Source organism: Allobosea sp. Tri-44 (genome assembly GCF_004123845.1).
Taxonomy (GTDB): domain Bacteria; phylum Pseudomonadota; class Alphaproteobacteria; order Rhizobiales; family Beijerinckiaceae; genus Allobosea.
Window position 1 is genome coordinate 1 of the sequence record NZ_NBDP01000037.1, and the last position, 54,260, is coordinate 54,260.

General features: G+C 66.4%; 58 protein-coding genes. 31 read left to right on the top strand and 27 right to left on the bottom strand.

Features of this window, described 5'->3' with window-relative positions; genetic code table 11:
* Positions 1-451: 451 nt before the first annotated feature.
* Positions 452-2,482, top strand: coding sequence for a M23 family metallopeptidase (locus B6S44_RS22350; RefSeq protein ID WP_248309709.1), 2,031 nt, complete (start codon positions 452-454; stop codon positions 2,480-2,482).
* Between the two features lie 24 nt (positions 2,483-2,506).
* Positions 2,507-3,424 carry an AEC family transporter gene (locus tag B6S44_RS22355; RefSeq protein ID WP_129159106.1) on the top strand — a complete coding sequence of 306 codons (918 nt, stop codon included), beginning with the start codon at positions 2,507-2,509 and terminating at the stop codon, positions 3,422-3,424.
* A gap of 30 nt (positions 3,425-3,454) precedes the next feature.
* Here B6S44_RS22355 and gluQRS read toward each other — a convergent pair whose 3' ends face one another.
* On the bottom strand, positions 3,455-4,339 hold the full coding sequence (gene gluQRS / locus B6S44_RS22360) for a tRNA glutamyl-Q(34) synthetase GluQRS (protein ID WP_129159107.1): 885 nt from the start codon (positions 4,337-4,339) through the stop codon (positions 3,455-3,457).
* 188 nt (positions 4,340-4,527) lie between these two features.
* Between gluQRS and B6S44_RS22365 the strand changes: the two genes are divergently transcribed.
* Positions 4,528-5,169 carry a DNA-3-methyladenine glycosylase family protein gene (locus tag B6S44_RS22365; RefSeq protein WP_129159108.1) on the top strand — a complete coding sequence of 214 codons (642 nt, stop codon included), beginning with the start codon at positions 4,528-4,530 and terminating at the stop codon, positions 5,167-5,169.
* 104 nt (positions 5,170-5,273) lie between these two features.
* On the opposite strand, the gene B6S44_RS22370 is transcribed toward B6S44_RS22365, so the two are convergent.
* Both B6S44_RS22370 and B6S44_RS22375 read right to left on the bottom strand, forming a co-directional pair.
* Positions 5,274-6,059, bottom strand: coding sequence for an HpcH/HpaI aldolase family protein (locus B6S44_RS22370; RefSeq protein WP_129159109.1), 786 nt, complete (start codon positions 6,057-6,059; stop codon positions 5,274-5,276).
* A gap of 144 nt (positions 6,060-6,203) precedes the next feature.
* Positions 6,204-6,527 (bottom strand): DUF1476 domain-containing protein, encoded by a 324-nt coding sequence (locus B6S44_RS22375; RefSeq protein WP_129159110.1) that lies wholly within the window; start codon positions 6,525-6,527, stop codon positions 6,204-6,206.
* Positions 6,528-6,870: 343 nt separating this feature from the next.
* Here B6S44_RS22375 and purC point away from each other — a divergent pair, with 343 nt between their 5' ends.
* The 6 genes from purC (at position 6,871) to B6S44_RS22405 (ending at position 10,188) form a co-directional block, all read left to right on the top strand.
* Positions 6,871-7,665: a phosphoribosylaminoimidazolesuccinocarboxamide synthase gene (gene purC / locus B6S44_RS22380; RefSeq protein WP_126114755.1), complete on the top strand. Its 795-nt coding sequence runs from the start codon at positions 6,871-6,873 to the stop codon at positions 7,663-7,665.
* 62 nt (positions 7,666-7,727) lie between these two features.
* A complete protein-coding gene (locus B6S44_RS22385; RefSeq protein WP_129159111.1) occupies positions 7,728-8,261 on the top strand; it encodes a hypothetical protein in 534 nt (177 codons plus the stop codon).
* A 64-nt stretch (positions 8,262-8,325) separates the two neighbouring features.
* The gene (gene purS / locus B6S44_RS22390) at positions 8,326-8,568 is read left to right on the top strand and encodes a phosphoribosylformylglycinamidine synthase subunit PurS (RefSeq protein WP_129159112.1); all 243 of its coding nucleotides are present in this window, start codon (positions 8,326-8,328) and stop codon (positions 8,566-8,568) included.
* Positions 8,565-9,071: a GNAT family N-acetyltransferase gene (locus tag B6S44_RS22395; RefSeq protein ID WP_129159113.1), complete on the top strand. Its 507-nt coding sequence runs from the start codon at positions 8,565-8,567 to the stop codon at positions 9,069-9,071. The genes purS and B6S44_RS22395 overlap by 4 nt, the downstream gene beginning before the upstream one ends.
* A complete protein-coding gene (purQ, locus tag B6S44_RS22400; protein WP_129159114.1) occupies positions 9,068-9,763 on the top strand; it encodes a phosphoribosylformylglycinamidine synthase subunit PurQ in 696 nt (231 codons plus the stop codon). Before B6S44_RS22395 ends, purQ begins: the two co-directional genes overlap by 4 nt.
* A complete protein-coding gene (locus B6S44_RS22405) occupies positions 9,760-10,188 on the top strand; it encodes a hypothetical protein (protein WP_129159115.1) in 429 nt (142 codons plus the stop codon). The genes purQ and B6S44_RS22405 overlap by 4 nt, the downstream gene beginning before the upstream one ends.
* A gap of 6 nt (positions 10,189-10,194) precedes the next feature.
* On the opposite strand, the gene B6S44_RS22410 is transcribed toward B6S44_RS22405, so the two are convergent.
* From B6S44_RS22410 to B6S44_RS22425, 4 genes are all read right to left on the bottom strand, one after another.
* Positions 10,195-10,788, bottom strand: a complete 594-nt coding sequence (locus B6S44_RS22410) for a DsbE family thiol:disulfide interchange protein (protein ID WP_129159116.1) — start codon at positions 10,786-10,788, stop codon at positions 10,195-10,197.
* Complete coding sequence (ccmD, locus tag B6S44_RS22415) at positions 10,785-10,958, bottom strand: heme exporter protein CcmD (protein WP_129159117.1); 174 nt, start codon at positions 10,956-10,958, stop codon at positions 10,785-10,787. The genes B6S44_RS22410 and ccmD overlap by 4 nt, the downstream gene beginning before the upstream one ends.
* Positions 10,955-11,713 (bottom strand): heme ABC transporter permease, encoded by a 759-nt coding sequence (locus B6S44_RS22420; RefSeq protein ID WP_129159118.1) that lies wholly within the window; start codon positions 11,711-11,713, stop codon positions 10,955-10,957. The genes ccmD and B6S44_RS22420 overlap by 4 nt, the downstream gene beginning before the upstream one ends.
* 109 nt (positions 11,714-11,822) lie before the next feature.
* Complete coding sequence (locus tag B6S44_RS22425) at positions 11,823-12,065, bottom strand: hypothetical protein (protein WP_129159119.1); 243 nt, start codon at positions 12,063-12,065, stop codon at positions 11,823-11,825.
* A gap of 203 nt (positions 12,066-12,268) precedes the next feature.
* Here B6S44_RS22425 and B6S44_RS22430 point away from each other — a divergent pair, with 203 nt between their 5' ends.
* The gene (locus tag B6S44_RS22430) at positions 12,269-12,496 is read left to right on the top strand and encodes a hypothetical protein (RefSeq protein ID WP_129159120.1); all 228 of its coding nucleotides are present in this window, start codon (positions 12,269-12,271) and stop codon (positions 12,494-12,496) included.
* A 4-nt stretch (positions 12,497-12,500) separates the two neighbouring features.
* Here the strand turns inward: B6S44_RS22430 and ccmB are convergent, their stop codons facing one another.
* Complete coding sequence (ccmB, locus tag B6S44_RS22435) at positions 12,501-13,166, bottom strand: heme exporter protein CcmB (protein WP_129159121.1); 666 nt, start codon at positions 13,164-13,166, stop codon at positions 12,501-12,503.
* A complete protein-coding gene (gene ccmA / locus B6S44_RS22440) occupies positions 13,163-13,783 on the bottom strand; it encodes a heme ABC exporter ATP-binding protein CcmA (protein ID WP_248309710.1) in 621 nt (206 codons plus the stop codon). Before ccmA ends, ccmB begins: the two co-directional genes overlap by 4 nt.
* 232 nt (positions 13,784-14,015) lie before the next feature.
* Between ccmA and acnA the strand changes: the two genes are divergently transcribed.
* The 9 genes from acnA to B6S44_RS22485 all read left to right on the top strand — a co-directional run bounded on the left by acnA (position 14,016) and on the right by B6S44_RS22485 (position 24,001).
* Positions 14,016-16,715 (top strand): aconitate hydratase AcnA, encoded by a 2,700-nt coding sequence (acnA, locus tag B6S44_RS22445; RefSeq protein WP_129159122.1) that lies wholly within the window; start codon positions 14,016-14,018, stop codon positions 16,713-16,715.
* Positions 16,716-16,907: 192 nt separating this feature from the next.
* The gene (locus tag B6S44_RS22450) at positions 16,908-17,189 is read left to right on the top strand and encodes an acyl carrier protein (protein ID WP_129159123.1); all 282 of its coding nucleotides are present in this window, start codon (positions 16,908-16,910) and stop codon (positions 17,187-17,189) included.
* Between the two features lie 158 nt (positions 17,190-17,347).
* Positions 17,348-17,809 (top strand): 3-hydroxyacyl-ACP dehydratase FabZ family protein, encoded by a 462-nt coding sequence (locus B6S44_RS22455; RefSeq protein ID WP_129159124.1) that lies wholly within the window; start codon positions 17,348-17,350, stop codon positions 17,807-17,809.
* Between the two features lies 1 nt (position 17,810).
* Positions 17,811-18,941, top strand: coding sequence for a beta-ketoacyl-ACP synthase (locus tag B6S44_RS22460; RefSeq protein WP_129159125.1), 1,131 nt, complete (start codon positions 17,811-17,813; stop codon positions 18,939-18,941).
* Between the two features lie 11 nt (positions 18,942-18,952).
* A complete protein-coding gene (locus tag B6S44_RS22465; protein ID WP_129159126.1) occupies positions 18,953-20,236 on the top strand; it encodes a beta-ketoacyl-ACP synthase in 1,284 nt (427 codons plus the stop codon).
* Positions 20,233-20,979, top strand: coding sequence for an SDR family NAD(P)-dependent oxidoreductase (locus tag B6S44_RS22470; protein WP_129159127.1), 747 nt, complete (start codon positions 20,233-20,235; stop codon positions 20,977-20,979). The genes B6S44_RS22465 and B6S44_RS22470 overlap by 4 nt, the downstream gene beginning before the upstream one ends.
* An 89-nt stretch (positions 20,980-21,068) precedes the next feature.
* On the top strand, positions 21,069-22,091 hold the full coding sequence (locus B6S44_RS22475) for a zinc-binding dehydrogenase (protein ID WP_129159128.1): 1,023 nt from the start codon (positions 21,069-21,071) through the stop codon (positions 22,089-22,091).
* A 62-nt stretch (positions 22,092-22,153) separates the two neighbouring features.
* Positions 22,154-23,182 (top strand): lipid A biosynthesis lauroyl acyltransferase, encoded by a 1,029-nt coding sequence (locus B6S44_RS22480; RefSeq protein ID WP_206735224.1) that lies wholly within the window; start codon positions 22,154-22,156, stop codon positions 23,180-23,182.
* Between the two features lie 69 nt (positions 23,183-23,251).
* The gene (locus tag B6S44_RS22485) at positions 23,252-24,001 is read left to right on the top strand and encodes a DUF1223 domain-containing protein (protein ID WP_129159129.1); all 750 of its coding nucleotides are present in this window, start codon (positions 23,252-23,254) and stop codon (positions 23,999-24,001) included.
* A 3-nt stretch (positions 24,002-24,004) separates the two neighbouring features.
* Here B6S44_RS22485 and B6S44_RS22490 read toward each other — a convergent pair whose 3' ends face one another.
* The 3 genes from B6S44_RS22490 to B6S44_RS22500 form a co-directional block, all read right to left on the bottom strand.
* Positions 24,005-24,613: a TPM domain-containing protein gene (locus B6S44_RS22490; protein ID WP_129159130.1), complete on the bottom strand. Its 609-nt coding sequence runs from the start codon at positions 24,611-24,613 to the stop codon at positions 24,005-24,007.
* Between the two features lies 1 nt (position 24,614).
* Positions 24,615-25,412, bottom strand: coding sequence for a TPM domain-containing protein (locus B6S44_RS22495; RefSeq protein WP_248309712.1), 798 nt, complete (start codon positions 25,410-25,412; stop codon positions 24,615-24,617).
* Between the two features lie 117 nt (positions 25,413-25,529).
* Positions 25,530-26,096 carry a LemA family protein gene (locus tag B6S44_RS22500; protein WP_248309718.1) on the bottom strand — a complete coding sequence of 189 codons (567 nt, stop codon included), beginning with the start codon at positions 26,094-26,096 and terminating at the stop codon, positions 25,530-25,532.
* 184 nt (positions 26,097-26,280) lie between these two features.
* Here B6S44_RS22500 and ggt point away from each other — a divergent pair, with 184 nt between their 5' ends.
* Positions 26,281-28,041 (top strand): gamma-glutamyltransferase, encoded by a 1,761-nt coding sequence (ggt, locus tag B6S44_RS22505; protein WP_206735225.1) that lies wholly within the window; start codon positions 26,281-26,283, stop codon positions 28,039-28,041.
* On the opposite strand, the gene B6S44_RS22510 is transcribed toward ggt, so the two are convergent.
* The 4 genes from B6S44_RS22510 to B6S44_RS22525 all read right to left on the bottom strand — a co-directional run bounded on the left by B6S44_RS22510 (position 28,042) and on the right by B6S44_RS22525 (position 30,851).
* Positions 28,042-28,395, bottom strand: a complete 354-nt coding sequence (locus B6S44_RS22510; protein ID WP_129159133.1) for a hypothetical protein — start codon at positions 28,393-28,395, stop codon at positions 28,042-28,044.
* Between the two features lie 60 nt (positions 28,396-28,455).
* Positions 28,456-28,941 carry a hypothetical protein gene (locus tag B6S44_RS22515; RefSeq protein ID WP_129159134.1) on the bottom strand — a complete coding sequence of 162 codons (486 nt, stop codon included), beginning with the start codon at positions 28,939-28,941 and terminating at the stop codon, positions 28,456-28,458.
* A 1-nt stretch (position 28,942) separates the two neighbouring features.
* Positions 28,943-30,166, bottom strand: a complete 1,224-nt coding sequence (gene rlmN / locus B6S44_RS22520; protein WP_129159135.1) for a dual-specificity RNA methyltransferase RlmN — start codon at positions 30,164-30,166, stop codon at positions 28,943-28,945.
* Positions 30,167-30,245: 79 nt separating this feature from the next.
* Positions 30,246-30,851, bottom strand: a complete 606-nt coding sequence (locus B6S44_RS22525) for a hypothetical protein (RefSeq protein ID WP_129159136.1) — start codon at positions 30,849-30,851, stop codon at positions 30,246-30,248.
* Between the two features lie 254 nt (positions 30,852-31,105).
* Here B6S44_RS22525 and B6S44_RS22530 point away from each other — a divergent pair, with 254 nt between their 5' ends.
* The gene (locus B6S44_RS22530) at positions 31,106-32,077 is read left to right on the top strand and encodes an NADPH:quinone oxidoreductase family protein (RefSeq protein WP_129159137.1); all 972 of its coding nucleotides are present in this window, start codon (positions 31,106-31,108) and stop codon (positions 32,075-32,077) included.
* 4 nt (positions 32,078-32,081) lie between these two features.
* On the opposite strand, the gene B6S44_RS22535 is transcribed toward B6S44_RS22530, so the two are convergent.
* The gene (locus tag B6S44_RS22535) at positions 32,082-32,462 is read right to left on the bottom strand and encodes a YkvA family protein (protein ID WP_129159138.1); all 381 of its coding nucleotides are present in this window, start codon (positions 32,460-32,462) and stop codon (positions 32,082-32,084) included.
* A 173-nt stretch (positions 32,463-32,635) separates the two neighbouring features.
* Between B6S44_RS22535 and B6S44_RS22540 the strand changes: the two genes are divergently transcribed.
* Positions 32,636-33,421, top strand: coding sequence for an SDR family NAD(P)-dependent oxidoreductase (locus tag B6S44_RS22540; RefSeq protein ID WP_129159139.1), 786 nt, complete (start codon positions 32,636-32,638; stop codon positions 33,419-33,421).
* A gap of 10 nt (positions 33,422-33,431) precedes the next feature.
* Here B6S44_RS22540 and B6S44_RS22545 read toward each other — a convergent pair whose 3' ends face one another.
* Complete coding sequence (locus B6S44_RS22545; protein WP_248309713.1) at positions 33,432-34,298, bottom strand: LysR family transcriptional regulator; 867 nt, start codon at positions 34,296-34,298, stop codon at positions 33,432-33,434.
* Positions 34,299-34,429: 131 nt separating this feature from the next.
* Between B6S44_RS22545 and B6S44_RS22550 the strand changes: the two genes are divergently transcribed.
* Positions 34,430-35,281, top strand: coding sequence for an SDR family NAD(P)-dependent oxidoreductase (locus tag B6S44_RS22550; RefSeq protein WP_129159141.1), 852 nt, complete (start codon positions 34,430-34,432; stop codon positions 35,279-35,281).
* Between the two features lie 9 nt (positions 35,282-35,290).
* Here B6S44_RS22550 and B6S44_RS22555 read toward each other — a convergent pair whose 3' ends face one another.
* From B6S44_RS22555 to ftsY, 3 genes are read right to left on the bottom strand one after another with little or no spacing between them, the layout of a single operon-like run.
* Positions 35,291-35,893 carry a hypothetical protein gene (locus B6S44_RS22555; protein ID WP_129159142.1) on the bottom strand — a complete coding sequence of 201 codons (603 nt, stop codon included), beginning with the start codon at positions 35,891-35,893 and terminating at the stop codon, positions 35,291-35,293.
* 3 nt (positions 35,894-35,896) lie between these two features.
* Complete coding sequence (locus B6S44_RS22560; RefSeq protein WP_129159143.1) at positions 35,897-36,523, bottom strand: septation protein A; 627 nt, start codon at positions 36,521-36,523, stop codon at positions 35,897-35,899.
* Positions 36,520-37,677, bottom strand: a complete 1,158-nt coding sequence (ftsY, locus tag B6S44_RS22565) for a signal recognition particle-docking protein FtsY (protein ID WP_210215010.1) — start codon at positions 37,675-37,677, stop codon at positions 36,520-36,522. Before ftsY ends, B6S44_RS22560 begins: the two co-directional genes overlap by 4 nt.
* 71 nt (positions 37,678-37,748) lie before the next feature.
* Here ftsY and B6S44_RS22570 point away from each other — a divergent pair, with 71 nt between their 5' ends.
* From B6S44_RS22570 to B6S44_RS22580, 3 genes are all read left to right on the top strand, one after another.
* Complete coding sequence (locus B6S44_RS22570) at positions 37,749-38,492, top strand: RluA family pseudouridine synthase (protein ID WP_129159145.1); 744 nt, start codon at positions 37,749-37,751, stop codon at positions 38,490-38,492.
* A gap of 93 nt (positions 38,493-38,585) precedes the next feature.
* The gene (locus B6S44_RS22575; RefSeq protein ID WP_129159146.1) at positions 38,586-39,239 is read left to right on the top strand and encodes a DUF6875 domain-containing protein; all 654 of its coding nucleotides are present in this window, start codon (positions 38,586-38,588) and stop codon (positions 39,237-39,239) included.
* 2 nt (positions 39,240-39,241) lie between these two features.
* Positions 39,242-40,426: a GNAT family N-acetyltransferase gene (locus B6S44_RS22580; RefSeq protein WP_129159147.1), complete on the top strand. Its 1,185-nt coding sequence runs from the start codon at positions 39,242-39,244 to the stop codon at positions 40,424-40,426.
* Here the strand turns inward: B6S44_RS22580 and B6S44_RS22585 are convergent.
* From B6S44_RS22585 to B6S44_RS22600, 4 genes are all read right to left on the bottom strand, one after another.
* The gene (locus B6S44_RS22585; RefSeq protein WP_126114717.1) at positions 40,423-40,725 is read right to left on the bottom strand and encodes a 4a-hydroxytetrahydrobiopterin dehydratase; all 303 of its coding nucleotides are present in this window, start codon (positions 40,723-40,725) and stop codon (positions 40,423-40,425) included. The two genes, B6S44_RS22580 and B6S44_RS22585, sit on opposite strands and share 4 nt — an antisense overlap.
* A gap of 2 nt (positions 40,726-40,727) precedes the next feature.
* Positions 40,728-41,306, bottom strand: coding sequence for an RNA 2',3'-cyclic phosphodiesterase (gene thpR, locus B6S44_RS22590; RefSeq protein WP_129159148.1), 579 nt, complete (start codon positions 41,304-41,306; stop codon positions 40,728-40,730).
* An 88-nt stretch (positions 41,307-41,394) separates the two neighbouring features.
* Positions 41,395-42,450: an aldo/keto reductase gene (locus B6S44_RS22595; protein ID WP_129159149.1), complete on the bottom strand. Its 1,056-nt coding sequence runs from the start codon at positions 42,448-42,450 to the stop codon at positions 41,395-41,397.
* Positions 42,451-42,525: 75 nt separating this feature from the next.
* Positions 42,526-43,119: an arylesterase gene (locus tag B6S44_RS22600; RefSeq protein ID WP_248309714.1), complete on the bottom strand. Its 594-nt coding sequence runs from the start codon at positions 43,117-43,119 to the stop codon at positions 42,526-42,528.
* A 178-nt stretch (positions 43,120-43,297) separates the two neighbouring features.
* Between B6S44_RS22600 and B6S44_RS22605 the strand changes: the two genes are divergently transcribed.
* The 3 genes from B6S44_RS22605 to B6S44_RS22615 all read left to right on the top strand — a co-directional run bounded on the left by B6S44_RS22605 (position 43,298) and on the right by B6S44_RS22615 (position 47,598).
* Entirely contained in the window at positions 43,298-44,008 is a 711-nt protein-coding gene (locus B6S44_RS22605; RefSeq protein ID WP_129159151.1) for an ABC transporter ATP-binding protein, read from the top strand.
* A 1-nt stretch (position 44,009) separates the two neighbouring features.
* Positions 44,010-46,604 carry an ABC transporter permease gene (locus B6S44_RS22610; RefSeq protein ID WP_129159152.1) on the top strand — a complete coding sequence of 865 codons (2,595 nt, stop codon included), beginning with the start codon at positions 44,010-44,012 and terminating at the stop codon, positions 46,602-46,604.
* A gap of 217 nt (positions 46,605-46,821) precedes the next feature.
* Positions 46,822-47,598 (top strand): Bax inhibitor-1/YccA family protein, encoded by a 777-nt coding sequence (locus B6S44_RS22615; protein ID WP_129159153.1) that lies wholly within the window; start codon positions 46,822-46,824, stop codon positions 47,596-47,598.
* Between the two features lie 78 nt (positions 47,599-47,676).
* On the opposite strand, the gene B6S44_RS22620 is transcribed toward B6S44_RS22615, so the two are convergent.
* Together B6S44_RS22620 and B6S44_RS22625 are read right to left on the bottom strand one after the other, a co-directional pair.
* The gene (locus tag B6S44_RS22620) at positions 47,677-48,045 is read right to left on the bottom strand and encodes a DUF2794 domain-containing protein (protein ID WP_129159154.1); all 369 of its coding nucleotides are present in this window, start codon (positions 48,043-48,045) and stop codon (positions 47,677-47,679) included.
* 316 nt (positions 48,046-48,361) lie between these two features.
* A complete protein-coding gene (locus B6S44_RS22625) occupies positions 48,362-48,955 on the bottom strand; it encodes a peroxidase-related enzyme (RefSeq protein WP_129159163.1) in 594 nt (197 codons plus the stop codon).
* 178 nt (positions 48,956-49,133) lie between these two features.
* Here B6S44_RS22625 and B6S44_RS22630 point away from each other — a divergent pair, with 178 nt between their 5' ends.
* Entirely contained in the window at positions 49,134-53,978 is a 4,845-nt protein-coding gene (locus tag B6S44_RS22630; RefSeq protein ID WP_248309716.1) for an NAD-glutamate dehydrogenase, read from the top strand.
* Positions 53,979-53,993: 15 nt separating this feature from the next.
* On the top strand, positions 53,994-54,203 hold the full coding sequence (locus B6S44_RS22635; RefSeq protein ID WP_164547602.1) for a Trm112 family protein: 210 nt from the start codon (positions 53,994-53,996) through the stop codon (positions 54,201-54,203).
* The last annotated feature ends 57 nt before the right edge of the window (positions 54,204-54,260 follow it).

Below are 54,260 nucleotides of genomic sequence, written 5' to 3' on the forward strand. Positions count from 1 at the left end.
AGCGTGGCCCACAGAAGACAGCCAATCAACCGAGCTAGTCGGCGACAAGGCCTATCGTTCCCATGAAGCGCAGTAGAGCGGCCCCGCCAGCGGCGGCGCCGTCTCGATGGCCGCTTTATAAGAGGAGCCAGCGAGCCATGTCAACACGGGAGATGACGAATTTTCGACGGGGCCTCACTTTTTTATCCGGCTTGCGATTTCTGCTGGTTTTTCACCGTTTCGACGCCCTCGGCACTTGGCTCGTGTCACCTCGACAACGGCCTCGCCTGCAAACAGCCGCAATTATCTCCCACAGCCGCGACGTCTGCGCGGCGGTGTTCCGTCGGGACCGGCCCCGAGATTGATTCCGGCGCGTGACCAAGGCATGCTCTCTTCTCTATAGGGTCCATGCTCAATCACGGCATCGAGCCCGGCGCCCGTCGGGCGCTTTCATGGATTCGCCAGACGCCCGATGAACGCCCCTCCGGATCTGAGAGCGCCGCATGAGCCGCTGACGCCGGAAGCGACGGCGCTTCTCGTCGATCTCGGAATCGAGCCGCCGATCACGCCCGCCGGCTCTGCGCCTGCCGGCATGGATCGCCGCGGCGTCTCGCTGCGCTGGCTCGCCGCCTGCCTGCTGGTCGGCTCATGCGGGGCGGCGCTGCTCGGCGGCGCCATTCTCGTCGCTGTGCGCGGCGACACCAGTTTCGCCGAGCGCCCGGAACCGATCACCCTGCATCAGACCACCTCGGTCGGCGGCGGCGCCCGCAAGGGCGACAAGCTCGTCGCCGAGCAGCCGATCGCCTCCGCACGGCACACGCTGCGCGCGCCGATGTCCCAGCGTATCGGCGACCGCGAAGTCATCCGGGTTCGCCCATTCGTCAGACTCTCGACCAATCTCTCGCTGACCAGCGGCGTCTACGCCACCAACATCCCGCCATTCAATCCGCTGCGGCTCTTTGCCGAGGGGGCGCCCGGCAGCGAGCGCTATGCCGAGCCGGTCACCGAGATGCCGGATGCCGACGTCTCGATCACCAAGCGCGATCTCGCCGATCTGCCGGTCACGCCGGGCAAGGCCAACCTGACCGACGCCGACGTGATCAACCAGATGGAGGAGGAGCGCGCCAATCTCGCCGCCGCCGACCGCCGGGCCGCCTTGCCAATTCCGCCGCAGCTGATGCTGAGCCGTACGCTCGCCCAGGGCAGCCAGGCTGCCGGCGCCGGCAGCCTGCTCTCCTATGCGCCTGCGACCGACACCTCGTTCTCTGGCATCGAGGTCCGTGTCGTTCCGGAGAACGTGACAAACGCGCCAAAGACCCCGATCGCCGCTTCGCGCGAGCCGCTGGTCGAAGAGAAGCTGCTGATCACCCGCCGCGGCGAGAATTTCGAGACGGTGGTCCGCAATGCCGGCGCCAACCGTGACCAGATCGTCTCGATGATGAAGGCGTTCGATGGCCGGGTGAAGGTTGCCGCCTTGCCGGAAGGCCAGGTCCTGCAGGCGCTGTTCGCGCCTGGCCCGCGCCCCGGCGATCCACGTCAGATCGCCCGCGTCGCCTTGCTCGAGAACGGTCGCCCCTCGGCGGTGATCGCGGTCAACGACAAGGGTCTCTTCGTCCCTGTGGCCTTGCCGAGAACCGAGGCGGTCGGCCCACAGCCGAAATCGCAGACCAATCCGGAGGAAGACGAAGAGGATGAAGAGGAAGGCGGCACTGGTGCTCGCCTCTATGAGAGCCTCTACGAGACCGGACTGCGCCACGACCTGCCGCGCCCGCTGATCGACGAGCTCGTGCGCATCTTCTCCTATGACCTCGATTTCCAGCAGCGCGTCCGCGGCGGCGACAATCTCGAGGTCATCTTCACCGACGAAGACGAGGGCGAACGCGCCGAGATCCTCTCGGCCACGCTCACCATCGGCGGCGAGACCAGGCAGGTCTTCCGCTATCAGGCGCCCGAGGACGGGCTGATCGACTATTTCGACCCTGAAGGCCGGTCGCTGAAGAAGTTCCTGCTACGCAAGCCGATCACGGACGCAGAAATGCGCTCGGGCTTCGGCATGCGTTACCACCCGATCATGCGCTATTCGAAGATGCACACCGGCGTCGACTGGGCCAACAAGATCGGCACGCCGATCCTCGCCGCCGGCAATGGCACCATCATCAAGGCGGAGTGGGATTCCGGCTATGGCCGCCGCATCGAGATCCAGCACGCCAACGGCTACGTCACGGCCTATTCGCATCAATCGGCCTTCGCCAAGGGCATCGCGCCCGGCGTCAAGGTCCGCCAGGGCCAGGTAATCGGCTTCCTCGGCAATACCGGCCTCTCGACCGGCCCGCATTTGCACTACGAGGTCATGGTCAACGGCAATTTCGTCAACCCGATGAAGATCAAGGTGCCGCGCGGCCGCGAGCTCGACGGCAAGGCCCTCGCCGAATTCAAGCGCCAGCGCGACGAAGTCCAGGGCCTGATCGAGAAGGCCGGAGGCCAAACCGCGCAATTGCGCTGATATTCCACCTCCGTCACAGGCCAGATGCTCTCCTCGCTGCTCATCGTTCTGCCCGTCTTCGGCCTGATCGCGATCGGCTATGCTGCGCGCTGGGTGAAACTGCTGCGCGAAACCACCGGCGAGGGCCTCTCCGATTTCGTCTTCGTCCTCGCCGTCCCCTGCCTGCTGTTCAAGACGCTGGCGACGGCCGCGATCCCGCCGGACCAGCCCTGGGGCTACTGGGTCTCCTATTTCACCGGCCTCGCCATCGTCTGGATCATCGCCCAGCTCGTGGCGCGACAGCTATTCGCCCGCAAAGGTCCCGAGCTTGTCGTCTCGGGCTTTGCCGCGGCGCAGTCGAACACGGTCTTCGTCGGCGTACCGATGATCCTGAAGGCCTATGGCGAAGCCGGCGCCGTCCCGCTCGGTCTGCTGCTCGCGGTGCATCTGCCGGTGACGATGACGGCTGCGACCCTGCTCGCCGAAGGCCGGGGCACGTCGCCGCTCCTGTTGCTCAAACGGCTGTTTACCCACCCGATCGTCGTCGGCATCCTGCTCGGCAGTGCAGCGCGCCCGTTCGTCGCCCTGGTTCCAGCGCCACTCTGGTCGATCGTCGACCTGATCGCGGGTGCGGCCGTTCCCTGCGCGCTGATCAGCCTCGGCATTGCGCTGAGGCGTTACGGCCTGGCCTCCGGCATCGGCCTGCCGGCAGTGCTGAGCTTCCTCAAGCTCGTGCTGCACCCGCTCATCGTCTTCCTGCTGGCGACGAAGGTGTTTTCCATGCCCACGGCCTGGGCGGGCGTCGCCGTGCTCTTCGCCGCCTGCCCTTGCGGGATCAACGCCTATCTCTTCGCCGAGCGCTACAAGCAGGGCGTCGCCGATGCGTCCAGCGCAATCGCGCTCTCGACCGCGCTCTCGCTCTTCACCACGATCGGCTGGCTGACCTTTCTGGGCGTCGGCTGACCGAGCTGTCCTTGCCCGATCGGCAGCGATTCACGTGAAACCGAGCTGCCTTCGAATCGCCTCCGGCGTCACCCCTTCCGCCCGCAGATCGGTGAGACTCCGCGATAGCCGGCTCTTGGCCAGCTTCTGCCCGGTCTCGTCGATCAACAGCCGGTGGAAATGATAGCGCGGCGTCGGCAGACCGAGCAGGCGCTGCAGCAGGACATGAACGTCGGTCGCGGCTTCGAGATCCTCACCTCGCACGACATGGCTGACGCCCTGGAGCGCGTCGTCGACGACCACCGAGAGATGATAGCTCGTCGGCACATCCTTGCGCGCCAGCACGACATCGCCCCAGCGCGCCGGATCGACCGTGACCTCGCGCTCCTCTCCATTGTCGTCGAAGAGACGATAGAAGAGTCCCTCGCCGGCCGTTCTCGCCAAGGCCCGGTCCATGGCGAGCCGCAACACATGCGGTTCGCCTGCCTCGAGGCGCCGCTGCACATCCGCCTCGCTCAGCAAGCGGCACGTCCCCGGATAGAGCGCCGCGCCGTCGGGATCGCGCGGCCAGGGCGTTCCGGCCTCGGCCTCGCGCCGCTTGACCGCGTCCTTCACCTCCTGACGCGAGCAGAAGCAAGGATAGCCCAGTCCCATCGCATCGAGCCGATCCAGCGCCCGGCGATAATCGTCGAAATGCTCGGATTGCCGCCGGGCATCGGCCGAGAACGATATTCCGAGCCAAGCGAGGTCATCATGGATGCTCTGCTCGAACTCAGGCCGGCAGCGGATGCGGTCGATATCCTCGATCCTAAGCAGGAGTTCGCCGCCAAAGCGCGCCGCCAGCCGCTCATTGACCAGAGCCGAATAGGCATGGCCGAGATGGAGCCGCCCGTTCGGGCTCGGCGCAAACCGGAAGACAGGGGAAGACGATACCATCCTCTCCTGTCTATGGTTCGCCGCGAGCCTCGCCAAGCCCGGCCTCCTGACAGAACCCGGAACCGCGATCGGCGATAGAGCAATTCCAGCAAAAGCGCGTAGCGGTTTTGCGTCAGGAATTGCGTGAAACAAGGAGATAGAGCGTTGGAGGCGAACCTGTGTTCGCCGGAAATGCTCACCGGATCAACATGACGACAATCTCCAGCACAGCCGATCTCGAAGAGGGCATGGCAGTGCTCATCGCTCTCGACCCCATTTGGGAACAGATCATCGCGCGCACCGGCATCCCGCCGCTGCGCCGGCGCGAGAGCGGCTTCTTGAGTCTCGCTTCGATCATCGTCTCGCAGCAGCTTTCGGTGGCAAGCGCGCGCGCCGTCTGGGCTCGGGTCGAAAGCGTGCTCAGCCCACTGACGCCGGAACGCGTCCTTGCTGCCAGTGATGAGGAGATGCGGCTTTCAGGCTTGTCTCGGCCGAAGCAGAAGACGCTGCGCGCTGTCGCCGCGGCGATCGTCGAGGATCAGCTTAATCTCGCCGCGCTCGAGGCGGCGACACCGGAATTCGTCCATGAGCACATGACCGCGGTCTCGGGAATTGGCCCGTGGACGGCGGATGTCTACCTGCTGTTCTGCCTCGGCCATCGCGACGGCTTCGCCGCCGGCGACCTTGCGGTTCAGGAAGCGGCGAAGGTCGCCTTCAATCTGCCGGTGCGGCCGAAACCTGCCGAACTGGCCGCACTGGCGGAGGCTTGGCGGCCCTGGCGCGGCGTCGCCGCACGCTTGCTCTGGGCCTATTATGCCGCGCTGAAATCGCGCGAAGGCATCAACGCGTAGAGCATTTTCGAGCGAAGTGGATACCGGTTCGCGTGAAGAAAATGCGATAGAATAAAGATCTGGAGCACTTCCGCGATTCGGAGAAAAGCGGAAGTGCTCCAGGATCAGCCCTTGATCACCTTGAGAGCCGCCTGGCTCGCTGCGCGCAACAGGCCGGTATCGCTCATCACCGTGACAAGCCGGGCGCCGAGCGCGACGCCTTCCTTGGCGCGCTCAGCGGTCCCTGCATAGAAGGCGACCGGCTTCTTCACCGCATTGGCCCGCGCCACGATATGGCGCATCGCATCGTCGACCTCCTTGGCCGAGGCATTGATGGAGGCGCCGCCCGACAGCGCGATCGAGAGATCGGAAGGGCCGACGAAGAGCGCATCGATCCCGTCGATGGCGAGCATGTCGTCGACGATCGCCATCGCCTCGCGGGTCTCGATCATCGCGAAGGTCAGCGAGAAGTCGTTGGCCTGCGTGAGATAGCTGTTCTGGTCGAGCCCGGAGGCGCCGAGGCCGCCATAGCTGCCCCAGCTGCGCTCGCCGAGCGGCGGGTACTTGGCATAGGCCGCAAGGCGGCGCGCATCCTCGATCGTATTGATCATCGGCGCGATCACGCCGGAGGCGCCGGAATCGAACAGCTTCGAGACGTTCTGGAACTCGCCGACCGAAATGCGCGCAATCGCCGGCTTGCCGGCAGCGTTGATCAACGGGATCGCCCGGATGACCTCTGCCAGCGTGATCGGGCCATGCTGCATGTCGAGCGTGACCGCGTCGAAGCCTTCTTGCGCCAGGATCGCGGCGACGCTCGGATCCGGCAGCCCGCACCAGGCGGAAAGCAGCGTCTCGCCCTTGGCGAGGCGATCAGCGAGCGAGGACAGCACGGTCGGCTTGGCGGCGGTCATGAGCGCATTCATCCGGTTGCCCGCTCTTCACCACTGGCGGGTCCAGCGACCCTGAACCGAACCGGCGGTGAAAGGCAAACGCTGCGGCATGCGCCATGCTCAAGGGCGCAATGCGGCCAAGGCCGCATTGCGCCCGAGCGTTACTCAGCGGCCGGCCTGGATCTCGTCGGCGGCCTTGATCAGCAGCTCGGTCATGGTCCGGCGGATCTCGTCGTCGGCGACGGTGACGCCGCCCGCAGCGAAATCGGCCTTGACCTTGCGCAGCACGTCGTCGTCGCCCGCTTCCTCGAAATCGGCGAGCACGACGGACTTGGCATAGGCATCGGCATCGGCGCTGCTCTTGCCGAGCTTTTCCGCAGCCCACAGGCCGAGCAGCTTGTTGCGCCGGGCCGTCGCCTTGAAGCGGAGCTCCTCGTCATGCGCGAACTTGTTCTCGTAAGCGTCCTTGCGCTGGTCGAAGGTGGTCATGTGGTTCTTATCCTCTTCGGAGCGGCAATCTTGCTGCGGCGCGATATCAGCCTCGCCATATAGCAATGTGATGGCAGTGCGGGCTAGAGGCCAGCTGTCCAAGCTGATCCGGCACGGTCAAATCCGACGTCGCGACCTCGCCTCAGGCGCTTTGTTGCGTTTGCAGCACGAAAGGCCCATATAGCGCGAAGTGTGGCCGGTTCTCAGGGAGCAAGGCCCGCATGAACCAGCCGGACCGGCGCGCCAGGATCGAACTCGACAGAGCAACGAGATTGCGCGAGAGCGTGCTGAAAAGGGCCATGATCCCGCCGCGGGCAACCGCGACCAGAGAGAGGCCGACCCTTTGGATTTCCTCAAGCCACGGTATATCCCGATGAACCGCCGCCGTCGCATTTACGAAGGCAAGGCGAAGGTCCTCTATGAGGGACCGGAGCCCGGAACGCTGATCCAGCATTTCAAGGACGACGCGACCGCCTTCAATGCCAAGAAGCATGAAGTGATCGACGGCAAGGGCGTGCTGAACAACCGCATCTCCGAGCACATCTTCAGCAACCTCAACGACATCGGCGTTCCCACGCATTTCATCCGCCGGCTCAACATGCGCGAGCAGCTGATTCGCGAGGTCGAGATCATTCCGCTCGAGGTCGTGGTCCGCAATGTCGCGGCCGGCTCGCTTTCGACCAAGCTCGGCATCGAGGAAGGCACCCAGCTGCCGCGCTCGATCATCGAGTTCTACTACAAGAACGACGCGCTGGGCGATCCGATGGTCTCGGAAGAGCACATCACCGCCTTCGGCTGGGCGACGCCGCAGGAGATCGACGACATCATGGCGCTCGCCATTCGTGTCAATGATTTCCTGTCCGGCCTCTTCCTCGGCGCCGGCATCCGGCTCGTCGACTTCAAGATCGAGTGCGGCCGGCTGTGGGAAGGCGAGATGATGCGCATCGTCGTCGCCGACGAGATCAGCCCCGATTCCTGCCGGCTCTGGGACATCCGGTCGAAGGACAAGATGGACAAGGATCGCTTCCGCCGCGACCTGGGCGGACTGATCGAGGCCTATACCGAAGTGGCGCGCCGCCTCGGTATCCTCGGCGAGAACGAAAAGCCGGGCCCGGCAGGCCCCCGGCTGGTGCAATAATTGCCGCGCCTGGTGCAGTGACCGCCGCGGCTACACAATCTCTGATTGTCGGACGGGGGCGCTTGCGCTCCCGTTTGCGTTTGGGCGCGCTCGCGCTGGGCGTTCTGCTGATCGCCGGCTGCGCCGACCATTTCGGCCCGGGCCTGGTCCAGCTTGCCGCCGGCCGCGGCTGGGAGCCGTTACCGATCCAGAACTGGGTGGTCAACGACGGCATCAATCCGAAGGCGATGGTTTTTTGCACGCCGCAGGACTGCGAGCGGCCGGGCGTCGCCGCGCTGCTGAGCTTCGAAGGCCGCGAAGCCGCCGACATGGCGAAAACCCTCGCCCTCGATCCGGCCCGGCTGGCACGCGAATTCTCGAAGCGCCCAAAGGCAAAGCAGGCCGCCAAGCCGGCAAGCACCACTACGGTCTCCCGCTTCAAGCAGGACGGCACCAATGGCATCCTCGTCGAGATCCGCGCCAAGGAAGGCGGCCGCCTCGCCTCGACCGCCATCCTCTACGCCCGCAAGGACAATACGCTCGCGATGGCGATCGCGGTGACCGATGACTCGCAAGCCGCCCAGGATTTCGCCCGCGCCACCTGGGCGAGCCGCTGAAATGGTTGAGCCTGCACCGATTCGCCGCTAAGCGAACCGCAAGCGCCCTGTTCCGGAGATCACGATGAAAGCCCGCGTCACTGTCACCCTCAAGACCGGCGTGCTCGACCCGCAGGGCAAGGCGATCGAGGGCGCGCTGAAATCACTCGGCATCGACGGTGTCAGCTCGGTCCGCCAGGGCAAGGTCTTCGACATCGAGCTCGACGGCGCCAACAAGGCCGCCGCCGAGGCCGCCCTCAAGGCCGCCTGCGAGAAGCTCCTCGCCAACACCGTGATCGAGAATTACCGGGTCGAGTTGCAGGGATGAGCCAGGAAACGTCGATGGTCGTCCCGGCGACGCCGGCCGATATCGACGCGATCATGGCCTGCGAGCGCAGGCCCGGCTACGAGGCGACCGTTGGCCGCTGGAGCCGCGAGCAGCATCTCGCCGGCATGGCCGACCCTACGCATCGCTATTTTGTCGCCCGCCGACCGGGCGGCGCCATCGCAGGCTTCGTAATGCTGCAGGACGTCGGTATCGAAACCGGTTCCCTGCTGGTTCGCCGGATTGCCGTCGCCGAGCAGCGGAGCGGTCACGGCCGGCAATTGCTCGGCCATGCGCTGCACGTGATCTTCGACGAACTCGGCGCACGCAGCGCTTGGCTCGGCGTTCGCGCGCATAATGCATCTGGCATCGCTCTTTACTCTTCCTTCGGGATGAGGGAGGAGAGCCGCCGCGAAGAGCCGGAGCCCAGCGGCGAAGCCGTTACGGTGATAACCATGGCGATGAACGCCGAGACCTACCGCCAGTCAAAAAGGGCCAATCCATGAAGGCTGCCGTCATCACCTTCCCCGGCTCGAACCGCGATGGCGACGTCGCCAAGGCGCTGCGTCAGGCCGGCGCTCATGTAGCGCATGTCTGGCATGGCGATTACGAGTTGCCGGCCGGGACCGACCTCGTCGTCCTGCCGGGCGGCTTCTCCTATGGCGATTATCTGCGCTGCGGCGCCATCGCCGGCCGCGCTCACATCATGGACGCGACACGGGCACACGCGGCCCGCGGCGGCCTCGTGCTCGGCATCTGCAACGGCTTCCAGATCGCTTGCGAGGCCGGGCTGCTGCCGGGCGTGCTCGCCCGCAACGCCGATCTGAAATTCGTCTGCAGGCGCCAGCATCTCACGGTCGAGCGCAACGACACCGCCTTCACCTCAGCCTATACCAAGGGCCAGGTGATCGATGTCTGCATCGCCCATGGCGAGGGCAACTATATCTGCGATCCGGAAACGCTCGCCCGGCTCGAAGGCGAGGGGCTGGTCGCCTTCCGCTACTGCGACGCCGACGGCAAGGTGACGGCGGAGGCCAATCCGAACGGCTCGCTGGACGGCATCGCTGGCATCTACTCGCCCGGCCGCAACGTACTCGGCCTGATGCCGCATCCGGAAAACCTGATCGATGGTCTCGTCGGCGGCACCGATGGGCGCGGTATGTTCGCAAGCCTGATGAGCGGCAAGAAGGCGGCGTGAGCGACGCGCCGCCACTGGTCGAGGGCCGCCAGTCCCTCATCCCGGACTGGAGTCTCGTACTGCCCTTCCCGATGGCCCGCCGCGTCGAGGATGGCTCGCTGGTCTTCTGGCATAGCCCACGCGGCCTGACTTTCTGGCTCAACGCTTACGATGCCGGCGATCCTGACGATGCACTTGCCGAGTGGCGGGAAATCCACGCCTCTGCCGCTTTCGATCTGATCGAGGAGCGCGAGACCGACTTCATCCGTTTCGCTTATCGCCTCCATGAAGATGCGGACGATGGGCGCCAGCCCGCTTTCTACGGCTTCGCTTGCGCCCGTGATGGCGGGCAGATCCACATCGCCGGCTATTTCGATGAGCCCGGCCTGCTCGATGCCGTGCTCGCGACCTGGCGCAGCCTGCGCTTCGGCCCGCCGCTGCAATAGGCCTGCTCAGTTACCCTTCTGCGCCCGCGCCAGCATGCGCGACGCCGCCGCGCCGTCGAGCGGACCGACATGCTTGTCGAGGATTCGCCCGTCCGGCCCGATCAGGAAGGTCTCGGGCACACCGTAGACGCCCCAGTCGATGGCGGCCCGGCCACTGCGATCGACGCCGACAGCGGAATAGGGATTGCCGAGCGCGCCGAGGAAACGGCGCGCATTCTCGGCCTCGTCCTTGTAGTTGAAGCCGACGAGCGCGACCTTGCCCTGCTTCACCGCGGCTGAATCCGCCATGGCGACGAGGAAAGGGTGCTCGACCCGGCAAGGCGCGCACCAGCTCGCGAAGACATTGACGATCGTCGCCTTGCCCTTGGCGAGCCCCGCCATGTCGAAGCTCGGCACCGGCTGGCCGTCGCGCTGTAGCCCCTCCAGCGGAGGCAATGTGATCGCCGGCGCCGGTTTGCCGATCAGCGCCGAGGGCACCTTGCTGGCATCGCCGGAGAACAATCCCTTGGCGAATACCGCGGCCAGCGCCGCGAACACAATCAGCGGGATCGCATAGAGCCAGGGCGAGCGCCGCGGCGGGGAGGTCGCAGCCTCGCTCATGACGTGCTGCCGCCGCGACGGCCCACACCGCGCTCCTCCAGCGCCGCCAAGGCCCGCCTCTGCGCCCTCCGGTCGAGCAGGATCGTTGTCGCCAGGCCGAGCAGGATCACCGCAGCAGCCAGATAGGCGGCGAGGATGAAACCGGCATGGGGTCCGAGTGCGTCCATCATTGTGCCGCCTGCAAGGACAGCCGGTCGAGGCGCTCGGCCTCGAAGATCGTCAGCGTGCGGACCCGGCGGCGGATGATTTCGGCCTGCATCGCAGCGAAGTGAAGCGCAAGCGCCAGCAGGGTGAAGCCGAGCGCGGTGATTACGAGCGGCCAGAGCATCGAGGCATGGATGGTCGGCCCGCCCAGCCGCAGCACCGAGGCCGGCTGGTGCAAGGTGCTCCACCAATCGACCGAGAACTTGATGATCGGGATGTTGACGCAGCCGACCAGCGTCAGGATCGCGACGGCGCGGCCGGCGCGCGACGGTTCGTCGATGGCGCGGCGCAGCGCGATGACGCCGAGATAAAGCAGGAACAGCACCAGCATCGAGGTCAGGCGCGCATCCCAGACCCAGTAGGTGCCCCACATCGGCTTGCCCCAGAACGAGCCGGTCAGCAGGCAGATCAGCGCGAAACAGGCGCCGATCGGCGCCGCAGCCTGCTGGGCGACGTCGGCGAGCGGATGGCGCCAGACCAGCACGCCCAGCGCCGAGAGTGCCATCATCGAATAGAACATCAGCGCCAGCCAGGCGGCCGGCACATGGATGTACATGATCTTGATCGTCTCGCCTTGCTGGTAATCGGCCGGCGCGACGAACCAGACGAGATAGAGGCCGATGGCGAGCAACAGCGCCGCCGCACCCGTGAGCCAGGGCAGCAAAATTCCAGACAGGCGCATGAAGCGCGCCGGATTGGCCAGTTCGGTAAGGCTCGCCATGGAGGTGGTGGCCGGCTCTGCTCTTCTTTCGACGAGGAAGCATGTAGCAACCGCCGGCCCGGCTCACAATCGATGAGCCACCCCTGCGACGATGACGCCCGGACGGGCGCTAGCCCTTATCTGACGCGTTAGGCACAGTGCCCGCGTCGTTCTCGATAACGCTGAAGCTGCCTGAACGGGCGCCATCGGCGGCGACGTTGAAGCCCTCGGCGCTCAGGCCACGCCTGAGCAACTCCCGCACCGCGGCCGCGCGGCTCGGCATACGCTTGTCAAAGCGCCAATTCTCGACGGCGCGGAGCTCTTCCGCGCTCAGCATGATCTGCAGACGTTCGCCGCGTTCCAGGTCCGACATGGCGCGCCCCCATCGCGCTAAGAATGAGTAAGTGACTATATGAGCACAAACTGCTCATTCGCAAGTGGCAGCGACACCAGCGGTACCTTAGCGTCATGCCATTCAGGCGCTAGCACTGCAACTTACTAACTAATTGAAATTACTAGATTTTTATTTGCCTTCCCTGCGATTCCGGGCTAACGCTCGGTGCAGGAGGGATTGTCATGCTCATCACGCTTTCCGATCTCATGCGGCGCGATATCGAAACGACTCTGCGTTCGAAGGTCGGTGAATCGCGTGTCGTCAATGTCTTCGGCGTGGCCGAAGAGGTCCAGCTCCGTTTCGTCGACGACAACGTCGCGCTCGAGGATATCGCCGCCGTCGTCGCCCGTCTCGCATCTCAATCCGGCTGCGCGCTGGAACTGGACCGGGGCGAGCTGTCCGCGGGCTGAATCGTCAGTCGGGCTGGCGCAGAGCCGCCGCCGCCGCGACGCAGCCCACGGCCGCAGCCATCAGCGACAGCGCGGCCAGAATCAGCAACGGACTCTGCAGAGACATCGGCCCGCTTGCTGCGCCCGAGGCCGAGACACCGAAAATCAGCACCGGCACGCAGAGCGGCGCCACCAAAATGGGCAGGATCAGGCCGCCACGGCGCAGGCTCGCGGTGAGTGCTGCGGCTGCAGCGCCGATGAAGCTCAACGCCGGCGTGCCGAGCGCCAGACTCGCTGCCAGCGGCAGCACCCCCTCCGCCGGCAGGGCGACGAGCAGCCCCAGCAGCGGCGCAGCCAGGGTCAGCGGCAGGCCGGTCGTCAGCCAGTGCGCCAATGCCTTGGCGAACACGGCGAACTCCAGTGGTAGCCCGGCACCGTGGATGAGATCGAGCGAACCGTCCTCCTCATCGGCCTGAAACAGCCTGTCGAGCCCGATCAGCGTCGCCAGCAATGCCCCCAGCCAGAGGATGGCCGGGCCGATCCGCGACAGCAGGTTGAGGTCGGGTCCGAGCGCGAACGGGATCAGCACGACCACGGTGAGAAAGAAGACGAGCGCGAGCTCGCCGCCGCCGCCGGCCCGGACCGCCAGCGCAAGATCGCGCTTCAGGATGGCGAGGAAAGCGCGGCTCACGGCCCGATCCTGAGCTCGCGCGCGCCATCGAGGCCGAGCGGTCCGTGGGTCGCGGCGAGGATCGCCCCGCCTGCCGCCAGATGCGCCCGCATCAATCCGGAGAGCATTGCCTGCGAGCCCGCGTCGAGTGCAGCAAAAGGCTCGTCGAGCAACCAGAGCGGCCGCGACGACACCAGGAGCCGCGCCAGCGCCACCCGCCGCCGCTGGCCGGCGGAGAGATAGCCGACCGGCAGGGCTCCGATATGCGGCAGGCCGACCGTGGCGAGCGCCTCGGTCGGGGTCAGCCCCGGTGCGCCGAGCAGGTCCTGCGCGAAACGCAGGTTCTCCGTTGCCGTTAAAGCAGTCTTCAGCCCGTCGCGGTGACCGACCAGATGGGCTGCTTCGGCCAGCGGCATGTCGTCGAGGCCATCGAGCCTGATGGCCCCAGCCTCTGGGCGCAAACGTCCGCACAGCATGGCGATCAGGCTCGACTTGCCGGCGCCGTTGCGGCCGGTGAGCGCGATCGCCTCGCCACTCGCCAGGTCAAAGCCCACGCCGTCGAAGATCGCGCGGCCGCCGCGGCGGCAAACGAGCCCTTCCGCCGTCAAGGCGAATGTCTGGTATCGGATTTGCGTCACGGCGAACCTGTCATCCCGGAGGTCATTACCGTTTCGCCCAACGCATATCGAGCCTGTAGCGGCCTTCTTGGAATTGATCTATAGAACCCGTGGCTACGCCGCACGCCGATCCGGCGCGGGGCTCGGGCACTCCCGGGGCGGCGAGCGCGTCATGCGCAATAGGCCTTCGACCGGATTCATCCGCAAGGACGGTCCGGCTCGCGACCGCAACCCCTTGATCAGGATAGCCCGCATGGCTTCGCTCGACTCGTTCAAATGCCGCCAGACGTTGACCGTCGGCGATAAGACCTATGAATATTACTCGCTGCCGCTTGCCGAACAGAACGGCCTGACCGGCATCTCGAAGCTGCCCTTCTCGATGAAGGTGCTGCTCGAGAACCTGCTTCGCTTCGAGGATGGCCGCTCGGTCTACAAGGCCGACATCGAAGGCTTCGTCGCCTGGCTGACCGACAAGGGCACCGCCGGCAAGGAGATCGGCTTTCGCCCCGCGCGCGTGCTGATGCAGGATTTCACCGGCGTCCCGGCCGTCGTCGACCTTGCCGCGATGCGTGACGGCGTCGTCGCGCTCGGCGGCGACCCCGCCAAGATCAACCCGCTGGTTCCGGTCGACCTCGTCATCGACCATTCGGTCATCGTCGACGAGTTCGGCTCGCCCAAGGCGCTCTCGCAGAATGTCGAGCTCGAATATGAGCGCAATGGCGAGCGCTACCGCTTCCTGAAATGGGGCCAGGGTGCCTTCGACAATTTCCGCGTCGTTCCGCCCGGCACCGGCATCTGCCACCAGGTCAACCTCGAATACCTCGCCCAGACCGTCTGGACCCGCAAGGAGACCATCGACGGCCAGGAGGTCGAGGTCGCCTATCCCGACACCGTCGTCGGCACCGATTCGCACACCACCATGGTCAACGGCCTGGCCGTCCTCGGCTGGGGCGTCGGCGGCATCGAGGCAGAGGCCGCCATGCTCGGCCAGCCGCAATCGATGCTGCTGCCCGAGGTGATCGGTTTCAAGCTGACCGGCTCGCTGAAGGAAGGCATCACCGCCACCGACCTCGTGCTGACCGTTACCCAGATGCTGCGCAAGAAGGGCGTCGTCGGCAAGTTCGTCGAGTTCTTCGGCCCCGGCCTCTACAACCTGACGCTGGCCGACCGCGCGACCATCGCCAATATGGGCCCGGAATACGGCGCGACCTGCGGCTTCTTCCCGGTCGATGGCGAGACGCTGGACTATCTCACCACGACCGGCCGCGCGCCTGAGCGCATCGCGCTGGTCGAGGCCTATTCGAAGGCGCAAGGGCTGTTCGCCACAGTTGAGATGGCCGATCCGGTCTTCACCGACACGCTCGAACTCGACCTTTCAACCGTGCAGCCCTCGATGGCCGGCCCCAAGCGCCCCGAAGGTCGCGTCGATCTCGGCGCCGTCGCCAAGGGCTTCGCCGCGGCGATGGAGACCGACTACAAGAAGGCGGCCGAGATCTCGCGCCGCGTGCCCGTCGAGGGTCAATCCTTCGACCTCGGGCATGGCGATGTCGTCATCGCCGCGATCACATCCTGCACCAACACCTCCAACCCCTCGGTGCTGATGGCGGCGGGCCTGCTCGCCCGCAACGCGGTCGCCAGGGGTCTCAAGGTCAAGCCCTGGGTCAAGACCTCGCTGGCCCCCGGCTCGCAGGTCGTGGCGGAGTATCTCGCCAAGTCTGGCCTCCAGACCGATCTCGACAAGCTCGGCTTCAATCTGGTCGGCTTCGGCTGCACCACCTGCATCGGCAATTCCGGCCCACTGCCCGCGCCGATCTCGAAGGCGATCAACGAGCAGGGACTGATCGCCGGCGCCGTCATCTCCGGCAACCGCAATTTCGAGGGCCGCGTCTCCCCCGATGTACAGGCGAACTATCTGGCATCGCCGCCGCTCGTCGTCGCCTATGCACTCGCCGGCTCGGTCCAGATGGACCTGACGAGCGAGCCGCTCGGTACGGGCTCGGACGGAAAGCCGGTCTACCTCAAGGACATCTGGCCCTCCAACAAGGAGATCCAGAGCTTCATCGCCCAGAACGTCACGCGCGCCATCTTCGAGGCGAAGTACGCCGACGTGTTCAAGGGCGACGCGCACTGGCAGGCGGTCAAGACCCCGTCGAGCCAGACCTATGCCTGGGAAGACGCGTCGACCTATGTCCAGAACCCGCCCTATTTCCAGGGCATCAGCAAGACCCCGACGCCAGTCACCGACATCGTCGGCGCCCGCGTGCTCGGCCTGTTCGGCGACAAGATCACCACCGACCACATCTCGCCGGCCGGCTCGATCAAGGCGGCTTCGCCTGCCGGCCATTATCTCAGCGAGCATGGCGTCGCGGTTGCCGACTTCAACCAGTACGGCACGCGCCGCGGCAATCATGAGGTGATGATGCGCGGCACCTTCGCCAATATCCGCATCCGCAACCACATGATGGGTCCGAACGGGCGCGAGGGCGGCTACACCATCCACTATCCCAGCAAGGAAGAGCTGCCGATCTACGATGCGGCGATGCGCTACCAGGCTGAGAAGGTGCCGCTGGTGATCTTCGCCGGTGTCGAATACGGCAACGGCTCGTCGCGCGACTGGGCCGCCAAGGGCACCAACCTGCTCGGCGTCAAGGCCGTGATCGCCCAGAGCTTCGAGCGCATCCACCGCTCGAACCTGGTCGGCATGGGCGTGGTGCCGTTCACCCTGCAGGAGGGCACGAGCTGGGCCTCGCTCAACCTGAAGGGCGACGAAAGCGTGACGATCAAGGGCCTCGCCACCGTCAAGCCGCGCCAGACGCTCGAAGCCGAGATCACCTATGCCGACGGCACGGTGAAGAAGGAGCCGATCCTCTGCCGGATCGATACGCTGGACGAGCTCGACTACTTCAAGAACGCCGGCATCCTGCACTACGTGCTGCGCGGCATCGCTGCGTAAAGGCTCGACGCCGATACTATCGAGACGCCCGGCCGCAAGCCGGGCGTCTCTCTTTGGTCCCGACGGTTGTCCAATCTTGCACGCAGGTGTAAGGGGGCGGTCACAGCCATCCTCGGCGGGGGGCTTGGGGCAGGCGCGGGGCGAACGCGCCCGGACGCCATCCGCCATCATCATCCAAGACGGAGCACCCGCATGTCCGCCACGTTCGAGACGGTCGCCGGCATTATTTCGGAGACTTGCGACATTCCTCGCGAGAAGATCACGCCCCAAAGCCACGCGATCGAAGATCTCGGCATCGACTCCCTCGCCTTTCTCGACATCGCCTTCGCGATCGACAAGGCCTTCGGCATCAAGCTGCCGCTCGAGCAGTGGACCCAGGAGGTCAACGAGGGCAAGGCGCCGGCTGAGCAGTATTTCGTGCTCGAGAACCTGTGCAAGCGCATCGACGACCTCGTCGCCGCCAAGGTCGCCTGAGCAAGCTCCGGCCCGCAGGGGCTGCCGCAAGAGCAGGATGCGAAAAAGTGGGAACCGGTTTTCGCAAGAATCCTGCTCTCACTCTTTGATGAGAGCCGGACGTTGAAACGCCGCAGGCGGGGCAGAACCCCGATCGCGGCGAGACGGGTTGGAGCCGCATGCGCCTTGAATATTTCGAGATGATCGATCAGGTCGAGAGCTTTGATCGGGCGGCCAAGCGGATCGTGACCTGCTCGACTGTTCCAGCCGAAAGCCCGGTCTTCGAAGGCCACTTCCCCGGCCATCCGCTCGTTCCTGGCGTGCTGCTCACCGAAACCATGGCCCAGGCTTCCGGCTATCTGCTGCTCGGGCTGAACCACCTGACGCAGATGCCGTTCCTGATGATGGTCGACAAGGCGCGTTTCCGCACCTTCGTCGAACCCAACGCGGTGCTCGACGTCAGCGCCGAGCTCGTCCATGAGGGCTCCGGTTACGCTGCGACAAAGGCAAAGATTGCGATCGCCGGCAAGCCGATCTGCGATGCCGAGCTGCGCTTCCGCTTGATGCCGTTCCCCGCCGATATGCACGTCCTGATGCAGGCCCGGCTCAAGGCCATCGGCCTCTCCCCGGAGGCAGCCTGACATGGCCCGCGACGTCGTCATCACCGGCATCGGCCTCGCCTCCAGTCTTGGCGAGGGCGTCGAGGCCCATGCGCAGGCGCTTGCGGCGAACGCAGCGCCGACCGTCGATATCAAGAACTTCGCGCCCTACCCGCTGCACCCGTTGAAGCCGCTTGAACTCGACCGGCAGATCCCGAAGAAGTCCGACCAACGCCAGATGGAGCCCTGGCAGCGCCTCGGCGTCTATGCCGCTGGCCTCGCGCTCGATGATGCCGCCCTTAAGGACGACGCCGAGGCCAAGAGCCAGCTCCAGGTCATCGTCGCCGCCGGCGGCGGCGAGCGCGACCACGCTGTCGACGCCGCTGTGCTGGCGGGTTTGCGCAATGCGAACCAGCCGGGCGCGTTCCTCAACGAACGGCTGATGAGCGATCTCAGGCCGACGCTGTTCTTGGCCCAGCTCTCCAACCTGCTCGCCGGCAATATCGGGATCGTCCACGGCATCACCGGAGCCTCGCGCACGCTGATGGGCGAGGAGCAGGCCGGCGTCGATGCGATCCGCACCGCCCAGGGCCGCATCGCGGCCGGCCAGGCCGACCTCATCCTCGTCGGCGGCGCCTACAATGCCGAACGCCGCGACATGCTGCTGCTGTTCGAGCTCGGCGGCTTCCTGCGCGCCACAGACTTCGCCCCCGTCTTCGAGCGCACCGATGCACCCGGCATGATCACTGGCAGCGCCGGCGCCTTCCTCGTGCTCGAATCGGCCGAGCGTGCCGCTGCCCGTGGCGCCAAGGTCCATGCCCGGCTGAGCCATGCAGGCGCTCATCGCAGTCGCCGCCAGCCCGGCTCGGTCGCCAAGGCGCTCGATGAGCTGCTCGCCGGCTTCGGTCCGCTTGCGCCCGACGCACTCGTGATCTCGGCCGCGACCGGCTGCGCCGGCATCACCGACGAAGAGGCAGCCGCGATCGCCAAGGCCGTGCCGGATGCGCGCCGGACCGCCACCGGAGACCTCGTCGGCCATTCCATCGAAGCCGCCTTCCCGATCTCGGTCGCGCTGGCTGCCGCCGCGCTCTCGACCGGCGCGGCGAAAGAAGCGATCGTCACCGGCGCAGCGCATTGGCGCGGCGAAGGCGCCGCTCGGTTGGTCAAGGCTTGAGGAGAGGCGTCATGGGTGCAAACCATCGCGACAGCCAGGGCCGGCCGATCGTCGCCGTCACCGGCCTCGGTATCGTCACCTCGCTCGGCCAGGGCAAGGACGCCAACTGGGAAGCCCTGACTGCCGGACGTTCCGGCATTCACCGCATCGAGCGCTTCCCGACCGAGGGCCTGCGCACCACCATCGCAGCGACCGTCGACTTCCTGTTCGACGGCTCCTTCGCCGCCCCGGAGCTCTCCGAGAAACTCGCAACGCTCGCCGCCGAGGAAGCGGTCGCGGAGAGCGGCCTCGGCACGGCCGGCGATTTCCCGGGTGAGCTCTTCATGGCGGTGCCGCCGGTCGAGATGGAATGGCCCCAGAAGCAGGAACTGGCGCAAGCGATCGAGGGCGAAACCGACTACGATGCGCTGCTGCGTGTCGCCGCCGGCCACAAGCACCAGGCGATGCACGAGCTCTTCCTGTTTGGCGGCGTCGCCGAGCACATCGCCGAGAAGTTCGGCACCAAGGGTTCGCCGATCTCGCTGTCGACCGCCTGCTCGTCCGGCGCGACCGCGATCCAGATGGGCGTCGAGGCCATCCGCCGCGGCGAAACCGAAGCTGCGCTCTGCATCGGCACCGACGGCTCGGTCCATGCCGAGGCGCTGATCCGTTTCTCGCTGCTCTCCGCCCTCTCGACCCAGAACGACCCGCCGGAGGCCTCAGCCAAGCCATTCTCCAAGAACCGCGATGGCTTCGTCATGGGCGAAGGCGCCGGCGCGCTGGTGCTGGAGGATTACGACCACGCCCTGGCCCGCGGCGCCACCATCCTCGGCATCGTCGCCGGCTGCGGCGAACGCGGCGACGGCTTTCACCGCACCCGCTCGAGCCCGGATGGCAAGCCGGCAATCCTCGCCATGCAGGACGCGCTCGCCGATGCCGGCCTCAGCCCGGACGATGTCGACTACATCAACGCACACGGCACTTCGACGCCCGAGAATGACAAGATGGAGGCAATGAGTTGCTCCGCCGTCTTCGGCGAGCGCATGGCGAAGCTCCCAATCTCGTCGAACAAGTCGATGCTCGGCCATACGCTGACGGCTGCCGGCGCGGTCGAGGCGGTGATTTCGCTGCTGACGATCGCCAATGGCCGCATCCCGCCGACGATCAACTACAACCAGCCCGACCCAGCGATTGCGATCGACGTCGTCCCCAACCAGGCCCGCGACGCCAAGGTGCGCACCGTGCTGTCGAACTCCTTCGGCTTCGGCGGCCAGAACACCTGCCTCGTCCTCACCGCAGAGCCGAAAGCAGCATGAGCCGGGTTCTCGTCACCGGTGGCGCCAAGGGCGTCGGCGCCGCGATCGTGCGGGCACTCGCTGCATCCGGGCACGATGTCGACTTCACCTACCGCTCCTCGGGCGAGCAGGCGCAGGCTCTCGCCGCCGAGATCGCCGCCACCGCGCCGGGCCGCAGCGTGCGCGCCCTGCCGCTCGACCTCTCCGACAAGGCGACGCTCGACGCCTTTTGCGAACAGTGCGAGGACGAAGCTTATTTCGGCTTCATCCACAACGCCGGCCAGCCTTATGACGCGCTCGCCGCCATGCTGCTGCAGGACAAGGCGGAAGCGACGATGCAGGTCAATTTCTGGGCCTTCACTCGCCTCGCCAAGAGCCTGATGCGCGGCATGATCCGCGCCAGGGCCGGCCGCATCGTCGCGATCGGCTCGGTCGCGGCGCTACGCGGCAATCCCGGCAACGCGGCCTATGCCGCCTCCAAGGGCGCGCTGATCTCCTACGCCAAGACGCTCGCGGTCGAGACGGCTAAGCGCGGCGTCACCGTCAACGTGATTGCGCCGGGCTTCGTCGACACCGACATGATGGCGCCCTACGCCGCCTATCGCGACAAGATGGAAGGCCAGATTCCGGCCGGGCGCTTCGCCAGGCCGGAAGAGGTTGCTGGCCTCGCCGCCTTCCTGCTGAGCCCTCCGGCCGCCTACATCACCGGTACGGTCCTGCCGATCGACGGCGGGGTGACCGCGCAGATGGGCGTGCATCGCTAGGCGTGCTCCGCTTCACGTGAAACACCTGATCGACAGATTTGGCCTTTGCCGGTACTGCCGGGGCCAGTTCTGAAAGGCTTGAACACCCCATGCTCTCGCTCCAGCTCCACGGCGACCGTGATCTTCGCCTCGAACAGATCGACCCGCCGCCTCCGCCGGCCGCCGGCGAGGTCCAGATCCGCGTGCGCGCCGTCGGCCTGAATTATCTCGACCTCTGGGGCTTCCGCGGCATGGCCTTCGCCAAGCGCAAGATGCCGCAGGCGGCGGGCGTCGAGGCAGCCGGCGAGGTCGTCGCCGTCGGCGAGGGCGTCTCGCGCTTCCGCGAGGGCGACACCGTGACCATGTACGGCGCCGAGACCTGCGGCCAGTGCAAGGCCTGCCGGGAGGGCCGCGACAATCTCTGCGAGAACGTCGCCGGCATCATGGGCTTCCACATCGACGGTTTCGCCCGCGAGCTGATCAACCGGCCCGAGCGCCTGGTGATCAAGGCGCCGAAGGGCGTCTCCTTCGAGGAAGCCGCCTGCGCCCCGATCGGCTTCGGCACGGTCCAGCACATGCTGTTCGACAATGCCAGGCTGGAGCCCGGCGAGTCGATCCTGGTCCATGCCGGCGGCTCCGGCATCGGCACGGCGGCGATCCTGATGGCCAAGGCGATCGGCTGCACCGTCTACACCACAGTCGGCGACGACGAGAAGGGTGCGAAAGCCAAGGCGCTCGGCGCCGATTTCGTCGTCAACTACAAGACCGAGCGCTTCGAGGGCGAGGTCCGGCGCCTGACCAAGCGCAAGGGCGTCGACGTCGTCTTCGAACATGTCGGAGCCGACACCTGGAACGGCTCGCTGCTCTGCCTGAAACGCGGCGGCCGCCTCGTCACCTGCGGCGCCACCTCCGGTCCTTCGGCGACGATCAACCTAATGCAGCTCTTCCAGCAGCAATACCGCATCACCGGCTCGTTCGGCTGCCGGATGGAGAACATCGCCAAGTCGCTTGATAAGATGGCGGGCGGAATGAAGCCGGTGATCGATTCGGTCTTCCCGCTCGCCGAGTTCGAGCAGGGCCTCGCCCGGATCGAGGGCCGCAAGGTCTTCGGCAAGGTCATCGTCACGCTCTGAACCGGTCTCGATGAGCCGGCGCGACTTGACGTGCCGGCCACAATCCCGCAAGTCGCGCCGCAATGGCGAGGTCCGGTCCGGACGTTGCGCCGGCGGACCGGGCTGGGATTTTGAGGCAGCTGAAACAATTCGCGACGCGCATCGGCGCTGCGCTGATGATCGGGCTCATCCGCGCGATCTTCGCCTTCCTGCGCGCGCTCGGGCCGGAAAAGGCCTCCGATCTCGGCGGCCGGCTCTTGCGCAGCGTCAGCCCGCTGATCCCGGTCAACCGCGTCGCCTATGCCAATATCCGCGCCGCCTTCCCAGGGATCGATGAAGCCGAGGTCAAACGCATCGCCCGCGGCGCATGGGAGAATCTCGGCCGCACCGTCGCCGAATACGCCCATCTCAAGACGCTGTTCGACTACGACTACCACAACCCCGATCCGAACGGCCGGATCGAGGTCGTCGGCATCGAGCATTTCATCGCGCTGAAGGACGACGAGAAGCCGGGACTGATCTTCTCGACCCATCTCGGTAATTGGGAGCTGCCGGCGATCTGCGCCGCCACCTACGACCTCGACACCACCGCCGTTTTCCGTGCTCCCAATGATCCGGCGATCGCCGCCGTGGTCCACGAAATCCGTTCCGGCGCCATGGGCGGGCTCGCCGCCGCCAAGCAGGGCGCCGCCTTCGCCATGCAGGGCGTGCTCGAGAATGGCGGCCATCTCGGCATGCTGATCGACCAGCATTTCACCCGCGGCGTGGTCGTGCCCTTCCTGGGGCGCCCGGCGCTGACAAACCCGATCCTCGGCAAGTTCGCCCGCCGCTTCGAATGCCCGGTGCATGGCGTGCGCGTCATCCGCCTGCCGAACCGGCGCTTCCGCATCGAACTGACCCCGCCGCTCGACCTGCCGCGCGACGCCAACGGTGAGATCGACGTCACCGGGGCCATGGCGATGATGACCGCCGTGGTCGAGGGCTGGGTCCGCGAGCATCCCGAGCAATGGCTCTGGATGCACCGGCGCTGGCGCCCGAACCTGATCGGCGCCGAGGCCCTGGCACGTTTTCGCGAGCAGGCGCCGCAGAAGCCGGTTTTCAAGGCAACGTGATTTCCAATTGAGCGGGGAGTAGCGCTTTTGGTAACCGCCTGCTTTTATACAGGCGTCGAGTTCGAACTGATGGTCCGCCACACCCGCAAGATCGCTGCTGCCGCCCTTCTCCTGCTCGCAGGATTGCCGGCGCATGCCCAACAGCCTGCGGCCCGGCCGAAGGCGGTGGTCGAGCTTTTCACCAGCCAGGGCTGCTCGTCCTGCCCGGCCGCGGACGCGCTCTTTACCGAGCTGGCCAAGGATCCGCGCCTGATCACGCTGACGCTGCCGGTGACCTACTGGGATTATCTCGGCTGGAAGGACACGCTCGGCCAGGAGGTCTTCGGCAAGCGCCAGAAGCTCTATGCCAAGGCGCGCGGCGACGGCCAGATCTACACGCCGCAGGCAGTGGTCAACGGCGCCGCCCATATCGTCGGCTCCGACAAGGGCGGCATCGACAAGCTCGTCCAGGAGCAGGGCAAGGACGGCTTTCCGGTGAAGGTCGATCTCGCCGAGACGGATGGCGCACTGCGCATCGCTCTAGGCGGAGCACCCTTTACGAGTGAGAAGCCCGCCGTGGTCTGGCTGCTGCAGGTCAGCCGCACCGCCAGCGTGCCGATCGAGCGCGGCGAGAACAGCGGCAAGACCGTGACCTATGCCAATGTCGTGCGCGGCATCAGCCGCATCGGCGAGTGGAACGGCCAGGCCGCGACCTTGAGCGTACCGCTGGAAACTGTCCGCTCCGCCGCGAAGGCTGACAGCTACGTCGTTCTTGTCCAGGGCGACCTCTACGCCCGCCAAAGCGCGATCCTCGGCGCCGCGCGCGGTCCGGCGAAGTAACCGCTAGAGAATCACCACCTTGTTGGGGAGTTCGTCGACATCGTCGACGGCAGGCGGGGCGTGGGCGGCCAGCACGATGCCGACGTCGCGTACGGCCGCAATCAACCCCTCGCGCAGAGCATCTTGCGCTGCCGCCGCGAGCAGGGGCTCGACGATCTTCCGCCAGGCCTCGCTGTCGACCTTTGCCGAAATCCCCGCATCAGCGACGACCTCGGCATAGCGCTCCTGTACGGCGATGTAGAGCAGTACGCCGGTACGACCGCGCGTGAGCGTCAGCCCGCGCGCCGTGAACTCGCGCAGCGCCGTCTCATGCGCCTGCCGCCGCTTGACGAAGCCGGGCACGAAGCGCCCGCCGCGCCCGTACCAGAGCAGGGTCGCGAGCAGCAGCGCCGCCGCGATCAATTGGGTGAGGAAGATGCTCGCCGCGCTCAGCGTCGTCAGCAGCAGGAACGGCCAGGGCACGAACAGCGAGAGCGCCAGCGCCAGCACCAGCGGCACAGCGACATAGCTCCCGGCTGCCCGGTCGACGACGACGACGATCTCGCCGGAGGTCTGGCGCTCGGCCTCGCGCACGGCTTCGGCAATGGCGTCGCGATCGTCGGAATTCAGCATCTCACCAATCCCCCGAAGCGCCGCCGCCACCGGACGAGCCGCCACCGCCCGAGAATCCGCCCGAGCTCGAACCGGAGCTCCAGCCTCCGGAGGAGGAGCCACCGCCCCAGCCCGAACCGCCGGAGGACGGCAGGACGATCCAGCGTCCATCCCGCGTCCGGTGCTGGCGCGCACCACCAGAGGAACGCCCTAGCTCCCGCATGAAGCTCACGATCAGGATGAACACCATGATCATGACGAAAATCACTGCGGCCGTTTCGACCCAGGATGATTCGTCGCTGCGGATCTGGGCGCGGCGCTGCCATTCCTCGGCATCGCCGGTCAGGATCGACAGGATCGCGTCGACGCCGCCCTCGATACCCCCGGCAAAATCACCGTTTTTGAACTTGGGCGCGACCGCGGTGGTGATGATCACCTTGGACAGCGCGTCGGTCAGCGCGCCCTCGAGCCCGTAGCCGACCTCGATGCGCACCTTACGCTCGTTCGGTGCCACGAGGAGCAGCAGGCCGTTGTTCTTGGCCTTGTCGCCGAGCTTCCAGGCCCGGAACAGGCCGTTGGCGAACTCCTCGATCGGATAGCCCTGCAGCGAGGGCAGCGTCGCGACCACGACCTGGTCGCTGGTCTTCTCCTCATGCGCCTTCAGCTTCTGCTCGATCCGGGCAAAGGCTTCGGCATTGAGCAGGCTCGAATTATCGACGATGCGGCCGGTGAGGGCAGGATAGGTCGGCTCGGCTGCTGTGGCCAGGAATGGGAAGACGAGGAAGAGGAGCAGAAGGGCGAGTCGCCTGACAAACGTCATGCTCGGGCTCGACCCGAGCATCTCCTGATCGAGATTCTCGGGTCTGCGCTTCGCTCCGCCCGAGAATGACGGCACGTCAGTGGTCGCGGCGAGCGAGGTCACGCAAAATCACACAGTTCAGAACTTCACCGCCGGCGGCCGCTCCGCCCCTGCCGTCGCCGAGAAGCTTTCCATCGGCTTGGCGCCCCAGAACAGCTTCGCCCAGATCACGCCCGGGAAGGTCCGGATTTCCGTGTTGAAGGCCTGCACCGTCTGGATGTAATCGCGCCGGGCCACCGCAACGCGGTTCTCGGTGCCTTCGAGCTGCGATTGCAGGGCCAGGAAGTTCTGGTTCGACTTGAGGTCGGGATAGCGCTCCACCGTCACCAACAGCCGCCCGAGCGCGCCGGAAAGCTGGTTCTGCGCGTCCTGGTATTCCTTGAACTTGGCGGCGTCGGTGATGGTCGAGGCGTCGACCTTGACCTGCGTCGCCTTGGCGCGCGCCTCGATCACCTGGGTCAGCACCTCGCGCTCCTGCTGGGCATAGCCCCTCACGGTCTCGACCAGATTGGGGATCAGGTCGGCGCGGCGCTGGTACTGGTTCTGCACCTCGCCCCAGGCCGCCTTGGCCTTCTCCTCCAGCGTCGGCACATTGTTGTAGCCGCACCCTGCGAGCGCGAGCCCGAACAGCCCGACCAGCAGCATGACGAGGGGCCGGCGAACCACCGGAGACTGCGCGAGCACCATGACGAACCCCTTCGGCCAGGCAGGACAAATCAGGTTTCGACCATAGCCGCGCCACAAGACAGATCAAACCCGCGGCCGCGGCATGGCGCGCCGGCGAGAAGACGCGCTAGTCTTGGCTTCGGCAGACGCGAGGAGTGATCCCATGCAGCGCACCCGGTCTTCATTCGGCACCCGCTCCGTCATCGCTGTCGGCCTTTGGCTCGCCACGTCGATGCCAGCGACCGCGCAGACCATGGCGCCCGCACCCGAAGCTGCTACCGGCCGAACCGCCAAGACGCTTGGCACGGCGCAACGCTACATGGCCGCCGCCGCCAACCCGCTCGCCGCCTCGGCCGGCCGCGACATCCTGCGTGCCGGCGGCAGCGCGACCGATGCCGCGATCGCGATCCAGCTCGTGCTCAACCTGGTCGAGCCGCAGAGCTCGGGCATCGGCGGCGGCGCCTTCTTCGTCTACTGGGACGAGGCCGGCCGGAAACTGACCACACTCGATGGCCGCGAGACCGCGCCGAAGGCGGCCAAGCCCGAGCGTTTCCTCGGCACCGACGGCAAGCCGATGAAGTTCGTCGACGCCGTCGTCGGTGGCCGCTCGGTCGGCGTGCCCGGCACGGTCAGACTGCTTGAAGCGGCGCACCAGCGCTGGGGCAAGCTGCCCTGGGCCGAAGTCTTCGCCCCCGCGATCAAGCTGGCGGAGGAGGGCTTTGCGATCTCGCCGCGCCTCAACGGCCTGCTCGCATTGGAGAAGAACCTCGGCAAGGACGCCCGCGCCGCCGCCTATTTCTACGAGGCCGAAGGCAAGCCGAAAGCGGTCGGCACCGTCCTGAAGAACCCGGCCTTCGCTGAAACTCTGCGCGCGATTGCGGGGCGCGGCGCCGACGCCTTCTACGAGGGCGCGATCGCACAGGACATCGTCGCGACGGTGACCGGCCACACGACCAATCCCGGCGACATCACGCTGGACGACCTCACCACCTACAAGGTCGAGGAGCGTGCGCCGCTCTGCGGCCGCTATCGCGCCTATACGCTTTGCGGCATGGGCCCGCCGAGCTCGGGCGCCATCGCCGTGCAGCAGATTCTCGGCATCCTCGCGACCAAGGACATGGCTCGCCTCGGCGCCGGGGCCGAGGCGGCCCACTGGTTCGCCGAAGCCGGCAAGCTCGCCTTCGCCGACCGGGCGCTCTATCTCGGCGACCCCGCCTTCGTCAGCGTCCCGGCCGCCGGCCTGATCGACGAGGGCTACATCGGGGGTCGGGCCAAGCTCGTCAGCCCTGACAAGGCGATGGGCAAGGCCAGCGCCGGCGATCCGCCGAACAAGCGCGCTTTGCTGCTCGCCCCCTCCGAGGGGGTCGAGAACGGCACCAGCCATATCTCGGTGATCGACGCCGCCGGCAATGCGGTCGCGATGACGACGACGATCGAGGACGGTTTCGGCGCGCGCCTGATGACCAAGGGCGGCTTCCTGCTCAACAACGAACTGACCGATTTCTCCTTCGCCCCCACCGAGGATGGCAAGCCGGTCGCCAACCGGGTCGAGCCCGGCAAGCGGCCGCGCTCGTCGATGGCGCCGACGATCGTCTTCGACGCCTTCGGCCGGCTCTATGCCGTCACCGGCTCGCCCGGCGGCAGCCAGATCATCGGCTATGTCGCCAAGACGCTGATCGCGCTGCTCGACTGGAAGATGGACCCGCAGCGCGCTGTCGACCTCGCCAATTTCGGCAACCGCAACGGGCCGACCGAGCTGGAGAAAAGCAGTGAGGCCGAAGCCTGGAAGGCCGCGCTGGAGGCCAAGGGCCACGATATCAGGTTGATCGAGATGACCTCGGGCATCCAGGCCATCGTCAAGACGCCAGAAGGCTATCTCGGCGGGGCCGACGGAAGGCGCGAGGGCGTGGCGGTCGGAGACTGATCAACGACAGCGCGCCAGACGCAAAGTCGGCTTGCCACGTTCCGACCAGACCAGCACGTCGCCGTCGCGCGCGAGGCTGAAGCGGCGCTTCTCCGTCATGCCTTCGCCATGGCAGGTCGCCGCGATGTCCCACCGGCCATTGCCGCCGCCGACACGATCGAAGCTGCAATAGAACTCGAAGCCATCGACACGGCGCGCGGTGAAACGCATGGCGATTTCGTCGGTCGTGCCGAGCTTGTTGCGGCACCAGGCAGCTTCATTGGCCCAGCGGCCCGCATAGGCGGGCTCCTGAGCAGTCGCAGCATGAATCAGGCAAAGCGACGATAGGCTGATGAGCAAGGCATAGCGGAGCATGGCATCCCCCATCATGGTGACGATGCCAGATTTGGCGAAGTCAGACAGGTTTTGTCGAGGTCAGGCCCGCACGGGCTGCTTCGGCTCCCCGCCCGCCCCACGGCCCGCAATCACCCAGTAGACGAAGCCGGTTGCGGCGCCGACCAGGAAGAGCGCCGCCACGACCTGCAGTTCGCGAGCGCTCGGTGTCCGGGTCATGCCGAGCATGGCAAGCGGCAGCAGCGACGCCAGTACCCCGGTGAGCCCGCTCTGGATCAGCCCGCTGCGCAGGCGGAACAGCTCGGACCCGACCGCGACCAGCACCACCGGTAGGACCAGGATGGCGAAGCCGAGCCGGCCGAGCAGCGAAAAGGCCGCGGCGGCGGTCGGGCCGGGATCGAAGCCGCGCTCGGCCTGATCGAACAGCGCCGCGAGCAGGCGCTCGAAACCGCCGCCGATCAGCAGGCCGAGATCGGGCGAGGCGACGCCAGCGATCATCAGCGCAACCAACCCCGTGCCGATGGCGAACAGCAGCGCAAACGGAATCAACAGCAGCCAGCGCAGCATGTCAGTGCGCGACCGTCGCGGCTTCAGCCTCGTCCTGCTCCAGCATCAGCCGGGCACGCGCCGAAAGCTTCTCGGTCTCGCTTTTGAGCTGGCCGCAGGCGGCGAGGATGTCGCGGCCGCGCGGTGTGCGCACCGGCGAGGCATAGCCGGCCTTGAAGACGATCTCGGAAAAGCGCTCGATCCGCTCCCAGTCGGAGCATTCATAGCGCGTGCCGGGCCAAGGATTGAACGGGATCAGGTTGATCTTGGCCGGGATGCCCTTGAGCAGGCGCACCAGTTCGCGCGCCTCGGCGTCGCTATCGTTGACTCCTTTGAGCATCACATATTCGAAGGTGATGCGCTTGGCATTCGACAGCCCCGGATAATTTCGGCAGGCCTCGAGCAGGTCCTTGATCGGGTACTTCTTGTTGAGCGGCACCAGTTCGTTGCGCAGCTCGTCGCGCACCGCATGCAGCGAAATCGCCAGCATCGTGCCCATCTCGCCGCCGAGCGGGCCGATCTGCGGCACGACGCCCGAGGTCGAGACGGTGATCCGCCGCCGGCCGAGCGACAGGCCCTGATCGTCGGAGATCACGCCGATCGCGTCGCGCACGCCGTCGAAATTGTAGAGCGGCTCGCCCATGCCCATGAAGACGATGTTCGAAATGAACCGCCCGCCATCATTGGGAACGAAGGCGCCTTCCGGCGCGCTGCGGTTCGGGAAATCGCCGAGTCGGTCGCGCGCCACCATCAGCTGCGTGACGATTTCCTCGGTGGTGAGGTTGCGTACGAGGCGCTGCGTGCCGGTATGGCAGAAGGTGCAGGTCAGCGTGCAACCGACCTGGCTGGAGACGCAGAGCGTGCCGCGATCGACCTCCGGGATGTAGACGCATTCGATCTCGGCGCCGCGGTCGCGCGGGCCGGTCGGCGCCATCCGCAGCAGCCATTTGCGGGTGCCATCGGTCGAGACCTGCTCGGCGGTGACCTCGGGCAGGTCGAGCGTGAAATGCTCGGCGAGCTGCGCGCGCAGGCCCTTGCCGATCGTCGTCATCTCCTGGAAGTCGCGGACGCCGTAATGGTAGATCCAGTTCCAGAGCTGGCCGACGCGCATGCGCCGCTCCTTCTCGGGAACACCAATCTCGGCCAGCGCCTCGGCGAGGCCGGCGCGCGTGCGCCCGGCCAGTGACGGCCGCCGCATAACAGGTTCAGCCGCCGGGAGGGCGGCTTCAGCAACAGAGAGATTCATCGGAACTCGGCTCGCAACGGGCGATCTCGCCCGGAATTGGCCGCCTCATAGCACGAGAGCGGCCTATCGCGAAATCACCTTACTTGCAGGCGTCCTCGGCCCGCTTGACGATCTGCGAGATGCCGGCGAGCGAATACTTGTCGCTGGTCGGGTTGCCGCGCTTCGAGGTGCCCTTGATCTCGAGCCCGGCGCCCTTGCGCAGCGCATCCAGCATGCGGCCTTCCTCAGCCGGATTCTTCAGCCAGACATTCTGGCCCTTGGCGACCAGCGCGAAGCGATCACTGCCGATGATCGCCTGATGCTCGACATCTTCCTTGAGGTCGAAATTCATCACCAGGCTGATCTCGTTGCGCACGCCCTCGCCCGGGCGGCTTGAGATGAACAGCAGCCCCTCGACATCCTTGAGATTGGCGGGGATGCGGGTTTCAGCCTTGGACAAAGCGTAGCAGATCTTGGAGCGGCCCTGCTGCGACGAAAAGGCCTGCCATTTGCCGGCCGTTTCGAGCAGGAGTGCCTGGCCCTGCCCGCCGGCTGCGGCGGTCTTCGCCGGCGCCGGCTTGCTGGCGGGGGCACGCTGCGCCTGCGCTTGTGCCGAAGTGCCCGCAAAGATCAGGGCCGCCAGACCGAGCAGGGCAGCGGCCTGGAGCGAAAGGCGGGCGGAGGAGAGAGCCGGAATGCGAATCATGGATCGCCACTAACCAACAAAAATCTTAACGCCGAATGGAGAATGCGCGGGATCGGCGATCCGGATTGACGCAGTGCGCCGGATAGAATGTCACGATCCTGGCGAAAATGCGAATGCTCGCAGCCCATGCGCCGATCGGACGAGGCGTTCTCCTTCAATAGTTTAGGGACGGCTTCGGCCTGGTTCCGTTCGCCCGCAGCTTGTGCCAGCCTTGGGCGAACGCGACGGGACCAGCCGAGGAAGTTGGAGGATCGATGAAGGCGCTGCTGTGCGAGGCCCTCGGGCCAGCGGAGAATCTGGTGATCCGCGACTTGCCCGAACCGAAGCCCGGAGCCGGCGAGATCGCGATCCAGGTGAGGGCTGCAGCGCTCAACTTCTTCGACACGTTGGTGATCCAGGGCCGCTACCAGGTGAAGCCGCCGCTGCCCTTCTCGCCCTCGGCCGAATGCGCCGGCGTGGTCAGCGCCATCGGCGACGGCGTTACCGACTGGCAGGTCGGCGAGCGCGCCGCCGCCTGGCTCGGCCATGGCGCGGCCCGCGAGATCGTCGTCGTTCCAACCGAAGCGGCGATCAGGATTCCCGACAAGCTGAGCGATCATCAGGCTGCCGGCCTCTTCGTCACCTATGGCACGGCAATGCACGGGCTGATCCAGCGGGGCGAGGTCAGGCCGGGCGAAACGCTCGCCATCCTCGGCGCCGCGGGTGGCGCCGGCCTCGCCGCGGTCGAGATCGGCGCTCTGCTCGGCGCAAAGGTGATCGCCTGCGCCTCCTCGCCGGAAAAGCTCGCGCTCGCTCGCGAGCATGGTGCGCAGGAGGGGCTGGACTACGCTGCCGACGACCTCCGGGCGGGTCTGCGGCGCCTCGCTCCCGGCGGTGTGGACACGCTCTACGACACGGTCGGCGGCGAGCTCGCCGAGCCGGCACTGCGGTCAATGGGTTGGGGCGGGCGCTATCTCGTCGTCGGCTTCGCCGGCGGCGAGATCCCGAAAATCCCGCTCAACCTGCTGCTGTTGAAGGGCTGCGACCTGCGCGGTGTGTTCTGGGGCGATTTCGTCAGGCGCGATCCGGCCGGCCACCGCGCCAATATGGAGCGCCTGCTCGCCTGGGCCGCCAACGGCAAAATCCGCGCTCATGTAAACGCCGCCTTCCCGCTGGAGCAGGCGGCGGAAGCGCTCGCGCTGATCGCCGGCCGCAAGGTCCAGGGCAAGGTCGTGCTGATTCCCTGACCGATCAGAGATCGGTCAGCATCTCCCTGGCCTTGTCGCGATGCTGTTGGGTGATCGAGCCGGCGACGGCGGCGAGCGCCGCCGCGATCACCGCAGCATCGTCGGTGAAGCCGAGCAGCGGCATCACGTCGGGAAGCGCATCGATCGGCAGCACGAAATAGCCGAGCGCCGCCAGCAGCGTCAGCTTGACGCGCCGTGGTGTCGACGGGTCACGCGTGCAAACCCAGGCAGCGAGCAAATCCTCGGCGAAGGGGATGCGCTTCGCCACCCGCTTCAGCCGCCCGATGAACTCGGACCCGAAACGCGCCTCGTCGCGCAGGCTCTTGCGGATCGCCGCCATCTCCTCGGGGCTGAAACGCTGGCCGAAGCCGAAGCTGTCGCTCATCCATCCTCTCCCTTTGGCAGGCTACCTCTATAGTCCGCCGTCGACGCAAAAATGTGGCCCCGCATGAAGGGCTGCACAAGGGATCGACCCAGAATCGCACGCGCAATCCGCTTGGATAGCGAGCATCGCGCCTCTAAAGCCGTTCCAGCAATGTCAAAAGATCAGGGGACGCCATGAAGCTCGACTCCTCCATCGCCGCCATCGTCACCGGCGGCGCCTCCGGCCTCGGCGAGGGCACCGCCCGCATGCTCGCCAGCCATGGCGTCAAGGTCGCCCTGTTCGATCTCAACGCCGAGCGCGGCGAAGAGGTCGCCAGGGAGATCGGCGGGCTGTTCTGCCCCTGCGACGTCACCAGCGAGCAATCGGTTGACGCGGCCCTGCAGAAGGCGCGCGCCGCCCACGGCGTCGCCCGGATCGTCGTCAACTGCGCCGGCATCGCGCCGGGCCGCCGCGTCGTCTCGAAGAAGCGCGACACCGGCGAACTCGTCGCCCATGATGTCGCCACCTTCGAGAAAGCGGTCGCGATCAATCTCACCGGCACCTTCCGCCTGATCGCCAAATCGGCGGTCGCGCTCGCCGCGCTCGATCCGGTCACCGAAGATGGCGGGCGCGGTGTCTTCGTCTGCACCGCCTCCGTCGCCGCTGAGGACGGCCAGATCGGCCAGGCCGCCTATGCCGCCTCCAAGGCCGGCGTCGTCGGCCTGACCCTGCCTGTCGCGCGCGATCTCGCCGGGGTCGGCATCCGCGTCGTCACGATCATGCCCGGCCTGTTCGAGACACCGATGTTCGCCGGCCTGCCGGACGAGGCCCGCGCCTCGCTCGCCGTCTCGGTGCCGCATCCCTCGCGCCTCGGCCGGCCCTCGGAATATGCCGCTCTGGTCAAGAGCATCGTCGAGAACGACATGCTGAACGGCACCGCGATCCGCCTCGACGGCGCCATCCGTCTGGCGCCGAAGTAATCAGACGAACCTAGCGCAACCTCGTCCTGGCGAAATCGATGAAGGCTCGCAGCTTCGGTAGGACCTGGTGGCGCGAGGGGAAGTAGAGGAAGAAACCCGGCGTCTGCGGGCAGAACGGCTCCAGCACGCGCTCCAGCAGGCCGCGTTGGCAAAGCGGCTCGGCGACGGGATCGAGCATGTAAGCGAGACCCAAGCCCATCACCGCGGCCGAGATCATCACATTCGCCTCGTTCGCGATGATCGGCCCGTCGACGGCGATCGCGAATTCTCGCCTGCCCTCTTCGAACTCCCAACGGTAGAGGCTGCGGTCGCTCTGGCGGAAATTGATGCAGGCGTGCCGCTTGAGCTCCTCCGGGCGCTGCGGCCGGCCATGCCTGGCGAAATAGTCGGGCGAGCCGACCACGGCGAGTCGGAACGGCGCGCTCAATGGCACCGCAACCATGTCAGCCTCGACCAGTTCGCCGATGCGGATACCGGCGTCGAACCCCTCCGTGACGATATTGGCGAGCCGGTCGTCGACATGGATCTCGACCTGGACCTCCGGATAGCGCGCGCAGAAATCGGCGAGGATCGGCTCGATCAGGCTCGGCAACGCCACGCGCGGCACATTCAGCCGCAGCAGGCCGCTCGGCCGGTCGCCGAGGCTCGCCACTTCCCGGAAGGCTGCGAGGATGTCGTCGACCGCCGGCCGCGCCCGCTCAAGGAAACGCCGCCCCGCCTCCGTCGGCGCAACATCGCGGGTGGTGCGCGCCAATAGCGCGACGCCGGCCCGCTGTTCCAGCGCCCGCACGCTCTGGCTGATGGCGGAGGGCGTGACGCCGAGCGCCGCTGCCGCAGCAGTGAAGGAGCGCTTCTCCGCCACGGTCAGAAGGGCCACTAACCCATCGAGATCGCTACGCTGCATTATGTAGCAGTACTGAAAGATACATTCAGAATACAGCGGATTATCGTATAAATCGGGCGTGGTTAGGGTTCCTGCATCCGCCAACACCTCCGCGGGAGAACCCAATGACCAATGTGACCAACGATCGCCGGGTCTTCATCCGCAGCGCCATGGCCGCCGGCCTCGGCGTCGGCCTGATCGCCACCGCCGGCGCCCAGGAGGCGCCTGCAGGCCTCTTTGCCGGCAAGGTCGTGCTGATCACCGGCGCGACCTCTGGCATCGGTCGTATCACGGCCGAGCTCTTCGCCGCGCAGGGCGCGAAAGTCGCCTTCTGCGGCCGGCGCGAAGCGCTCGGCCGCGAGGTCGAGGCCGGCATCCGCGCGAAAGGCGGCGATGCCTTCTATGTCCGGGCCGATGTCCGTGACGAAGGAGAGGTCAAGGCCTTCGTCGATGCCGCGATCGCCCGCTATGGCCGGCTCGACATCGCCTTCAACAATGCCGGCGCCGACAGGCCGCCTGCTCCGATCGCCGAGACGGTCGCTAGCGGCTTCGACGATCTGATCGCCACCAATCTGCGCGGCGTCTTCCTCGCCATGAAGCACGAATTGCCGCATCTGGTCCGGACGAAGGGCGCTGTCATCAACATGGCCTCGATCGGCGGCCGCCACGCCTTCCCGAACATCGTCGGCTACGGCGCTTCCAAGGCGGCGGTGATCCACATGACCAAAGCGGCCGCGCAGGAATACGGCCTCGACGTCCGCGTCAACGCGATCGCGCCCGGGCCGATCGAGACGGCCATGCTCGAGCGCGTCCGCCGCGACTGGAAGGTGACGAGCGAGCAACTCGCCAGCGCCTATCCGGCCAAGCGCATCGGCCAGCCGGAGGAAGTCGCCGAGCTCGTGCTCTGGTTGGCGAGCCCGGCCGCATCCTATGTCAACGGCCAGACCGTCGGCGTCGACGGCGGCGGACTGGCGTAACGGAGGCGCCTATTCTCGCGCCTCGTCCAACCGCCCCGCGAGCGTCAGATCCTCGGTCGACATGTGGACAGCGCGCACGATCGGTAGCAACTCGTGCGCATATAGTGCCCTCAGCGCATCCCGATCATCGCGCACGATCCGGTAAGGCCAACGATAGAAAGGCAAGCCGCTGACGTGACGCTCGGCGGTCTCCCTGCCCAGGAAGTCCGCGACCGTTTCCACTTCGAGCCAGTTCACGATCACGTGGAGGTACGTTGAATAGACATCGGCGGCGCCATCGCTGCCACCGACTGGGACCTGCGGATAGCGCTCGCGGAGCTGTTTCAGAAGACGCGTCCATTGCTCCCGCTTGGTATGCGAATACCACGTCACATACCAATGCATCTGCTCGTGCAGATAACTGTGAAGCAGAGCGGTTTCGTCGCGAACCCAGGTATTCAGCGTGAGCGGGTGGCTATGCGGGATTTCCGTCGGCGCAATCCGAACCTTCCGGGTGTATTCGTAAGGCGACAGATCAAAACGCTCCCGCAGGGCGAGCAGCATCGCCCGAACAGACTCGGCAGAACCCTGTACCGCCGTAAAGTCGAATGTGATCTCCAAGCCTTCCGGCATGCCTTATTCCGCCGCCTCTGGCCGCTTGATCTCGTGCTTCAGGATCAATGGCGTCTGGGCGAGCGCGAAGATCATGGTCAGCGGCATCACGCCCCAGACCTTGAAAGCGACCCAGAAATCCTGGCTCTGGGTGCGCCAGACCACCTCGTTCAGCGCCGCGAGCACGAAGAAGAACAGACCCCAGCGCAGGGTCAGCTTGCGCCAGCCTTCCTCGTCGAGCTGCAGCACGCTGTCGAGCACCAGCGCCAGCAGCGAGCGGCCGAAATAGAGCCCGCCGAGCAGGATACAGCCGAACAGCGTGTTCACGATCGTCGGCTTGACCTTGATGAAGAAGGCGTCGTCGAGCGCGAGCGTCAGCCCACCGAAGACGGTGACCACGACGGCGTTGACGATCGCCATGCGCGGCAGGTGGTTCATCAGGATCTTGGACAGCAGCAGCGAAAGCAGCGATGCCGCGATGAAGATGCCGGTGGCGACGAAGATGCGCCGATCCTCGGCCACGCCGAACCAGCGATCGCCATAGGAATTGACGAAAAAGAAGATCGCCAGCGGCCCGAATTCGAGCGCCAGCTTGAGCAGCGGATTGATCGGCTTTGCCGTTTCCGTCGTGCTCGCCGCCGTTTCGCTCATGCCGCTTCTCCCAATCCTGCCACCGCGCGGGCGAAATCGCGCGCCGAGAACGGTTCGAGGTCGTCGACGCTCTCGCCGACGCCGATGAAATGCACGGGCAGGCCGAATTGCGCCGCCAGGGCCACGAGAATGCCGCCGCGCGCCGTGCCGTCGAGCTTGGTCATCACCAGGCCCGTGACACCGGCGGTCTCGCGGAAGGCCTCGACCTGGCTGACCGCGTTCTGGCCTACCGTGGCGTCGAGCACGAGCAGCGCCGTATGCGGCGCCTGCGCATCCAGCTTGCGGATCACGCGCACCACCTTGGCCAGTTCGTCCATCAGCCCCGTCTTGTTCTGCAGTCGCCCAGCCGTGTCGATCAGCAGCACGTCGGTGCCGTTGGCCTTGGCCTTCTGCAAGGCCTCGAAGGCGAGCCCAGCGGCATCCGCGCCCTGCTGGCCAGCGATGACGTCGGCCCCGGTGCGATCGCCCCAGACCTTGAGCTGCTCGATCGCCGCGGCACGGAACGTGTCACCTGCGGCCAACATCACCGATTTGCCCTCGGCCCGGAACTTGGCCGCGAGCTTGCCGATCGTCGTCGTCTTGCCCGAGCCATTGACCCCCACCATCAGGATCACGAACGGCTTTTTGGTGGCGTCGATCGCGAGTGGCATGGCGACCGGCATCAGGATCGCCTCGACCTCGCGCGCCAGGATCGCCTTCACCTCCTCCGGCTCGATCTGCTTGTCATAGCGACCTTCGCCGACCGCCTTGGCGATCCGGGCCGAGGTCGCGAGGCCGAGATCGGCCTGGATCAGGATGTCCTCAAGATCCTCCAGCGTCGCGGCATCGAGCTTGCGTTTGGTGAAGAGGTCGCTGATGCCGGTCGTCAGCGCGGACGAGGTGCGCGACAGCCCGTCCCGCAGCCGGCGCCACCAGCTGCGCTTGGGTTGTACCGGCTCCGGCGCCGCGATCGGCAAAGGCGCGTCTTCACCGAGCAGGATTTCGGGTGCGAGTGGCGCCTCGGGCTCGGCTTCGGGCACGGTCTCCGCAACCGGCTCGACTGGCGGTTCGGGGAGAGGAGCGGGCGCCGGAGCAGGCGGTTGCGTCTCCGCCGGCTGATCCAGTCCGAACAGCTTCGAGAAGAAGCCGCGTTTTTTCGGTTCGGTCTCGCTCATCGCCCGTCCTGCCGCGATGCGCGGCAACGCTTCAGGTTGCATGGCCTCGCGGCCTTGTTTAGCGCAATGCCATGACCACGCCCGAGCGACCAGCCTTTTCGCAGGACAACCTCCCCTTCGCGCTGCTACATCGCGACGCGATGATGCTCGTCATCGACAAGCCCGCGGGACTTCCCGTACATCGCGGCCCGGCGGCGAAAGGCCGCATCATCCCGGTGCTGACCGATCATCTCGACGCCCTGCGCTTCGGCCTGCCGCGACGGCCGGAAGCCGCACACCGGCTCGACAAGGACACGTCCGGCTGCCTCGTGCTGGGCCGTCACCCCCGCGCCATGGCGCAGCTCAACCAGCTTTTCCGCGACGGCGGCATCGAAAAGACCTACTGGGCGGTGGTGGAAGGCGACCCCGCCGAGGAAGAGGGCCTGATCGATCTGCCACTGGGGAAACGCTCGCCGGAGCGCGGCTGGTGGATGAAGCCGGATCCGACCGGCCTGCCTTCGCAGACACGTTACCGCGTGCTCGGCCGTGGCCATTTCAATGGCAAGATTGCCACCTGGCTGGCGCTTGAGCCATTGACCGGCCGCACCCACCAATTGCGCGTGCATTGCGCCGCCAGCTTCGGGCCGATCCGCGGCGACGAAATTTACGGTACAGCGCCGCGCGATGCGGGCCCGGGCCTTCATTTGCACGCCGAGAGCGTCTCGATCCCGCTCTACCCGAAGCGCGAGCCCGTCAGGGTTTCCGCTGCGCCGCCACCGCATATGCACGCCGCGCTCGAGGCTTGCGGCTGGGTAAGCGGTAATAACCTTTCCTAAACCCTAACGCCGGGATGGCTTGCGACAAGACCTCGTCAACCATTCCCTAAGGCACGCCTGCTATCCCCGGTTGCAGAGATCGCGGGGCTTTTCATGCTGGACAGGGTGGCGAGAACGGCGGAGGCGCGCGATGCGCTGCTGACTTTCGCGCAGGCGCGCGCCGACATCGCTGCCGAACCCCAGACGAATGCTGCGCTCGGCACCCTGCTGAGCTGGGTCGAAAGCTATCTGATGCGCGAGCATGCCGACCTCGGCCGCACCGGCGCCGTCTGCCCCTTCACCCGCCAGGCAGCCCGTATCGATACGGCGCGCCTTGCGATCTGCATTGCCGGCCCGGACGAGGAGGAGCGCGCCTTCACGCTGATCCGCAGCTGTTTCGGGGCACTCGACGCGATTCCCTGCAAGCCGGGCATGGCACATTTCCGCACTGTCATCATCGGCTTTCCCGCCTGTACCGACGAGCGCGGCATCGCGATGCTGCAGCGCGTCCAGAAGCGGCATAAAGTCTACTCCCTGGCCCGTGGCCGTATGATCGGGCTGATGCACGAAACCTCCGAGGCGCCGGGGTTGTGGAACCACGCATTCCGTCCCTTGCGGGCACCGCTGCCGGTGCTCGCCATCCGCCATATGGTCGAGCACGACGCCCCCTTCGCCGCCCGCCATCCGCTCCTGCTCGTGCCCTATCTCGCGAAGTTCCGCCTGGCGGGCGGACGGCGCCTGATCGACCATCTTCGCGGCCAGGGTTGAGCATGCGCGCCAAGCACATGCAGGCGATTGCAGAAGGATCGCTCTCGCCCGAGAGCCGCGCAGCGACCGGCTTTGCCGTCGAGGTTCTGACGGGCCGTGATGCCTTCCTGGCCCTGAAACCGGAATGGGACGCACTCTTCGCCCGCGCCAGCCTGCCGCATCAGCTTTTCCAGCGTCACGCCTTCCTGCGGCATTGGTGCGACCACTACCTTGTTGCCGATGATCGCCTTTGCCTCGTCGTCGGTCGCGAGGCCGGGCGCCTGGTCATGCTCTGGCCATTGGAACGCCGGCACCGCCTCGGCCTCGAACTGGTGCGCCTGATGGGGGCGCCCGTCGCGCAATTCGGTGATGTCCTGATCGAGGCCGACCCGCGGCGCGAACACTGGCTGGAGCGCGGCTGGGAGGCGCTGCGCCGGCGCGGTGTCGATCTGGTAGAACTGCGCCTCGTGCGGGACGACGGCGCGCTCGGCCACTGCAACCGACTTGGTCTTACTACTCCGGTGGTGAGCCAGGAAGCGCCGTTCGCCGATCTGGCCTTGCGTGTGGCGCCGGATGGGCCGAGCCTCGCCTATCCTGGGCGCGACCGTTCCGGCTATCGCCGTCGCCTGCGCCGCCTCGCAGAGCGCGGCGAGATCGCCTTCACCAGCATCGCGCCGGGCAAAGAGGCGGGTGCGCTGGCCGAGCAGGCTGCTGCGATGAAACGGGAAGCGCTTGCCCAGCACGGCATAGTCGCGCCGGCAGTGGCGGATCCCCGCTTCGCTCGCTTCTTCGCGGGGCTTGCTGCCGACCTGAATGACGAAGCGGGCCTGCGCCTCTCCGTCGTCAGCTGCGACGGGCGTCCGATCGGGATCGACCTGTCATTCGATTGCAAGGGCCGCAGTTTCGGCCACGTCATCGCCAGCGATCCGGGTTTCGAGCGGGAAGGTCTGGGCCGGGTGCTGGTTCACCATGCCTTTGCCAGCGCCAGGTCACGCGGCAGTTCGATCTTCGATCTGCTGGCCCCTGCCGATCCCTATAAGAACGAGCATGCCGACGGGGCCGTAGCAGTGCGCGATTTCACTGTGCCGCTGAGCTGGCGCGGACAGCTCGCTTGCGATTTCGCATTGCCCCATCTGCGTCCGACACTGAAGGCGATCGCCAAGCGACTGCCTCCAAGCTGGGTCAGGCGCTTCGCTGGTCCAGGCTAGCTCGCCATTGCATCCATGGCGCGCGCCAGCCTGACGTCGAGTTCGGTCAGGCCGCCGGCATCATGCGTCGACAGCGTCACCTCGACCGTCTTGTAGACATTCGACCACTCCGGGTGATGGTCGAGCTTCTCGGCGAGCAGCGCCACCCGGCTCATCCAGCCGAAAGCCTCGTTGAAGTCGCGGAAGACGAAGCGCTTGCTCATCGCTTCGCGGCCCTCGACCAGCCTCCAGCCTGTGAGGACCGACAACGCCTCCTTGCGAGCCTCCGGACTCAAGCGTTTCGGCCTGTCGTGTCCCACTGTCACCTCCGCTGCGAAATCGCGCCGAGTGGGCGATTCGGATAGTGCAGACCGAGCGGATAGGCCGCCTCGAGCACATAGGGCCCGCCGCCGATCGAATCACGCGAGGACATCAGCGCGAACCGACGTGCCGTGAAGCTGATCGGGCGCACGATCGGATGCGTGGCGAGATAGTGCGCGACATCGGCCGGCAACGAATCGCGCAGCCGCGCCAGCGTCACATGCGGCGTGAACTTGCGCGATTCGGGCGGCAGCCCAAGCCGGCGCATCAATCGTTCCAGCTCGGCCTGCAGCTCGTTCAGCTTCTGCGAGGGCTGGACCCTGGCGAAGACGGCGCGCGGCCGGTCGCCACCGAAACTGCCGAGCTGATCGAGCGTGATCGCGAGCGGCTCATTGCCGACATCGTTGAGAAAGCTATCGAGGTCATGGGCCGTACGCCGATCGACATCGCCGAGGAAGCGTAGCGTGATGTGATAGTCGGCGGGCTCGATCCAGCGGGCGCCGACCAATCCGCCGCGATGCAGCGTCAGGCTCGCGGCGACCTCAGCGGGAACTTCCAGGGCGGTAAATAGCCGGGGCATGGCGAATCAGTGCCAAGCATTTGTGACTCTAGCGAGACGGCAGCCTTGCACCCTGCGCCGCTGCCGACAAGCCGGCTCTGCTTCCCGCTCATGGGCAGGGGTTGCCGACCCGCTGGTGGATCGCGTCGATTTTCGCCTCGAGCTCGGGCGAGATCGCGACCGAGGCCGAGCCGATCGCCGTCCTGAGATGCTCCATGCTGGTCGCCCCAATGATGTTCGAGGTGAGGAAACAGCGCGAGGTGACGAAGGCCTGCGCCATCTGCACGGGATCGAGCCCGGCCTCGTCGGCGAGCGCGATATAGGCCTTGATCGCCAATTCTGCGCCCGGAGTCTGGTAGCGCTGGCCGCGATCGAACAGCGTGGTACGGGCGCCGGCCGGCCGGGCACCGTCGAGGTACTTGCCGGAGAGGTAGCCCTGGGCCAGCGGCGAATAGGCCAGCAAGCCGACCTGCTCACGCATGGCGATCTCCGCCAGCGCCGTCTCAAACGTCCGGTTCAGCAGGTTATAGGCGTTCTGGATCGACTGCACCCGCGGGCGCCCATTGCCCTTGGCCTCTGCGAGGAAGTTCATCGTTCCCCAGGCGCTCTCGTTTGAGAGACCGAGATGGCGGATCTTGCCGGCCTTGACGATGTCAGCGAAGGCGTCGAGCTGCTCGGCGATCGGCGTCTCGTCCTCGGCCTGTGTGAAGGCCGGATGGTTGAAGCGCGTCGGGTTCGAGCCCCAGGCCATCGGCCGATCGGGAAAATGGATCTGGTAGAGGTCGATATAGTCGGTCTGCAGCCGCTTCAGGCTCTTGTCGACGGCTTCCTCGATCTGCCGGCGATTGACGCGGGTCGGGCCCTTGTCGTCGCGGAACCAGTCATTGGCCGAGCGGCCGACCACCTTCGAGGCGAGGATCACCTTGTCGCGATTGCCGCGCGCCTTGAACCAGGTGCCGATGATCCGCTCCGTCGAGCCCTGCGTCTCCGCCGCGGGAGGGATCGAATAGAGTTCGGCCGTGTCGAAGAAGGTCACGCCCTGGTCGAGCGCATAATCCATCTGCTCATGGCCCTCGGCTTCCGTGTTCTGCTGGCCCCAGGTCATCGTGCCCAGGCAGATCGCCGAGACCTTGAGGTCGGTGCGGCCGAGACGGCGATATTCCATGGCGAAAGGCTCCGATGGCGGACGCATCGGAAATGCGCCACGCAAGGCTAGGGTGATGGCAGGATGCGCCCTGGCTCAGGAGCGCGGGCGCAGGGAGGCGAGAAACCGCTCCACCGTCGGCAGGATGCGCTGCGCGATGACGCGCACGCCCTCAGCCTTCGGATGCAGCATGTCGGGCTGGTTCAATACCCGGTCCCCGGCGATCCCGTCCAGAAAGAAGGGATAGAGAATGAGTCCGTGCTTCTCAGCCAGTTTCGGATAGATTGCATCGAAGCGGGCGACATAGTCCGGGCCGTTGCTGCGCGGCGCGTACATGCCGGCGAGCAGGACCGGAATGCCGCGCGCCTTCAGCCCGGTCACGATTGCGTCAAGCGACCTCTCGGTCAGCGCCGGATCGATGCCGCGCAAGGCGTCATTGGCGCCAAGCTCGAGGATGACACCATCGGTTCCATCAGGCACCGACCAGTCGAGCCGCTCCAGCCCGCCTTGCGAGGTGTCGCCGGAGACGCCGGCATTGGCGATCTCGACCGAAATCCCTTTGTCGCGCAGTATCTTCTCCAACACCGTCGGGAAGGCGGCGCTACCGGGCAGATTATAGCCGGCGGTCAGGCTGTCGCCGAGCGCGACCAGCTTGAGGGGCTTGGTCTGGGCGAAGACAGAACTGTTCATCAAAAAAGAACCCAGGCTGGCGAAGACGAGCAGCATTACCGCCCAAATGCGCGGCGACAGCTGGATTCGGGCAGCTAAGCGCCCATATCGGGTGGCGGCGCGACGCATGGCGGTTCTGGTCCCTTCGGCTCGGAATGAAAGTCGAAGCGGCGGCATCGGATGGGATGAAAGCGGAAACATGGCGGTGAGCGAGACAACCCCGACGATCGAACTTAGCGACGTCGAGCTCAGTCTGGGGCGTGGCGCTGCCCGCGTCCATATCCTCAAAGGCGTCTCGCTGACCATCCCGCAAGGGCAGGCGACCGGCCTCGTCGGCCCCTCCGGCTCCGGCAAATCGACCTTGCTGATGACCATGGCAGGGCTGGAGCGCCCCGATTCCGGGCTGGTGAAGGTCGCCGGCCAGGATCTCGGCGTGCTCGGCGAGGACGCGCTCGCCATCTTCCGTGGCCGCCATATCGGTATCGTCTTCCAGTCCTTCCACCTCGTGCCGACCATGACGGCGCGCGAGAACGTCGCGCTGCCACTGGAACTCGCCGGCGTCGAGGATGCCTTCGAACGCGCCGCCGCCGAATTGCGCAATGTCGGCCTCGGCGAGCGCATGGACCATTACCCGGCCCAGCTCTCCGGCGGCGAGCAGCAGCGCGTCGCCATCGCCCGCGCGGTCGCGCCCGATCCGGCGATCCTCGTCGCCGACGAGCCGACCGGCAACCTCGACGAGAGCACCGGCCGCTCGATCGTCGACCTGATTTTCGCGCTCCGGCGCGAACGCGGCGCGACTCTCGTCCTCGTCACCCACGATCTCTCCCTCGCCGCCACTTGCGACCGCACCGTACGTCTGCGGGCCGGCCGCATCGAGACCGAGGCTGGAACCGAGGCGCTGGCGATCTGACATGCACGCTCCCGTCAGACCGTCAGCTACTCCTTCCAGCCCCACACGCAGGCCCGTCGGCCTCAAGCTCGCTTTGCGCCTCGCCTGGCGCGATCTGCGCGGGGGACTGCGCGGCTTCGGCGTCTTCATCGCCTGTCTCGCACTCGGCGTCATGGCGATCGCCGCCGTCTCCTCGGCCTCGCGCGGCCTGAGCGAAGGCCTCGGCCGTGAGGGCCGGCGCATTCTCGGTGGCGATGCCGCCTTCAGTCTGATCCATCGCGAGCCGACCGCGGAGGAGCACGCCTTCCTCGCCCGCCATGGCAGCGTCTCGACCATTGCGACGCTGCGCAGCATGGCCAATGCCGGCGAGAAGGGCGCCGCCCTGGTCGAACTCAAGGCCGTCGACGGCTCCTATCCCGCCATCGGCGAATTGCGCACCGACCCGCCAGCCTCGGCCGCCGATCTGCTCGCACTGCGTGACGGCGTCTATGGTGGCATCGCCGATCCCGTCCTGTTCGGCCGGCTCGACCTCAAGCCCGGCGACACCGTGCTGATCGGCTCGGCCCGGGTGCAGCTGCGCGCCAGTCTTACCTCCGAGCCCGATAAGATCGCAGCCGGCGTCGGCTTTGGCCCGCGTTTGATTCTCTCGCAGGAGGCGCTGCGCGCCTCCGACCTGCTCCAGCCCGGGAGCTTGGTGCGCTGGACGGCTCGCGTCATCCTGCCTGACGGAGCGAACACCGACGCCGCCCTCGATGCCCTGCTGGCAAATGCCGCACGCGAACAGCCGAATGCGGGCTGGGAAGTCCGGTCGCGCGCCAATGCCGCGCCGAACTTCCAGCGCAATATCGAGCGCTTCACCCAGTTCCTGACGCTCGTCGGCCTGACCGCTCTTCTGGTCGGCGGCGTCGGCGTCGCCAATGCGGTCCGCCGTTTCGTCGAAGCCAAACGGCTCGATTTCGCGACGTTGAAGGCGATCGGCGCCACCGGCGGCAGGGTCGTCGCCATCCACCTGACCGAGGTCATGCTGGTCGCCGGCTTCGGCATCGCGATCGGGCTCGCGCTCGGCGCCGCGGCCCCCTTCGCGCTAGGCTATGTGCTGGCCGACATCTTGCCGCTGCCATTCGAGCCGACGCTCGCCCCGGTCGAACTCGCCATCGCCGCCCTCTACGGCCTGCTGACAGCGCTGGTCTTCGCCATCATCCCGCTCGGCCGCGCTCATGACGTGCCGGTCTCGGCCCTGTTCCGCGACCAGGTCGAGCCTGACCGGCGCCAGCCGCGCTGGGTTTACAGAGCGATCTTCCTAGTTGCGCTCGCCGGCCTCGTCGGCGTCGCGCTGGCCTTCGCCTATGACCGGCGAATCGCGCTGATCTACATCGCCGCCGCCGCCGGCGTCTTCCTACTGCTGCGTTTCGTTGCCCTCGGACTGATGGTGGCCGCACGTCGCGCCGGGCGTCCACGCCAGCCAGCGCTACGGATGGCGCTCGCAAACACCTATCGCCCAGGTGCGCTGACCCAGTCGCTCGTGCTCTCCCTCGGCCTTGGCGTGGCGCTGCTGTCGACCCTCGCCTTCATCGACGTCAGCTTGAGGCGGCAATTGACCCAGTCGCTGCCGCAGAAGGCGCCGAGCTTCTTCTTCCTCGACATCCCCAACGCCCAGGCGGCCCAGTTCGACCGCTTCCTCAGCGAGCAGCGTCCCGGCGCGCATGTCGAGCGCGTGCCGATGATGCGTGGACGCATCGTCAGCGTGAACGACGTCCCCGCCGAGCAGATCAAGGCGAGCGAGCAAATGGCCTGGGTGCTCGAAGGCGACCGCGGCATCACCTATTCCGCTGGTATGCCCGAGGCTTCAAGGCTCGCCTCAGGCGAGTGGTGGCCGGAGAATTATCGCGGCGAGCCGCTCGTCTCCTTCGACGCCCGCGCCGTCGAGGGGTTGGGGCTGAAGCTCGGCGACAGGCTCACCGTCAACGTGCTCGGCCGCAACATCAGCGCGCGCATCGCCAATTTCCGCGACATCGAATGGCGCTCGCTCGGCATCAACTTCGTCATGGTGTTCTCGCCGAATACCTTCGCCGGCGCGCCGCACACCAATCTCGCCACCGTGACCGACAACGGCGCGCCGCCCGTCACCAGCGACGCCGCCCTGATGCGCCAGCTCGCGGTTTCCTTCCCGGCGGTGACCGCGGTCCGGGTCAAGGACGCGCTCGAAGCGGTCAACACCATCGTCGGCCAGCTCGCCGGTGCGATTCGTGGCGCCTCGGGCCTCGCCATCAGCGCCAGCCTCCTGGTTCTGGCGGGGGCGCTGGCAGCCGGGCAGAGGGCGCGGCTCTATGACGCGATGATCCTGAAGACGCTGGGTGCCACTCGCCGCTTCATACTTTCGTCGTACGTCCTCGAATACGCAGGCATCGGCGTCGTTTCAGCCCTGTTCGGGCTCCTGGCAGGTGCCGCAGCGGGTTGGGGCGTCGTCACACAAGTGATGAAGATAGATTTCGTTCCCGATCCGACAGGCGCTATCATCGCAGCGACTGCAGCTGTCGTGGTTACCGTCGTGTTCGGATTGATCGGAACCCTGCAGATACTATCGAAAGCGCCTGCTTCTCATCTGAGGAATTTATGAGTTCTGACTCATCGCAGCGCGGCATAGACATGAACTGACGGTAATGTTGCATGGCTCGGCAAGCGAATTTCTATGCCGGTGACGCCGCTAACCATGCTGACCCCTTGTAAGACCGCTCGTTCCCCCTCATATTTCGCACTGTCGCCACGATGGTGCGCGACGGTGGGCGTCGCAAGGGCGATGTCCGCCCGGCAAAGTTTCAAGGGGAATTCTCTCCATGAGCGATTTCGACCGCAACGCTCAAGTCTGGGGTGCCGGCCGCGCACAGCAGACCAGCGCTGCTGAGCTGGACCAGGGCCTGCGCTCGTTCATGCTCGGCGTCTACAACAACATGACGATCGGCCTAGCCATCACCGGCCTGATGGCGATCGGCATCTCGATGCTGGCGATCGCCGGCTATTCGCCTTCGGGCAAGGTCACCGCGCTGACGCCGCTCGGCCAGGCGCTCTACCTGTCCCCGCTGAAGTGGGTGGTGATGCTGGCTCCGCTGGCCTTCATCTTCTTCTTCTCGTTCAAGGCCGAGAGCATGAGCTCGTCGACGGCCCGCGCCATGTTCTTCGCCTTCGCGGCGGTGATGGGCATTTCGCTCTCGTCGATCTTCGTCGTCTTCACCAGTGAGTCGATCGCCAAGGTGTTCTTCATCACCTCGGCGGCCTTCGGCGGCCTCAGCCTCTACGGCTACACCACGAAGAAGTCGCTGTCGGGCATGGGCTCCTTCCTGATCATGGGCCTGATCGGCCTGGTGATCGCCTCGGTCGTGAACCTGTTCCTGGCGTCGAGCGCGCTCTCCTTCGCCATCTCGGTGATCGGCGTGCTGGTCTTCGCCGGCCTGACCGCCTGGGATACGCAGCGCCTGAAGGAAATGTATCTGTACTCGGACCTCGATTCCGAGTCGGCTGCGAAGCTCTCGGTGAACGGCGCCCTGTCGCTCTACCTGAACTTCGTCAACATGTTCCAGATGCTGCTCTCGCTCTTCGGCTCCAAGCAGGAGTGATGAAGGCGACAGCCTGAAAACACGAAGCCCCGGCCTTGCGGCCGGGGCTTTTCTTTTGGGCCAGCCTATGTGGCGATCTCAGCTCACCACGCTCAGCCGCTTGTCGAGCACCTTGAGCACCCGGCTCAGCTCGGCTCCGCGCTTCAGGATCAGCCCCGTCGCGGTCACCACCGAATAGGTGCCCTGGCGCCGCGCCAGCGACGGGTCCTTGACGATCCGGTAGAGCGGCACCTCGGCCGTCCGGCGGAAGACCGAGAACTGCGCCTTGTTGCGCAGGAAATCGATGGCATAGTCGCGCCATTCACCAGCCGCGACCATCCGGCCATAAAGATTGAGCAGCTCGTTCAGCTCGCGGCGATCAAAGGTGACGGAAGATGGCGCGGTGGCAGCCGGAAAGGCGACGACCGCGCCTGCTCGCTGCGCTGGCGGAGTTTCGCTCTCACTCATCGCGCCTCCTGTTCATCGCTTGCCGTTACCCGGCAAGGGATGATGCGCCCAACCCCCCGGCGCTGGCAAGACAGCTTGATGACAGTGTCGACACCTTCCTCCGCCTTCATCGCGATTGCCATGATTTCGCCGCGCTTGCGCCAAGCGAGCGCCCCGTTGCGGCGTTCAACTCGATTCGTTGCCTAGACGGCCCGGCCTGTCCGGCTCTGGACACGTCAGCCCCCCAGCCCCTCCGGCGCTGTGGCGGGCCGGGCCACTTAGTCGAGGCCAACTCACGGCTGGCGGTTTCCGCCGGCCGTTTTCTTTGAGCTGTCCGCTATCGCGACGCGCCGTGATATTCGGGGTTTGGCCGCATATCGACCGCCGAGGCAATCCGATTCGACATGTTGAAGAAAGCGGCGACCGCTCCGATGTCCCAGATGTCGCGCTCGCCGAACCCGGCCTTGCGCAAGGCCTCCCGGTCCTCTTCCTCGATCTTGTGCGGTGCTTCGGTCAGCTTCACCGAAAAATCGAGCATGGCGCGATGGCGCAGCGACAACTGCGCGGCGCGGTAGTTCATCACCATCATCTCGCCGAGGACGGGGTCGCCGGAGAGCTGGCGTACCGCCTGACCATGTGCTGTGAGGCAGTAATAGCAGCGGTTCACACTGGAGACAGCGACCGCGATCATCTCGCGCTCCAGCTTCGACAGGCCGGACGGCGCCAGCATCAGATCGTTGTAAAAGCTGGCGAAGGCCGAGAGCTTGGCGTCGTCATGCGCATAGGCCAGCAGAACATTCGGCACATAGCCGAGCTTCTCCTCGCATTTGGCGAAATAGGCCTGCATTTCCTGCGACAGCTCGGCCTGCGACAGCGCAAGTGCCATCACGGCAGGCGGTGCATCCTGCTTCGCCGACACTTCGCCCACCATCGCTTTGTCATGCTTCTTCGTCATCTCTGCACTCCTCGCGCTGTTATCCGCGCGGATCGGGCACAAGCTGCCGTTTCCGCGCCATATTGGTGCAATCTGGCTGTCGCGATACGACGAAAGTTGCAGCCGCCGTTGAGCTATGTCATCGCTGCGGCAAAATAGCAGGGGGAAGAAGACGATGGCCAAGCGGGAAGCGAATGCCACGGCTGCAGCCGTGATCGCAATCGAGTCCGCCGCTCGCGAGCTCGGCTCGGCGATGCCTCCGGAATTCCCGAAGCTGCTCTACGGCCGCACCGTTGCCGAGGATCTCGTCGCTCTGCCGCCGGACCTGCTCGCCCGTGCCGCCGATGCCGCCTATGCCCACCTCGCCAGCCGACGCAAACCCGGCGAGCCCAATCTGCGCTTCCGCGACGAGGCCATGAAGGCGGATGGGCGCGAACGCCAGATCACGATCCTGGAGGTCGTCAACGACAACAAGCCGTTCCTGCTTGATTCCACCCTCGCCGAACTGGCCGAGCAGGGCTATGAGCCGCGCCTCGTCGCCCATCCTATCCTCGCCGTGGTGCGCAAGGACAACGGCACCTTCGAATCGCTTGCCGGTGAAGCCGCCGGCCGCGCTGTCGAGGGCACGCGCCGCGAAAGCCTGATCCATATCCATCTCGACCGGATCGACACCGCCGAGGCACGTGACCGGCTCGCTACCGGCCTCGCCCGCGTCTATGTCGATGTCGGTCTCGCCGTCGACGACTGGGCGGCGATGCGCGGCCGAATCACCGAAGTGATCCAGTCCTACCGCGCCAACCCGCCACCGCTGCCGGAGGACGAGGTCACCGAGGCGCTGAACTTCCTTGAATGGATCGCCAGCGACAATTTTACCCTGCTCGGCGTGCGCGCCTATCGCTTCGCCGGTGGCGACACTGCCGCCGACCCCGTCGATTCCTCCGGCCTCGGCATCCTGCGCGACCCGGATGTCCGGGTGCTGCGCAAGAATCGCGAGCTCGTGGTGATGACGCCTGAGATTCGCGCCTTCCTGGCCAAGCCGCAGGCGCTGATCATCACCAAGGCCAACGTCAAGAGTCGGGTCCATCGGCGCGTCCATCTCGACTATGTCGGGATCAAGCTCTTCACCGCCGATGGCAGGCTCGACGGCGAGTTGCGCATCGTCGGCCTTCTGACCTCCAATGCCTATACCGGCACCGCCCGCTCCATTCCCTATCTGCGCCTCAAGATCGCGCGCGTCCTCAAGAGCACCGGCTTCGATCCGTCGAGCTATTCCGGCCGCGCTCTGTACAACGTGCTGGACGCCTTCCCGCGCGACGAGCTGTTCCAGATCGACATCGAGACGCTCGAGCGTTTTGCCCTCGATATCATGCAGTTGACCGAGCGGCCGCGCATTCGCGCGCTCGCCCGCGCCGACGAATTCGACCGCTTCGTCTCGGCGCTCGTCTTCATCCCGAAGGACCGCTACGACACCACCGTGCGCCGCCGTGTCGGCGAGTTCCTCGCGCGCGTCTACCAGGGCCGCGTCTCCGCGGCCTATCCGGCCTATCCGGAAGGTCCGCTCGCCCGAACGCACTATATCATCGGCCGCGACGAGGGCCGCACGCCCAAGATCGACCGCGACACGCTCGAGGCCGGCATCGCCGCGATCGTCCGAACCTGGGGCGATGGGCTGAAGGACGCGCTCGACGCGCAGAAGGCGGGCCCCGCGGCACGCTCCCTCGCCGAGCGCTATGCCGAGGCCTTCGGCGCCGCCTATCGCGAGCGCTATTCCGCCGAGGATGCGCTGATCGATATCGACATGCTGCAGAAGCTGTCGGACGAACGGCCGCGCGCCGTCAATCTCTACCGTCGCGAAGGCGACGGCCCGACCCGCGCCAATCTCAAGCTGTTCTCGCGCGGCGCTGCGATCTCGCTGTCGGCACGCGTGCCGATGCTGGAGAACATGGGTTTCCGCGTCGTCAACGAGCGCACCTTCAACATCACGCCGCAGCAGAACGGCGGCGGGAGCGCCGACTCCCGCGTCTGGCTGCACGACATGACGCTGGAGCGAGCCAGCGGCGGCGAGATCGACATCGAGAACCTCGATCCGACGATCGAGGCGGCGTTGATGGCGCAGTTCCGCGGCCTCACCGAATCCGACCGCTTCGACCAGCTCGTCCTCGCCGCCGGCCTCGCCTGGCGGGAAGCCGCGCTGCTGCGGGCGCTCGGCCGCTACCTGCGCCAGGTCGGCGCCCCCTATGCACAGGACTACGTCGCCGACGCGCTGACTCGCCACTCCGGTATCGCCACCGGGCTGGTCAAGCTCTTCATCGCCAAGTTCGATCCACGCTTGTCCGACAAGAAGCGGGCCGAGCAGGTGAAAGCCGAGCGCGAGCGGATCGAAGCCGCGCTCGCCGACGTCACCAGCCTCGACGAGGACCGCATCCTGCGCCGCTTCGTCAACCTGATCGACGCCGGCCAGCGCACCAACTTCTTCCAGATCGGCCCCGACGGGCATCCGCGCGGCACGATCTCGTTCAAGTTCGCCTCCGGCCAGGTCGACGGCATGCCGCTGCCGCGCCCGCTCTACGAGATCTTCGTCTACTCGCCACGCGTCGAGGGCGTTCACATGCGCTTCGGCAAGGTCGCGCGCGGCGGCCTGCGCTGGTCGGACCGGTCGCAGGACTTCCGCACCGAGGTGCTCGGGCTGGTCAAGGCGCAGCAGGTCAAGAACGCCGTCATCGTGCCGGTCGGCGCCAAGGGCGGCTTCGTGCCCAAGCATTTGCCGCCGGCAAGCGATCGCCAGGCGTGGCTCGCTGAAGGCACAGAGAGCTACCGCATCTTCGTGCGCACCTTGCTCGAACTCACCGATAATCTCGACGGCGAGACCGTGGTGCCGCCGCCGGACACGGTCCGCCATGACGGCGATGACCCTTACCTCGTCGTCGCCGCCGACAAAGGCACCGCGACCTTCTCCGATACCGCCAATGCGCTCTCGGCCGAGAAGCATCACTGGCTCGGCGACGCTTTCGCCTCCGGCGGCTCGCAGGGCTACGATCACAAGGGCATGGGCATCACGGCGCGGGGCGCCTGGGAGGCGGTGAAGCGACATTTCCGCGAGATCGACGTCGACATCCAGACGACGCCCTTCACCGTCGCCGGCGTTGGCGACATGTCGGGCGACGTCTTTGGCAACGGCATGCTGCTCTCGCCGGTGATCAAGCTCGTCGCAGCCTTCGACCATCGCGACATCTTCCTCGATCCCAGTCCGGATCCGGCCAAGAGCCTGGCCGAGCGCCAGCGCATCTTCGCCCTGCCGCGCTCATCCTGGGCCGACTACGACAAGTCGTTGATCTCCAAGGGCGGCGGCATCTTCTCGCGCCAGGCCAAGAGCATCGCGCTCTCGGCCGAGGTGCGACAGGCGCTCGATTTCGACAAGGCGCAAGTCACGCCGGCCGAGCTGATGACGGCGATCCTGAAGGCGCCGGTCGATCTGCTCTGGTTCGGCGGCATCGGCACCTATATCCGCGCCGGCGACGAGACCGACGCGCAGGTCGGCGACCGCGCCAATGACGCGATCCGCGTCACCGGCTCCGATTTGCGGGCGAAGGTGATCGGCGAGGGCGCCAATCTCGGTGCGACCCAGCGCGGCCGTATCGAGGCGGCGCGCCAGGGCGTGCGCCTCAACACCGACGCGATCGATAACTCCGCCGGCGTCAACACCTCCGACGTCGAGGTCAACATCAAGATCGCGCTCGCCGACCCCGTCCGTGACGGCCGCCTGCCCGAGAAGAAGCGTAACGCCTTGCTCGCGCAGATGACCGACGAGGTCGGCCTGCTTGTCCTGCGCAATAATTACCTGCAGAGCCTGGCGCTCTCGCTGACGGAGGCGCAGGGCATCCACGCGACGCCGCATCTGCGCCGGCTGATGGTGCAGCTCGAGGAGGACGGCCGGCTCGACCGCAGCGTCGAGTACCTGCCGTCCGACGCGGTGCTGATCGAGCGCGAGAAGCGCGGCGAAGGCCTGACCCGGCCGGAGCTCGCGGTCCTGCTCGCCTATGCCAAGCTCGCTTTGCACGACGCCCTGCTCGAATCGGCCATTCCCGACGATCCCTATCTGAAGAGCGAGCTCGTCCGCTATTTCCCGCAGCCGCTGCGCGAGGGCTATGGCGCCGAGATCGCCGGCCACAAGCTGCGCCGCGAGATCGTCGCGACCCAGCTCGCCAACGCCATCATCAATCGCGGTGGCCCGGCCATCGTCTCGACGCTGGCCGACCAGACCCGCGCCGAGGCCCCGGCAATTGCCGCCGCCTACGCGGTCGCCCGCGATTCCTTCGACCTGATCGCGCTGAACGGCGCCATCGACGCGCTTGACGCCAAGCTGCCGGGCAAGACCCAGACCGGACTCTATGCCGCCGCGCAGGAATTGGTCGTCGACCGGATGCGCTGGTTCCTGCGCCGCGGCGTCGCCACGCCCGGCGCGATCGAGCAGACCGTGGCGCACTATGCCAAGGGCGTCGCGGCGCTCGACGGCGCGCTCGCCGAATTGCTACCGGAAGCGGCAGCTCAGGCGCGCAATGCTCGCATCGCCGCGCTGACGGCCGAAGGCGTGCCCGAGCCGCTGGCAGTGCGCGTCGCCAGCCTGCCCTGGCTCGCCGAAGCGACCGACATCGTCGACATCGCCAGCCGCACCAAGCGCGACATCGTCGAGGTCGCGCGGATTCATTTCGGCGCCGATTCGGTCTTCGGCTTCTCGACGCTGACCTCGGCGGCTGCGGCCGTGCCGGCCACCGACGACTATGAGCGCCTGGCGCGCCAGCGCGCGGTCGAGACCCTGACCGACGCCCATGCCGGGCTGACGCAGGAGATCGCCACTGGCAAATCGGGCCCCGATGCGCTGAAGGACTGGCTGGCAGAACGCGGCGCCGAGGCCGAACGCACCCGCGCCACCGTCTCGGCCATTGCCATGTCCGGCCTCTCCCTGCCAAAGCTGATGGTCGCGGCCGGCATGCTGGCCGATCTGCCGCATCGGCAAGGCTGAGGAGAGAATTTGGCAATGAGCCCCGAAGACGAGAGCATGGTTCCAGCGGCGACGCGGATCGACCCGAAGCTGCTGGAGATCCTCGTCTGCCCGGTGACCAAGGCGACATTGGAATACGACGCCGCCCGTCAGGAGCTGATCAGCCGCGCCGCAAAACTCGCCTATCCGATCCGCGACGGCATCCCGATCATGCTGCCGGAAGAGGCCCGGCAGCTCGAAGGGTAGGACCGGGAATCGCGTCTCCTACTTGAGCTGACTCAAGTAAGATTCGGTAGGACCGCA

Coding starts and splice junctions, on each gene's coding strand:
- B6S44_RS22540 (WP_129159139.1), top strand. CDS start 32,636: ATGAAGCTCGACTCCTCCATCGCCGCCATCGTCACCGGCGGCGCCTCC.
- ccmD (WP_129159117.1), bottom strand. CDS start 10,958: ATGATGGACGCACTCGGACCCCATGCCGGTTTCATCCTCGCCGCCTAT.
- B6S44_RS22490 (WP_129159130.1), bottom strand. CDS start 24,613: ATGCTGAATTCCGACGATCGCGACGCCATTGCCGAAGCCGTGCGCGAG.
- B6S44_RS22430 (WP_129159120.1), top strand. CDS start 12,269: ATGCTCATCACGCTTTCCGATCTCATGCGGCGCGATATCGAAACGACT.
- B6S44_RS22510 (WP_129159133.1), bottom strand. CDS start 28,395: ATGCTCCGCTATGCCTTGCTCATCAGCCTATCGTCGCTTTGCCTGATT.
- purS (WP_129159112.1), top strand. CDS start 8,326: ATGAAAGCCCGCGTCACTGTCACCCTCAAGACCGGCGTGCTCGACCCG.
- B6S44_RS22600 (WP_248309714.1), bottom strand. CDS start 43,119: ATGAACAGTTCTGTCTTCGCCCAGACCAAGCCCCTCAAGCTGGTCGCG.
- B6S44_RS22485 (WP_129159129.1), top strand. CDS start 23,252: ATGGTCCGCCACACCCGCAAGATCGCTGCTGCCGCCCTTCTCCTGCTC.
- B6S44_RS22395 (WP_129159113.1), top strand. CDS start 8,565: ATGAGCCAGGAAACGTCGATGGTCGTCCCGGCGACGCCGGCCGATATC.
- B6S44_RS22465 (WP_129159126.1), top strand. CDS start 18,953: ATGGGTGCAAACCATCGCGACAGCCAGGGCCGGCCGATCGTCGCCGTC.
- B6S44_RS22615 (WP_129159153.1), top strand. CDS start 46,822: ATGAGCGATTTCGACCGCAACGCTCAAGTCTGGGGTGCCGGCCGCGCA.
- B6S44_RS22475 (WP_129159128.1), top strand. CDS start 21,069: ATGCTCTCGCTCCAGCTCCACGGCGACCGTGATCTTCGCCTCGAACAG.
- purQ (WP_129159114.1), top strand. CDS start 9,068: ATGAAGGCTGCCGTCATCACCTTCCCCGGCTCGAACCGCGATGGCGAC.
- B6S44_RS22450 (WP_129159123.1), top strand. CDS start 16,908: ATGTCCGCCACGTTCGAGACGGTCGCCGGCATTATTTCGGAGACTTGC.
- B6S44_RS22375 (WP_129159110.1), bottom strand. CDS start 6,527: ATGACCACCTTCGACCAGCGCAAGGACGCTTACGAGAACAAGTTCGCG.
- B6S44_RS22625 (WP_129159163.1), bottom strand. CDS start 48,955: ATGGTGGGCGAAGTGTCGGCGAAGCAGGATGCACCGCCTGCCGTGATG.
- B6S44_RS22350 (WP_248309709.1), top strand. CDS start 452: ATGAACGCCCCTCCGGATCTGAGAGCGCCGCATGAGCCGCTGACGCCG.
- B6S44_RS22555 (WP_129159142.1), bottom strand. CDS start 35,893: ATGCCGGAAGGCTTGGAGATCACATTCGACTTTACGGCGGTACAGGGT.
- B6S44_RS22500 (WP_248309718.1), bottom strand. CDS start 26,096: ATGCTGCTGGTCGGGCTGTTCGGGCTCGCGCTCGCAGGGTGCGGCTAC.
- B6S44_RS22580 (WP_129159147.1), top strand. CDS start 39,242: ATGCGCGCCAAGCACATGCAGGCGATTGCAGAAGGATCGCTCTCGCCC.
- thpR (WP_129159148.1), bottom strand. CDS start 41,306: ATGCCCCGGCTATTTACCGCCCTGGAAGTTCCCGCTGAGGTCGCCGCG.
- B6S44_RS22425 (WP_129159119.1), bottom strand. CDS start 12,065: ATGTCGGACCTGGAACGCGGCGAACGTCTGCAGATCATGCTGAGCGCG.
- B6S44_RS22365 (WP_129159108.1), top strand. CDS start 4,528: ATGACGACAATCTCCAGCACAGCCGATCTCGAAGAGGGCATGGCAGTG.
- B6S44_RS22595 (WP_129159149.1), bottom strand. CDS start 42,450: ATGGAATATCGCCGTCTCGGCCGCACCGACCTCAAGGTCTCGGCGATC.
- B6S44_RS22620 (WP_129159154.1), bottom strand. CDS start 48,045: ATGAGTGAGAGCGAAACTCCGCCAGCGCAGCGAGCAGGCGCGGTCGTC.
- B6S44_RS22515 (WP_129159134.1), bottom strand. CDS start 28,941: ATGCTGCGCTGGCTGCTGTTGATTCCGTTTGCGCTGCTGTTCGCCATC.
- rlmN (WP_129159135.1), bottom strand. CDS start 30,166: ATGAATCTCTCTGTTGCTGAAGCCGCCCTCCCGGCGGCTGAACCTGTT.
- B6S44_RS22610 (WP_129159152.1), top strand. CDS start 44,010: ATGCACGCTCCCGTCAGACCGTCAGCTACTCCTTCCAGCCCCACACGC.
- B6S44_RS22530 (WP_129159137.1), top strand. CDS start 31,106: ATGAAGGCGCTGCTGTGCGAGGCCCTCGGGCCAGCGGAGAATCTGGTG.
- ftsY (WP_210215010.1), bottom strand. CDS start 37,677: ATGAGCGAGACCGAACCGAAAAAACGCGGCTTCTTCTCGAAGCTGTTC.
- ggt (WP_206735225.1), top strand. CDS start 26,281: ATGCAGCGCACCCGGTCTTCATTCGGCACCCGCTCCGTCATCGCTGTC.
- B6S44_RS22455 (WP_129159124.1), top strand. CDS start 17,348: ATGCGCCTTGAATATTTCGAGATGATCGATCAGGTCGAGAGCTTTGAT.
- B6S44_RS22460 (WP_129159125.1), top strand. CDS start 17,811: ATGGCCCGCGACGTCGTCATCACCGGCATCGGCCTCGCCTCCAGTCTT.
- B6S44_RS22420 (WP_129159118.1), bottom strand. CDS start 11,713: ATGGCGAGCCTTACCGAACTGGCCAATCCGGCGCGCTTCATGCGCCTG.
- B6S44_RS22550 (WP_129159141.1), top strand. CDS start 34,430: ATGACCAATGTGACCAACGATCGCCGGGTCTTCATCCGCAGCGCCATG.
- B6S44_RS22635 (WP_164547602.1), top strand. CDS start 53,994: ATGAGCCCCGAAGACGAGAGCATGGTTCCAGCGGCGACGCGGATCGAC.
- B6S44_RS22525 (WP_129159136.1), bottom strand. CDS start 30,851: ATGATTCGCATTCCGGCTCTCTCCTCCGCCCGCCTTTCGCTCCAGGCC.
- B6S44_RS22370 (WP_129159109.1), bottom strand. CDS start 6,059: ATGACCGCCGCCAAGCCGACCGTGCTGTCCTCGCTCGCTGATCGCCTC.
- B6S44_RS22480 (WP_206735224.1), top strand. CDS start 22,154: ATGGCGAGGTCCGGTCCGGACGTTGCGCCGGCGGACCGGGCTGGGATT.
- B6S44_RS22535 (WP_129159138.1), bottom strand. CDS start 32,462: ATGAGCGACAGCTTCGGCTTCGGCCAGCGTTTCAGCCCCGAGGAGATG.
- B6S44_RS22560 (WP_129159143.1), bottom strand. CDS start 36,523: ATGAGCGAAACGGCGGCGAGCACGACGGAAACGGCAAAGCCGATCAAT.
- gluQRS (WP_129159107.1), bottom strand. CDS start 4,339: ATGGTATCGTCTTCCCCTGTCTTCCGGTTTGCGCCGAGCCCGAACGGG.
- B6S44_RS22470 (WP_129159127.1), top strand. CDS start 20,233: ATGAGCCGGGTTCTCGTCACCGGTGGCGCCAAGGGCGTCGGCGCCGCG.
- B6S44_RS22570 (WP_129159145.1), top strand. CDS start 37,749: ATGACCACGCCCGAGCGACCAGCCTTTTCGCAGGACAACCTCCCCTTC.
- B6S44_RS22605 (WP_129159151.1), top strand. CDS start 43,298: ATGGCGGTGAGCGAGACAACCCCGACGATCGAACTTAGCGACGTCGAG.
- B6S44_RS22355 (WP_129159106.1), top strand. CDS start 2,507: ATGCTCTCCTCGCTGCTCATCGTTCTGCCCGTCTTCGGCCTGATCGCG.
- B6S44_RS22495 (WP_248309712.1), bottom strand. CDS start 25,412: ATGACGTTTGTCAGGCGACTCGCCCTTCTGCTCCTCTTCCTCGTCTTC.
- acnA (WP_129159122.1), top strand. CDS start 14,016: ATGGCTTCGCTCGACTCGTTCAAATGCCGCCAGACGTTGACCGTCGGC.
- B6S44_RS22410 (WP_129159116.1), bottom strand. CDS start 10,788: ATGAGCGAGGCTGCGACCTCCCCGCCGCGGCGCTCGCCCTGGCTCTAT.
- B6S44_RS22575 (WP_129159146.1), top strand. CDS start 38,586: ATGCTGGACAGGGTGGCGAGAACGGCGGAGGCGCGCGATGCGCTGCTG.
- B6S44_RS22630 (WP_248309716.1), top strand. CDS start 49,134: ATGGCCAAGCGGGAAGCGAATGCCACGGCTGCAGCCGTGATCGCAATC.